51 protein-coding genes, 1 tRNA gene and 1 other RNA gene (2 of these 53 running past the window's edge) are annotated in these 57671 nt (G+C 70.9%); 18 read left to right on the plus strand and 35 right to left on the minus strand.

All coding sequences use genetic code 11. From position 1 onward, the window contains the following. On the plus strand, positions 1 to 604 hold the 3' portion of the coding sequence (gene mgrA / locus GA0070612_RS01055) for an L-glyceraldehyde 3-phosphate reductase (RefSeq protein WP_088986201.1). The gene continues 392 nt to the left of window position 1, outside the view; 604 of the gene's 996 nt are visible here — the last part of the coding sequence; the start codon falls outside the window, past its left edge; the stop codon is at positions 602 to 604. 55 nt (positions 605 to 659) lie between these two features. Here mgrA and GA0070612_RS01060 read toward each other — a convergent pair whose 3' ends face one another. After that, positions 660 to 1004 carry an SdpI family protein gene (locus GA0070612_RS01060; RefSeq protein ID WP_157742394.1) on the minus strand — a complete coding sequence of 115 codons (345 nt, stop codon included), beginning with the start codon at positions 1002 to 1004 and terminating at the stop codon, positions 660 to 662. Positions 1005 to 1128: 124 nt separating this feature from the next. On the opposite strand from GA0070612_RS01060, the gene GA0070612_RS01065 reads away from it, so the two are divergent. Then, positions 1129 to 1251 (plus strand): 50S ribosomal protein L36, encoded by a 123-nt coding sequence (locus tag GA0070612_RS01065; RefSeq protein ID WP_030331473.1) that lies wholly within the window; start codon positions 1129 to 1131, stop codon positions 1249 to 1251. Between the two features lie 82 nt (positions 1252 to 1333). Here the strand turns inward: GA0070612_RS01065 and GA0070612_RS01070 are convergent, their stop codons facing one another. Both GA0070612_RS01070 and GA0070612_RS01075 read right to left on the minus strand, forming a co-directional pair. Beyond that, positions 1334 to 2725, minus strand: a complete 1392-nt coding sequence (locus GA0070612_RS01070) for a class I adenylate-forming enzyme family protein (RefSeq protein WP_088986203.1) — start codon at positions 2723 to 2725, stop codon at positions 1334 to 1336. After that, positions 2715 to 4253 (minus strand): NAD(P)-binding domain-containing protein, encoded by a 1539-nt coding sequence (locus GA0070612_RS01075; protein ID WP_088986204.1) that lies wholly within the window; start codon positions 4251 to 4253, stop codon positions 2715 to 2717. Before GA0070612_RS01075 ends, GA0070612_RS01070 begins: the two co-directional genes overlap by 11 nt. A gap of 63 nt (positions 4254 to 4316) precedes the next feature. Between GA0070612_RS01075 and GA0070612_RS01080 the strand changes: the two genes are divergently transcribed. From GA0070612_RS01080 to GA0070612_RS01120, 9 genes are all read left to right on the plus strand, one after another. Next, positions 4317 to 5831: an aromatic amino acid ammonia-lyase gene (locus tag GA0070612_RS01080; protein ID WP_088986205.1), complete on the plus strand. Its 1515-nt coding sequence runs from the start codon at positions 4317 to 4319 to the stop codon at positions 5829 to 5831. After that, positions 5821 to 7386, plus strand: a complete 1566-nt coding sequence (locus tag GA0070612_RS01085) for an NAD(P)-binding domain-containing protein (protein WP_088991186.1) — start codon at positions 5821 to 5823, stop codon at positions 7384 to 7386. Before GA0070612_RS01080 ends, GA0070612_RS01085 begins: the two co-directional genes overlap by 11 nt. Before the next feature lies 1 nt (position 7387). Continuing rightward, positions 7388 to 8377 (plus strand): alpha-hydroxy acid oxidase, encoded by a 990-nt coding sequence (locus GA0070612_RS01090; protein WP_088986206.1) that lies wholly within the window; start codon positions 7388 to 7390, stop codon positions 8375 to 8377. Then, positions 8374 to 9627, plus strand: coding sequence for a cytochrome P450 (locus tag GA0070612_RS01095; RefSeq protein ID WP_088986207.1), 1254 nt, complete (start codon positions 8374 to 8376; stop codon positions 9625 to 9627). Before GA0070612_RS01090 ends, GA0070612_RS01095 begins: the two co-directional genes overlap by 4 nt. Continuing rightward, on the plus strand, positions 9624 to 10883 hold the full coding sequence (locus tag GA0070612_RS01100; protein ID WP_088986208.1) for a cation:proton antiporter: 1260 nt from the start codon (positions 9624 to 9626) through the stop codon (positions 10881 to 10883). The genes GA0070612_RS01095 and GA0070612_RS01100 overlap by 4 nt, the downstream gene beginning before the upstream one ends. A gap of 63 nt (positions 10884 to 10946) precedes the next feature. Next, positions 10947 to 11603, plus strand: coding sequence for a response regulator transcription factor (locus GA0070612_RS01105; RefSeq protein ID WP_088986209.1), 657 nt, complete (start codon positions 10947 to 10949; stop codon positions 11601 to 11603). Further along, a complete protein-coding gene (locus tag GA0070612_RS01110; RefSeq protein ID WP_231924424.1) occupies positions 11600 to 12853 on the plus strand; it encodes a sensor histidine kinase in 1254 nt (417 codons plus the stop codon). The genes GA0070612_RS01105 and GA0070612_RS01110 overlap by 4 nt, the downstream gene beginning before the upstream one ends. A gap of 25 nt (positions 12854 to 12878) precedes the next feature. Beyond that, positions 12879 to 13823 carry an aminoglycoside phosphotransferase family protein gene (locus tag GA0070612_RS01115; protein WP_231924425.1) on the plus strand — a complete coding sequence of 315 codons (945 nt, stop codon included), beginning with the start codon at positions 12879 to 12881 and terminating at the stop codon, positions 13821 to 13823. Between the two features lie 148 nt (positions 13824 to 13971). After that, a complete protein-coding gene (locus GA0070612_RS01120; RefSeq protein ID WP_088986210.1) occupies positions 13972 to 15246 on the plus strand; it encodes an ATP-binding protein in 1275 nt (424 codons plus the stop codon). A 289-nt stretch (positions 15247 to 15535) separates the two neighbouring features. Here GA0070612_RS01120 and GA0070612_RS01125 read toward each other — a convergent pair. Together GA0070612_RS01125 and GA0070612_RS01130 are read right to left on the minus strand one after the other, a co-directional pair. Next, positions 15536 to 15608, minus strand: a tRNA-Ala gene (locus GA0070612_RS01125). Positions 15609 to 15698: 90 nt separating this feature from the next. Next, positions 15699 to 16289 carry a YqgE/AlgH family protein gene (locus GA0070612_RS01130; RefSeq protein WP_088986211.1) on the minus strand — a complete coding sequence of 197 codons (591 nt, stop codon included), beginning with the start codon at positions 16287 to 16289 and terminating at the stop codon, positions 15699 to 15701. A gap of 321 nt (positions 16290 to 16610) precedes the next feature. Between GA0070612_RS01130 and mdlC the strand changes: the two genes are divergently transcribed. Continuing rightward, a complete protein-coding gene (gene mdlC / locus GA0070612_RS01135; RefSeq protein WP_088986212.1) occupies positions 16611 to 18206 on the plus strand; it encodes a benzoylformate decarboxylase in 1596 nt (531 codons plus the stop codon). Positions 18207 to 18214: 8 nt separating this feature from the next. On the opposite strand, the gene GA0070612_RS01140 is transcribed toward mdlC, so the two are convergent. The 10 genes from GA0070612_RS01140 to pruA all read right to left on the minus strand — a co-directional run bounded on the left by GA0070612_RS01140 (position 18215) and on the right by pruA (position 27018). After that, complete coding sequence (locus GA0070612_RS01140; RefSeq protein WP_088986213.1) at positions 18215 to 19168, minus strand: hypothetical protein; 954 nt, start codon at positions 19166 to 19168, stop codon at positions 18215 to 18217. A 46-nt stretch (positions 19169 to 19214) separates the two neighbouring features. Beyond that, positions 19215 to 19712: a hypothetical protein gene (locus GA0070612_RS01145; RefSeq protein WP_088986214.1), complete on the minus strand. Its 498-nt coding sequence runs from the start codon at positions 19710 to 19712 to the stop codon at positions 19215 to 19217. Between the two features lie 152 nt (positions 19713 to 19864). Then, the gene (locus tag GA0070612_RS01150) at positions 19865 to 20536 is read right to left on the minus strand and encodes a hypothetical protein (protein ID WP_088986215.1); all 672 of its coding nucleotides are present in this window, start codon (positions 20534 to 20536) and stop codon (positions 19865 to 19867) included. Between the two features lie 68 nt (positions 20537 to 20604). Further along, positions 20605 to 20980: a transfer-messenger RNA gene (gene ssrA, locus GA0070612_RS01155) on the minus strand. 104 nt (positions 20981 to 21084) lie between these two features. Next, the gene (gene smpB / locus GA0070612_RS01160; protein WP_088991189.1) at positions 21085 to 21564 is read right to left on the minus strand and encodes an SsrA-binding protein SmpB; all 480 of its coding nucleotides are present in this window, start codon (positions 21562 to 21564) and stop codon (positions 21085 to 21087) included. Positions 21565 to 21712: 148 nt separating this feature from the next. After that, positions 21713 to 22588, minus strand: coding sequence for a permease-like cell division protein FtsX (ftsX, locus tag GA0070612_RS01165; protein WP_088986216.1), 876 nt, complete (start codon positions 22586 to 22588; stop codon positions 21713 to 21715). Between the two features lie 67 nt (positions 22589 to 22655). Then, a complete protein-coding gene (gene ftsE / locus GA0070612_RS01170) occupies positions 22656 to 23336 on the minus strand; it encodes a cell division ATP-binding protein FtsE (protein ID WP_030331491.1) in 681 nt (226 codons plus the stop codon). A gap of 118 nt (positions 23337 to 23454) precedes the next feature. Beyond that, on the minus strand, positions 23455 to 24576 hold the full coding sequence (prfB, locus tag GA0070612_RS01175) for a peptide chain release factor 2 (RefSeq protein WP_088986217.1): 1122 nt from the start codon (positions 24574 to 24576) through the stop codon (positions 23455 to 23457). 121 nt (positions 24577 to 24697) lie between these two features. Continuing rightward, entirely contained in the window at positions 24698 to 25213 is a 516-nt protein-coding gene (locus GA0070612_RS01180) for a PadR family transcriptional regulator (RefSeq protein WP_088986218.1), read from the minus strand. 176 nt (positions 25214 to 25389) lie between these two features. Next, a complete protein-coding gene (gene pruA, locus GA0070612_RS01185) occupies positions 25390 to 27018 on the minus strand; it encodes an L-glutamate gamma-semialdehyde dehydrogenase (RefSeq protein ID WP_088986219.1) in 1629 nt (542 codons plus the stop codon). A gap of 337 nt (positions 27019 to 27355) precedes the next feature. On the opposite strand from pruA, the gene GA0070612_RS01190 reads away from it, so the two are divergent. Continuing rightward, positions 27356 to 28462, plus strand: a complete 1107-nt coding sequence (locus tag GA0070612_RS01190; RefSeq protein WP_088986220.1) for a hypothetical protein — start codon at positions 27356 to 27358, stop codon at positions 28460 to 28462. 154 nt (positions 28463 to 28616) lie between these two features. Here GA0070612_RS01190 and GA0070612_RS01195 read toward each other — a convergent pair whose 3' ends face one another. Continuing rightward, on the minus strand, positions 28617 to 29126 hold the full coding sequence (locus GA0070612_RS01195) for a DUF6912 family protein (RefSeq protein ID WP_088986221.1): 510 nt from the start codon (positions 29124 to 29126) through the stop codon (positions 28617 to 28619). Positions 29127 to 29341: 215 nt separating this feature from the next. Between GA0070612_RS01195 and GA0070612_RS01200 the strand changes: the two genes are divergently transcribed. Both GA0070612_RS01200 and GA0070612_RS01205 read left to right on the plus strand, forming a co-directional pair. After that, positions 29342 to 29569 (plus strand): helix-turn-helix domain-containing protein, encoded by a 228-nt coding sequence (locus GA0070612_RS01200; RefSeq protein ID WP_088986222.1) that lies wholly within the window; start codon positions 29342 to 29344, stop codon positions 29567 to 29569. Between the two features lie 338 nt (positions 29570 to 29907). After that, entirely contained in the window at positions 29908 to 30501 is a 594-nt protein-coding gene (locus GA0070612_RS01205) for an Rv3235 family protein (protein ID WP_088986223.1), read from the plus strand. A 372-nt stretch (positions 30502 to 30873) separates the two neighbouring features. Here the strand turns inward: GA0070612_RS01205 and secA are convergent, their stop codons facing one another. Further along, entirely contained in the window at positions 30874 to 33801 is a 2928-nt protein-coding gene (gene secA / locus GA0070612_RS01210; protein WP_088986224.1) for a preprotein translocase subunit SecA, read from the minus strand. Between the two features lie 168 nt (positions 33802 to 33969). Between secA and GA0070612_RS01215 the strand changes: the two genes are divergently transcribed. Beyond that, entirely contained in the window at positions 33970 to 35121 is a 1152-nt protein-coding gene (locus GA0070612_RS01215) for a GNAT family N-acetyltransferase (RefSeq protein ID WP_088986225.1), read from the plus strand. Beyond that, on the plus strand, positions 35118 to 36230 hold the full coding sequence (locus GA0070612_RS01220) for a GNAT family N-acetyltransferase (RefSeq protein ID WP_088986226.1): 1113 nt from the start codon (positions 35118 to 35120) through the stop codon (positions 36228 to 36230). Before GA0070612_RS01215 ends, GA0070612_RS01220 begins: the two co-directional genes overlap by 4 nt. Before the next feature lie 54 nt (positions 36231 to 36284). Here the strand turns inward: GA0070612_RS01220 and hpf are convergent, their stop codons facing one another. The 5 genes from hpf to mtrA all read right to left on the minus strand — a co-directional run bounded on the left by hpf (position 36285) and on the right by mtrA (position 42233). Then, a complete protein-coding gene (gene hpf / locus GA0070612_RS01225) occupies positions 36285 to 36923 on the minus strand; it encodes a ribosome hibernation-promoting factor, HPF/YfiA family (protein ID WP_088986227.1) in 639 nt (212 codons plus the stop codon). A gap of 246 nt (positions 36924 to 37169) precedes the next feature. Then, a complete protein-coding gene (locus tag GA0070612_RS01230; protein WP_088986228.1) occupies positions 37170 to 37877 on the minus strand; it encodes a ComF family protein in 708 nt (235 codons plus the stop codon). A 4-nt stretch (positions 37878 to 37881) separates the two neighbouring features. After that, entirely contained in the window at positions 37882 to 39699 is a 1818-nt protein-coding gene (locus GA0070612_RS01235; protein WP_088986229.1) for an LpqB family beta-propeller domain-containing protein, read from the minus strand. Further along, a complete protein-coding gene (mtrB, locus tag GA0070612_RS01240) occupies positions 39696 to 41531 on the minus strand; it encodes an MtrAB system histidine kinase MtrB (protein ID WP_231924426.1) in 1836 nt (611 codons plus the stop codon). Before mtrB ends, GA0070612_RS01235 begins: the two co-directional genes overlap by 4 nt. Positions 41532 to 41543: 12 nt before the next feature. Continuing rightward, a complete protein-coding gene (gene mtrA / locus GA0070612_RS01245; RefSeq protein WP_088986230.1) occupies positions 41544 to 42233 on the minus strand; it encodes an MtrAB system response regulator MtrA in 690 nt (229 codons plus the stop codon). A gap of 325 nt (positions 42234 to 42558) precedes the next feature. On the opposite strand from mtrA, the gene GA0070612_RS31750 reads away from it, so the two are divergent. Beyond that, positions 42559 to 42717: a hypothetical protein gene (locus tag GA0070612_RS31750; protein ID WP_167393598.1), complete on the plus strand. Its 159-nt coding sequence runs from the start codon at positions 42559 to 42561 to the stop codon at positions 42715 to 42717. A 64-nt stretch (positions 42718 to 42781) separates the two neighbouring features. On the opposite strand, the gene ahcY is transcribed toward GA0070612_RS31750, so the two are convergent. The 13 genes from ahcY to GA0070612_RS01310 all read right to left on the minus strand — a co-directional run. Then, entirely contained in the window at positions 42782 to 44281 is a 1500-nt protein-coding gene (gene ahcY, locus GA0070612_RS01250; protein ID WP_088986231.1) for an adenosylhomocysteinase, read from the minus strand. Between the two features lie 280 nt (positions 44282 to 44561). Next, entirely contained in the window at positions 44562 to 45725 is a 1164-nt protein-coding gene (manA, locus tag GA0070612_RS01255; protein WP_088986232.1) for a mannose-6-phosphate isomerase, class I, read from the minus strand. 3 nt (positions 45726 to 45728) lie between these two features. Then, positions 45729 to 46736: a cation diffusion facilitator family transporter gene (locus GA0070612_RS01260; protein WP_088986233.1), complete on the minus strand. Its 1008-nt coding sequence runs from the start codon at positions 46734 to 46736 to the stop codon at positions 45729 to 45731. Positions 46737 to 46803: 67 nt separating this feature from the next. Continuing rightward, positions 46804 to 48000: an SIS domain-containing protein gene (locus tag GA0070612_RS01265; protein WP_088986234.1), complete on the minus strand. Its 1197-nt coding sequence runs from the start codon at positions 47998 to 48000 to the stop codon at positions 46804 to 46806. Further along, positions 47997 to 48185, minus strand: a complete 189-nt coding sequence (locus tag GA0070612_RS01270; protein ID WP_088986235.1) for a Trm112 family protein — start codon at positions 48183 to 48185, stop codon at positions 47997 to 47999. The genes GA0070612_RS01265 and GA0070612_RS01270 overlap by 4 nt, the downstream gene beginning before the upstream one ends. Positions 48186 to 48246: 61 nt before the next feature. Beyond that, positions 48247 to 49632 carry a phosphomannomutase/phosphoglucomutase gene (locus tag GA0070612_RS01275; RefSeq protein ID WP_088991190.1) on the minus strand — a complete coding sequence of 462 codons (1386 nt, stop codon included), beginning with the start codon at positions 49630 to 49632 and terminating at the stop codon, positions 48247 to 48249. 70 nt (positions 49633 to 49702) lie between these two features. Then, entirely contained in the window at positions 49703 to 50746 is a 1044-nt protein-coding gene (locus GA0070612_RS01280; RefSeq protein ID WP_157742395.1) for a hypothetical protein, read from the minus strand. A 254-nt stretch (positions 50747 to 51000) separates the two neighbouring features. After that, positions 51001 to 51654 (minus strand): endonuclease V, encoded by a 654-nt coding sequence (locus GA0070612_RS01285; RefSeq protein WP_331716388.1) that lies wholly within the window; start codon positions 51652 to 51654, stop codon positions 51001 to 51003. A 161-nt stretch (positions 51655 to 51815) separates the two neighbouring features. Then, entirely contained in the window at positions 51816 to 52112 is a 297-nt protein-coding gene (locus GA0070612_RS31755) for a hypothetical protein (protein ID WP_088986237.1), read from the minus strand. Between the two features lie 262 nt (positions 52113 to 52374). Beyond that, a complete protein-coding gene (locus GA0070612_RS01295) occupies positions 52375 to 52815 on the minus strand; it encodes a hypothetical protein (RefSeq protein ID WP_088986238.1) in 441 nt (146 codons plus the stop codon). Beyond that, complete coding sequence (locus GA0070612_RS01300) at positions 52815 to 57185, minus strand: toxin glutamine deamidase domain-containing protein (protein ID WP_088986239.1); 4371 nt, start codon at positions 57183 to 57185, stop codon at positions 52815 to 52817. The genes GA0070612_RS01295 and GA0070612_RS01300 overlap by 1 nt, the downstream gene beginning before the upstream one ends. Positions 57186 to 57201: 16 nt before the next feature. Beyond that, the gene (locus tag GA0070612_RS01305) at positions 57202 to 57534 is read right to left on the minus strand and encodes a hypothetical protein (protein WP_088986240.1); all 333 of its coding nucleotides are present in this window, start codon (positions 57532 to 57534) and stop codon (positions 57202 to 57204) included. After that, a protein-coding gene (locus GA0070612_RS01310; RefSeq protein WP_088986241.1) for a YbaB/EbfC family nucleoid-associated protein crosses the window boundary here: on the minus strand, positions 57531 to 57671 show its end. 282 nt of this gene lie beyond the right edge of the window; the window shows 141 of its 423 coding nt (coding positions 283–423); the start codon falls outside the window, past its right edge; the stop codon is at positions 57531 to 57533. Before GA0070612_RS01310 ends, GA0070612_RS01305 begins: the two co-directional genes overlap by 4 nt.

The following is a 57671-nucleotide window of genomic DNA, read 5'->3' on the forward strand; positions in this document are numbered from 1 at the left end:
GGACTACGTCGACATCTTCTACTCGCACCGGTTCGACCCGGACACCCCGCTGGAGGAGACGATGGGCGCGCTCGACGCCATCGTCCGCTCCGGCAAGGCGCTCTACGTCGGCATCTCGAACTACAACTCCGAGCAGACCAGCCGGGCCGCCGCGATCCTGCGTGACCTGGGTACGCCGCTGCTGATCAACCAGCCGTCGTACTCGATGCTCAACCGCTGGACCGAGTCCGACGGTCTGCTCGACACGCTGGAGCAGGTCGGTGCGGGCTGCATCGCGTACAGCCCGCTGGCCCAGGGCCTGCTGACCGACCGCTACCTGGGCGGCATCCCGGCCGACTCGCGGGTGCGTACCAGCGTCTTCCTCAACGAGAGCGACCTGAGCGACGAGAAGATGGCCACCATCCGGGGCCTCGGCGCGGTCGCCGACCGGCGCGGCCAGTCGCTCGCGCAGCTCGCGCTGGCCTGGGCGCTGCGTGACCCGCGGATGACCAGCCTGATCATCGGGGCGAGCAGCGTCGAACAGTTGGAGACGAACATCGCCGCGCTCGACAACCTCGACTTCACCGCCGACGAGTTGGCCGACATCGAGCAGCACCTGGGCTGAGCACCGCCGGGTTCGGGCACGACCAGGGGTGGTGAAGGTTCGACGGCAGCCCTGGTCACCGTTTCCCGTCGACGGCCGCTGCGGCGCGATCGGCGAGGTAGGCCAGGTAGACCAGGTAGGGCACGACGAGCAGGGCGAGCACGAGCACCGCCGCGATCACCGGCGGGTCACCGAAGGCGGCCCCGAGCAGAATCGGCAGCGGCGAGACGGCCGCCAGCAGGATGCCGGTGCGGCGCAGGGGGCGGGCGACCCGTCGGTGCGCGGCGTGCCAGTGCTCCGCCGAGCGCATCGTCGCCGGCGTGCGTACGCCGGGGCTGCGGTGTCTGTTCACCGTCGGTCGCAGCGCGGCCCGGGCGGTGAACGCCACGAGCCAACCGAGGAACGCGTAGACCACAGTCACAAAGGCCCCGGGCCACACTCTGGCACCTCCTGACGCATCGCCGACCATCAGCGTAGAGGACGGGAATCCCCCGGGCGGGCGTGGCGTTTCGATACCCGGAACCGCTTACACCGAGGAGGCAGAGATGAAGGTACGTAGCTCGTTGCGTGCGCTGAAGCAGAAGCCGGGTTCGGTGGTGGTCCGCCGTCGCGGCCGGACGGTCGTGGTGAACCGTGCCAACCCGCAGTGGAAGAGCCGCCAGGGCTGACCCCGGCCCGGACCGGACATACAGTCGACAACCGCCCTGACCGGGTCCCCCCGGTCAGGGCGGTTCGCGTATCGACCGAATGTCACGGCCCGTCCCGGAGCTGCGCGAGTCGCCTCTTGTCCGGTTTGCCGCTCGGCGCGAGCGGAACCCGGTCGAGCACGGTGACGGTGCGGGGCACCGCGAGGTCGTTCACCTGTGCGGCCACGAGCGTGCGCAACACGTCCGGATCGGGCGTCCTCCCGGCCACCGGCACCACGAAGGCGTGCACGGCCTCGCCGGTCATCTCGTCCGGGCACCCGACGACGTACGCCTCGCCGACCGTGGCGTCGGCGGCGAGCGCCCGCTCCACCGGTCCGGCATGGACCAGCTGCGCGTTGACGATGATCACGTCCCGTGCGCGCCCGAGCAGCCGCAGGTACCCGTCCGCGTCGAGCTCGCCCAGGTCACGGGTACGCACCCACCCGTCCACGAACACCTCGGCCGACTCGTCCGGGTCCTGCCAGTACGAGGACGCCTGGGTGGGTGTGCGGACGTAGATCTCGCCGTCGCGGATGGAGACGTCCACGGCCGGGCGGCCGACAGTGGCGAGCGTGGCCGGGTTGGTCAGCATCTCGGCGGGGGTCACCATGGCGATCATCGACGTCTCGGTCTGCCCGTATCCGTGGAAGAGCACCGGGCCCAGCACGTCGAGGGCCTCCGCGAGTCGGCCCGGCGCGAGTGGCGACCCGGAGACCATCAGCGCCCCGAGGTGACGCAGGTCGACCGGATTGGCGCGCTGGTCCCGGATCAGCTGGTGCAGCTTGCCGACGGTGATCACGCTGGCCGTGGCCTGGTGGTCGACCAGGGCATCCGGGAAGACCGGCCGGGGCGCCACGACGAGGGTGCCACCCGCTGCGAGGGCGAGGACGCCGTACTCCAGCATCACCTGACTGGCCAGCGAGCCGAAGACCAGGTAGCGCCGCATCCGGGTGGCCAGTTCGGCGATGGCCGGGGGCCACCGGTCCGGGTACGGGACCCAGGCCGCCGACATGGCCGCGTAGGTCTGCACCACGCCCTTCGGCGTTCCCGTGCTGCCACTGGTCCAGGTGATCCGCGCAGGGTCCTCGGCCCGCCCCGCCGCGACGAGTGGCAGCCCGTCGTCGGGATGCTCGGCGAACGAGGCCAGCCGGGCCGAGTCGACGATGAGGGAGCCGGACAGTTGCGCCGGGCTCAGGTCGGCACGCCACCCGGACACCCGCGCCCCGACGGCGAAGGCGGCCATGGTGGCGGCGAAGGCCGCGGCGGTGACCGGCAGATCGAGCGTGACACCCACTCCGGGCCCCGCGCCGCACGAGCGCAGCCCGGCCGCGACGCGCCGGATCAGACCCGCCATCTCCGAGGCGGTCGTGACGACCGGCCCGTCCTCGAAGACCGGCCGGTCCCCGCCGGTTGCCAGGAGGTCGAGGACGGGCTGCGGCCAGACGTCAGCGGGCATCGGCGAGGACGCCCTTGACGAAGACCTCCAGGGGCTGCCGGTGCACTGTCGGCAGGTCCCAGGTGTTCTCCAGGTTCTCCGCGAGGTGGTGCTCGGCGACGACCTGCCCGTCGCGCAGCACCCGCACGACGGGGTGGAGGTAGCTGGCGTCGTGCGCGGCATTCGCGTCGTTCTCGGCCGGACGCGGCACCGTGATGTCGAACGGGTCGACCTGGTCGTGGTCGGGGCCGTACTCCAGGGTGACCAGGAACGCGAACACGTCCGGCAGCGCCTCCCGCAGGTAGGCGACCGGCACCTCCTCGCGGTAGCCGGCGGCGTCGCCCTCGACCGTGATGACGTCGCCGAGCACCGCGAACTGCTGCCACAGCGCCGAGGTCACGTTGATCCGGGCGATGATCGCATCGGCGATCGCCTCCGGCGTCAGGGCGATCTTCCGGGACGGCCAGGGCTGCCCGTGGTGCCGCTCGCGCAGGATGTGGTGCAGTGCCCGGACGGCATAGCGGAACCCGTGAATGAAGCCGTTGGTGGACTTCTTGAAGTCCCGCTGCTGGCTGAGGGTGCCGGCGAAGTAGAGACCGCTGACGTTCACCGACTCGAAGGCGGGTGTCTGCGCCGGGAACCGATCGTTGATGACCAGCTCCGGCCGCGCGGACTCGGCGAAGATGGACGCGTCGAAGCGGAATCCGGTGCAGAGGATGATCCGGTCGTACGCGAGTTCGCGCAGATTCTCGACGGTCCGGGCGTACCGGAAGAGTACCCGGAACCCGCCGTCCTCCCGCCGGCTGATCTGCTCCACAGTGCCGTCCAGTACGGCGTTCTGCGACTTCAGCTGATAGGTGTCCAGGAAGTTGTTGTTGACGGCGCGCAGGTGGCCGACGTAATGGGACTGCCAGGCCAGTTTGATGGAGTGCGGCCCGGCGACGTGAATCGTCGCGGCGGTCTCGACGAGCGCGTCCGCGGTCTCGAAGGCCGAGTTGCCCTTACCGATGATCAACACGCGTTGGTTGACAAAGTCGGCGGGGTCGACGCTCACCGTGTCGTACCGCTCGGCCAGGTCCGCGCCCTCGATCGGCGGCACGTAGAGCTGGGAGACACCGGTGGCGACGACGACTCTCCGTGCCGTCCACCTGTCGTCGCCGGCCTCGACGGTGAACACGTCGTCGTGCTTGGACACGGAGGTCACCCGGGTGTCGTAACGGACGCGCAGACCTCGCGCGAAGTCGGCGAGATATCGCACCAGATCGTCCGCGGCCGGGAAGTAGCGCGTGCTGTAGTTCTTGAAGAGCAGCTCCGGATCCTCGGTCAACAACGAGTTCCAGTCCGACCGTAAATTGAACTCCGGGTCCTCCGATCCGGTCCACACCTTGTTGATCGAAATCAGCTGGCGATGCCGGGGATAGGTCTCGAAGAAAGTGCCCGGCCGTGGGCCGCCCTCCAGCACCAGGTAGTCGTGACCGTCGCGTTCGAGCAGGGCCGCGAGCTGCAGACCGGCCGGCCCGGCTCCGATGATCAGGCAATCGTGCGTCATACGGCGCAATTTACTGAGGCGATTTCAGAGCGCTCTGAGAAACTGTCTCTAGCATCCGCTTCCATGACGATTGAGGTGGATCTGGCGGCACCGCTGCACCCCGCCGACCTGCGCGCCGCAGCGGGCCCGGTCACTGTCGTGATCGGCGAAGAGGTGCGCGACCGGGTGGCGACCGGCCGCACATTCCTCGGGAAGGCACTCGGCGACGACCGGGCGATCTACGGTGCCACCACCGGGTTCGGGGCGCTCGTCGGATACGCGGGCCGAGCCGACCAGCGCGACCAGGCCGACAACACCCTCGCCCACCTCGGGGCGGGGCAGGGCCCTGATCTCGCACCGGATGTCGTACGCGCGACGCTGCTGGTCCGCGCCTGGTCCCTGGCCCGGGGCGCGTCGGGAGTCTCGCCGCACGTGATCGACGCGCTCGCGGCCATGCTCGGCACGACGTTCACACCGGCCATGCCCCGCTTCGGTTCGGTGGGTGCCAGCGGCGACCTGATCCCGCTCGGTGCCGCCGCTCAGGCGCTGCGCGGTCGCGGGCACGCCTACCTGGACGGCGTCCGGATGCCCGCCGGGGACGCCCTGGAGAAGGCCGGCCTGCAGCCGCTGCCGCTCGACGGCAGGGATGCGCTGGCGCTGGTGAACGGCACCTCGCTCACCACGGCGGCGCTGGCTCTCGCGCTGGGCCGGGTCCGCACCTCGCACCGCGTGGTGCAGACGTTGAGCTGCCTGCTCGCCGACCTGCTCGGCTGCGATCCGCAGTTCCTCGATCCGGCCCTCCTCGCCGCGTACGGTCACCCGGGCGCCGTCGAGGTCGGCGCGCGGCTGCGGGAGTCCACCGCCGGCCTGCGGAAGTCCGGCACCAGGCCGTTGCAGGAGCCCTACAGCATCCGCTGCGCTCCGCAGTTGCTCGGAGCGGCCGAGGACGCCCTGCGCTACGTCGACGGTGTCGTGACGGCGGACCTCGGCGGGGTGAGTGACAACCCGCTGTTCTTCCCGGCCGACGACAGGGTCGTGCACGGCGGCAACTTCTTCGGCCAACCCGCCGCGTTCGCCGCGGACGTCCTGTCCATGGTGATCGCCCAGGTCGGCAACCTCGCCGAGCGTCAACTCGACCTGCTCGTGGACCCGGGACGCAACGGCGGACTGCCGCCGATGCTCGCGGCGGGGCCGGGTCAGCAGCACGGGCTGCAGGGCGTACAGCTCGCGTCGACGGCGCTCATCACCGAGATCAGGCGGGACTCCGTGCCGGCGAGCATGCAGAGCCTCCCCACCAACCTGCACAACCAGGACGTCATTCCGCTCGGCACGCAGGCCGCTCTCCGCGCCCTGGACCAGGCGGAGCTGCTGCGCCTGATCACCGGGTCGCTCGGGCTCGGACTGCGCCAGGCGGTGCACGTGGGGGCACGCCGACCCACGGCGGTCACCTGCGAGCGGGTCCTTCGGGCGCTGGAGGAAATCCCCCCGATCGACCCGGACCGGCCGCTCGACGGAGACGTACGGAGGGCGGTCGCGATTCTGGAAGAGCTTGAAAACTCTCTGATTTCCGGCTCGTACGGTGAGCGCCGTGACGCTTGATTACCTGATCATCGGGGCCGGTCCGGCCGGTCTTCAGCTCGCCGCCCTGCTCGAGGCCGACGGCACGCGTGACTATGTGGTGCTGGAGAGCGCCGACGGGCCGGGGTCGTTCTTCGCCACCTATCCGCGGCACCGCCAACTCATCTCGATCAACAAACCGCACACCGGCACCGACGACCCCGAGCTGAATCTGCGGCTCGACTGGAACTCGCTGCTCACCGACGATCCGGCGCTGCTGTTCACGCAGTACACCGAGCGATACTTTCCCGACGCCGACGTGATGGTGCGGTACCTCGCGGACTTCGCGGCCAAGACGGGCGTCAAGGTCAGCTACGGCACCCGGGTGACCCGGGTCTCCAAGCACGACGACGTCTTCACCGTCGAGGCCGGCGACCGGCACTGGAAGGCCCGCGCGGTGATCGTCGCCACCGGCGTCTCGAAGACCTACGCGCCGGACATCCCGGGGTTCGAGCTGGCCGAGGGGTACGACGTGATGAGCGTCGAGCCACGTGACTACCTCGACCAGAAGGTCCTGATCATCGGCAAGGGCAACTCCGCCTTCGAGACCGCCGACAACCTCATGGAGACCACGACGCTGATCCACGTGGCGGGGCCCAGCTCGGTCCGGATGGCGTGGCGCACCCATTACGTCGGGCACCTGCGCGCGGTCAACAACAACTTCCTCGACACCTATCAGCTCAAGTCGGCGAACTCGATCCTCGACGGCACGATCAAGAGCATCGAGCGCGACGGTACGGGTTACAAGGTCGCGTTCAGCTTCTCCAGGGCCAACGAGGTCGTGAAGGAGCTGCACTACGACCGGGTGTTGGCGTGCACGGGATTCCGTTTCGACGCCTCGATCTTCGACGCCTCGGCGCGGCCACAGCTGACGATCAAGGACCGGTTCCCGGCACAGACCGAGGAATGGGAGTCGGTGAACGTGCCCGGGCTGTTCTTCGCCGGCACGATCTCACAGGTACGCGACTTCAAGAAGTCCACCAGCGGTTTCGTGCACGGCTTCCGCTACGCGGTGCGCGCGCTGCACCGGATCCTCTCCCGCCGGTACGACGCCATGGACTGGCCGTTCACCAGGCTCCCCGCCGATCCGGCGGCCATGGCCGCGGCGGTCATCGAGCGGGTCAACCGCACCTCCGCGCTGTGGCAGCAGTTCGGGTTCCTCGCCGACGTGCTCACCGTCGCCGGAGAAGAGGCCCGCTACCACGAGGAGGTGCCAGTGGACTACTTCGTGTCGACCGGCCTGCGCACCGCCGAGCACGACCACGACCGGGCCTTCGTGATCACCCTGGAGTACGGCCCCGACCACGACCAGGTCGACCCGTTCGACATCACCGTGTCCCGGGTGGCCCAGGACGTCGTGGGGCAGGCGCACGACGCGGCGTACCTGCACCCGGTCGTCCGTTACCGCAGCGGGGGCCAACTGATCAGCACGCACCACCTCGCCGAGAACCTGGAGAACCAGTGGGACCGGCCCGAGGTCCACGTGCGGCCGCTACAGGAGTTCCTGGGGCGTTGCCTCTCCGGCGTCGAGGGCTGAGATGGACCCGGTCCACCAGGACTTCTTCGAGGGCGGCGCGGGGCGGGAACGCACCGTGGCCGCCAACGAGCGGGCTTTCCAGCGGCGGTGGATCGTGCCACGGGTGCTGCGGGCGACCGGGGATCGGGACCTGCGGACCACGGTGGCCGGCACGCCGCTCGCCGCCCCGGTCCTGGTCGCTCCGACGGCCTTTCACCGACTCGCGCACCCCGACGGCGAGACGGCCACCGCCCGGGGGGCTGCGGCGGTCGGCACCGCGATGGTGGTGAGCATGGCCGCCACCCAGCCGGTCGAGGAGATCGCGTCGGCGGGCGGGCCGCTGTGGTTCCAGCTGTACCCGCAACCCGACCTCGACTTCACCGAGTACGTCGTCAAGCGCGCCGAGTCGGCGGGCTGCCGGGCGCTCGTGGTGACCGTCGACTCTCCGGTGTTCGGACGGCGCGAGCGTGACCTCCGCAACGGCTTCACGGACCTGCCGTCCGGCTACGCCTGCGAGAACATGCGCGACGCGGCGGGCCGGGTGCGCTCGATCGCGATGGACGCGACGGCGGGGTGGGACCGGATCGCGTGGCTGCGCGGCGTCACGGGGCTGCCGATCCTGCTCAAGGGCATCCTGCATCCCGCGGATGCCCGCCTCGCCGTGGAGCACGGCGTCGCCGGTGTGATCGTGTCCAACCACGGTGGACGTCAGCTCGACGGTGCGATTCCCACGCTCGACGCGCTGCCCGCGGTCGTGGCAGCCGTGGACGGGCAGATCCCGGTGCTGCTGGACGGGGGTGTGCGCTGCGGCACCGACGTGGTGGTCGCGCTTGCTCTCGGGGCGCGGGCGGTGCTGGTGGGGCGTCCGGTGGTGCGGGGGCTCGCGGCGGGTGGGGCGGTGGGCGTACGGGAAGCGCTCGAACGACTCGCCACCGAGCTGGACCTGGCCCTCGCCCTGGCCGGAGCGCGGCGGCCCGTCGATCTGACGCCCGACCAGGTGGTGACCCGGTGAAGACGGTGGTCGCCCTGCGGGAGTGGATCTTCGAGCGGGTGAACGGGGCCGAGGGCATTCCCGTCCCCGGACCGCTGGTGGGGCCGGAGGACTTCGAGCGGGTCTACAGCGATCCGGCCGCCGACGGGCGCAGCCGAGGGGCCGGGCTGTCGGACCTGTTCTGGTACTGGCTCGCCCCCGGTCCGCAGATGCACCAGGAGCACCTGGAGCCCGGCGAGTCGTACCGGACGGTCGCGCGGACGACGCGTCAGGTGCTGGCCGTCCCACACGCGCGCTCCGACGAACTGGCGACGGCCGCGACCCGGCGGATCCTCGACGCGCTCCCGACCCGCCGGACCAGTCACGTGCGGCTACGGGACCTGATGATGCCGATCTGGGCCGAGGTCTCGTACGAGTTGGTGTTCGGCGCATCCTGCCCGCGCGACGTGCGGGAGCTCATCGTGGCGAACGCGGACGACGTGGTCACCGCGCTGAAGGGGATGAGTCTGCGGCACATGTCCCGCCGGGATCGTCTGACGCGCTACCTGCTGGACCGGATCGACGCGGGGACCTGCCCGATCGTGCTGCCGCCACCCTTCACCGCCCTGGAGACCGCCTGGTACCTCCAGGGCGCGTTCTTCAACACGGCCGTGGTGCAGATGTCGGAGGCCATGACGCACGTCCTGCTGTGCGCCCGGTCCGTCGAGGACACCTCCGACGGCTCTCTGGACCGGGTCATCGACGAGACGCTCCGGGTGTACCCGCTGTTCGGCATCGCGCACCGGATCACGTCCGGGCCCATCTCCGTGGGCGATCACGTCCTCCCCACCGGATCGGTGCTGCTCTTCAACTACCTGGCCTATCAGCGCACCGGTCCCGCAGCCGACGACGATTTCGACCCGGACCGCTGGCTGTCGCTGCGTCGGCAGGACGCGCACTTCATCCCGTACGGCGTCACCGCCAACCGGGCCTGTCCGGCGCGTGGCGCAGCCCCCGTCCAACTGCGGGCGGCGACCCGGGAGGTGTTGCGGCGGTTCTCGGTGAGCTCGTCGGTGGCGCACACCCGCTCGCTGCCGAGTCGCGGTCCCGCGTACCTGACGCCCCGGGGCCTCCCCGGTCCCGGCCGCACCCGGCTCGCCCTCATGCGGCAGCGCGACGGGGTCTTCGACGTAGGCCGCTCGGTCAAGCAGCTCGTCTGCGGCACCTGGATGGTCGTCGACGCGCGGCGACAGAAGTTGTGCACCCGATTCTTCGAGGAGGCAGGCGCGTGACCCCCACCGAACTCGCCCCGCGGTTCTTCATCGCGGTCGCGGTCATTCTGCTCTTCTGCAAGTTGGTCTCCTGGCTTCTCGGCAAGGTGGGTCAGCCACCCGTGGTGAGCGAGATGCTCGCCGGGGTGCTGCTCGGCCCGTCGCTGCTGGGCCTGCTGTGGCCGGGAGCGCAGGCCGCGCTGTTCCCCGCGCCACTGCTGCCGATCCTGTACGTGGTCGGCCAGGTCGGTCTGGTGCTGTTCATGTTCCAGGCCGGGTACGCGTTCACCTCGCACCGGGTGACCAGACTCGCGGGCACGGCGGGGGCGGTGTCGCTGGCGGGAGTCACGGTCCCGCTGCTGCTGGGGGTCCTGCTGGTCCTGGGCATGGCGGGGTTCGTCCCGATCCGCGCGGAGGGCGTGTCGCTCGGTGTGTCAGCGGCGTTCGTCGGTGTGGCGCTGGCGATCACGGCCTTTCCCATGCTCGCCCGCATCATCACCGAACGCGGCCTCGCCGGCACCCGCTTCGGGCTGCTCGCCCTGGCCAGCGGCGCGATCGACGACGCGGTCGCGTGGATCATGCTGGCCGTGGTGCTGGCGTTCGCCTCTGGCGCTGCCGGCCCGGCCTTCGTCACCGCGGGTGGCGCGGTGCTGTTCGGGCTGGTGCTGTGGCTGGGCGGGCGGCGGGTGACCGGTTACGTCATGGGGCTCCCGGGCGACCGGGCGCGCCTGCTCGGCACCGTGGCGCTGCTCTTCCTGGTCGCCTGGTACACCGACGAGATCGGGCTGTACGCGGTCTTCGGCGCCTTCGCGGTCGGTGTGGTGATGCCGCACTCCGCCCAGACCGACAAGGTGGTGGACACGCTGACGCCGATCGCCGCGACGGTGTTCCTGCCGCTGTTCTTCACCTTCTCCGGGTTGCGCACCGAGTTCGCGTTGCTGGGCAATCCGGCCGTGCTCCTCTTCGCCATCGCGTGCGTGGTGGTGGCGATCGTCGGCAAGTTCGGTGCCTGCTGGGGTGCGGCCCGCGTGATGGGTGAGCCGAACACCGTCGCGCTGCGCGTCGGCGCCCTCATGAACGCCCGCGGCCTGATGCAGTTGATCGCGTTGAACGTGGGGCTGGAGGCGGGCGTCGTGAACTCGTCGCTCTTCACCGTGCTGGTGCTGGTAGCGCTCGTCACGACCCTCATGACGACACCGCTGATCAGTTGGATCGAGCGGCGCGAGGCACGGGGTGCCGCTTCGACACCGTCGCTCGTTCCCGCCGGAACCCCGTAGATTCATTGTTTGAGGAGACAAGTTTCACAACACATAGAGTGTTATCTATGTCACCATCCTTGTATGACTCGACTCCTGCTCGTCGAGGACGACTCGGAGCTACGCGGGATGGTGGCCGAGGCCCTGACCGACGAGGGATACGTCGTCGACCAGGCCTCCGACGGCCAGCGCGGCCTCCACCTGGGGCTCACCCGGCCGTACGACGTGATGGTGATCGACCGGCTGCTCCCCGCCCTCGACGGGCTGGACCTGGTCGTCCGGCTGCGCTCCCGGGCGGTGGTCGCCCGGGCGCTGCTGCTGACCGCGCTCGGCACCGTCCAGGACCGGATCGCCGGCCTCGACGCGGGCGCCGACGACTACCTGACGAAACCCTTCGACCTGGACGAGCTGAGTGCCCGCATCCGGGCACTCTGCCGCCGGACCTCCGAGTCGACCGAGGTGCTGCGGCTCGGGCCCGGCCAACTCGACCTCTCCGTGCGCGACGTCATCCTGCCCGACGGCACCCGGGTCGCCCTGTCCGCACGCGAGTTCGAGCTGCTGCGGGTTCTCGCGGCCCGACCGCACACCGTCCACTCCCGAACCGAGCTGCGCAGCCGGGTCTTCGACGAGGCGGCAGCGGCGTCCCTGGTCGACACGTACGTCTACTACCTGCGGCGCAAGCTCGGTCGCTCCGTGATCCGGACCGTGCACGGTCTCGGCTACCGGCTGGGGACGCTGTGAGCTTCGAGGACACCATGCTGCGTCGGGCCCGGGTGCGGGTCAGCATGCTCGTCGGGCTCACCGTCACAGCGCTGCTCGCCCTGGGTGCCGCCATCTCCTACGTCGCACTGCTGCACAGTCAGCACGAACAGATCGAACGGGAGCTCACCTACGGCGCGGTCCACGGCACCATCGACGGCCCGCCGGGCTGCAACTGGATCATCCTGTACGACGGCGGCACCATCGACTCGGGCCGCAACCCGCCACCTCCCGGCTTCCCCCTGCGGTCCGCCATCGACGCGGTGGCCCTCGACCGTCAGGCGCGCAGCGACCGGATCGACCGCAACGGCACCACCTACTACGTCCGTACCCAGCCGCGCGGCACAGGCGTGGTGCAAGCGGTGTTCGACGCCCGCTTCCAGCTCTCCGACCGGCGTCACCTGCTCGCCGCCTTCCTCCTCGCCGCGATGGTCGGCCTCGCCGCGGCGATACTCACGGGCGTCGTCGTGGGCCGCCGAGCGGTGGCACCGCTCGCCGAGGCGCTCAGCCGGCAACGCCGCTTCGTCGCCGACGCCAGCCACGAGTTGCGCACCCCCATCGCCCACGTCCACACCCGCGCCCAGATCCTGGCCCGCCGCGCCGGCACCGACCGCGCCGACTACGACCGCCTCATCGAGACCACCCGCCGCCTCGGCGAGATCGTCGACGAACTGCTGCTCTCCGCCCGCCTCGCCGCCACCCCGGCCGACCGGCACCCCTCCGAGCCCGTCGACCTGGCCCGCCTCGCTGCCGAGGCCGTCGACTGCGAGGCCGACCGCGCGGCCGAGCAGGGGGTACAGGTGCACCTGACCGTCCCGGACACCCCGGTCCTGGTCCCCGGCGTCGCCTCGGCCCTGCGTCGCGTGGTCGGCGAACTGCTCGCCAACGCCCTCACCCACACCCCGACCGGCGGCCGCATCGACGTCACAGTGCGCACCTCCCGCCGCGACGCGGACCTGGTGGTCACGGACAGCGGAACCGGATTCGACCCCGCCGACGCGGAACGCCTCTTCGACCGCTTCCACCGTGGCGCCGGAGCCAAGGACCGACGTTTCGGTCTCGGCCTGGCTCTCCTGCGCGAGGTGGTGACCAGTCACGGCGGAACGATCACCACCGACAGCCGGCCCGGCGCCGGGGCGACCTTCACCGTCCGCCTGCAGACGATTCCGCCGCGGATCTCCGCAGCCCCTCCGGGGGCGGTCTCGCCGGTGGGCGTGACCCCAGCGCGGTGACCCCTCCGGGATTCCCGTCGCCGACATGTTGCGGTCCGCGGGCCGGCACGGCCCGCCGGCCGACATGGCCACGGCCGCCGCGTTCTGCGGCGCGCTGCCACCCGATCTCGCCGCTGCGGGATCTCCCGGCAACCGCTTCACCCACCTCAAAGTACGGTCGGCGACAGCCGACCCCGTCCTGTTGGAAGGCGAGCAACGCATGACTGAACAGCAGGAATTTCGTGGCGGAGTGAACGTCGTGTGCCGCCACGGCGACGTCGTCCACCGGCCAGCGTCACCGGCAGCGCCGGCGATCCACCGGCTCCTGCGGCACCTTCACGACCACGGGTTCCACGGCGCGCCGCAGCCACGTGGCTTCGACAGCGAAGGCAACGAGATACTCACGTTCCTCGACGGCGAGGTACCCGACGTGCTCACGCCTGAGCTGCGTACGCCCGAGTTCCTCGCCACCGCGGCTGCACTGCTGCGCGGCCTTCACGACGCGAGCGTCACGTTCCGGCCGCGCCCCGACGACCCCTGGCTCTTCCCGGTCCGACAGCCGGCCGAGGTCATGTGCCACGGTGACGCCGCCCAGTACAACAGTGTCGTCAAGGACGGCCTGGCAGTCGGTTTCATCGACTTCGACGCGGCCCACCCCGGACCGCGGATCTGGGACGTCGCCTACGCCGTCTACCGGTTCGCGCCATTGCAGGGGCCGGACAATCCGGAGAGCTTCGGCACACCGCAGGAGCAGGGGCGCCGGGCCGCCGAGTTCTGCCGCGCATACGGGCCGGATGTGGGCGCCGAGGTCGTCGACGTCGTCCCGGACCGGCTGCAGGCGCTCATCGACTTCATGCGCGACCAGGCCGGCCAGGGCAACGAGGCGTTCCAGCAGCACCTCGCGCAGGGGCACACCGATCTGTACGAGGCGGACATCCGCTACGTACGGGCGCACCGCGACATGCTGCGCGCCGCCTTCACGGAGGGCTAGACCGCGCCCCACGCGTTGCTGCTGGCCCCATGGTTCCCGCCCTGCCCCGGCGGCGTCGGCACGACCGGGCTCGAAGTCGTGCCTGTACGGGAGCATGGCAGATGTGTGAACGGTAGCCTTCGGGATGCTTCTGCGGTAGCGTTGCAGCATGCTGCCATATCAGCTGCGGGCCGTCGATCAAGAGCTGGATGAGCTGCTCGGCGGTTTGCCTGCCATCAGTCTCGAGGGGCCGAAGGGCGTCGGAAAGACCGCGACGGCCCAGCGTCGCGCCGCCACCGTCTTCGCCATGGACGACGCGACACAGCGGGAGCTGCTCACCGCCGATCCGCAGCGCCTCGACCGAGCCCCGGCGCCGGTCCTCATCGACGAGTGGCAGCGCGAACCGGCGGTCTGGGACTTTGTGCGGCGCAGCGTCGACCGTAATCCCGCACCGGCCCGGTTCCTGTTGACCGGCAGCGCCACCCCCACGTCCGCGCCGACACATTCCGGAGCCGGACGCATCGTCCAGCTCAGGATGCGACCGATGAGCATCGCCGAGCGGGCCCTGGCCGAGCCGACGGTCAGCCTTCGGAAGTTGCTCACCGGACAGCGGCTGGCCGTGAGCGGAAGCGCCGCGCTGAGCCTGGTCGACTACGCCGAAGAGATCGTGCGCTCCGGATTCCCCGCCATCCGCCAACTGCCGCCGCGCGCTCGCAGGGCACAGCTCGACGGCTACCTGAACCGAATCGTCGAACGAGACTTCCCCGAGCAAGGCCACCTGGTACGCCGACCCGACACCCTGCGCGGGTGGCTGGCCGCGTACGCCGCCGCGACGGCAACCACCAGTTCCTACAACGCCATCCTGGACGCGGCCACCCCGGGCGAGACCAACAAGCCCGCCAAGACGACAACGACCGTGTACCGCGACGTGCTGTCCCAACTGTGGCTGCTCGATCCCGTGCCCGGCTGGCTGCCCAGCCGCAGCGCCTTCAGCAGACTCGGCGCCGCACCGAAACACCACCTCGCCGACCCGGCCCTCGCCGCCCGACTCCTCGGCGTGGACGTACCCGCCCTGCTCGACGATTCAGCACCGGACACACCCGTCCGCAGGCCCGGTCCCCTGCTGGGCGCCTTGTTCGAGTCGCTGGTGACGCTCAGCGTGCGGGTCTACGCGCAAGCAGCTGAAGCCACGGTTCATCACCTACGTACCTGGGACAGTCGGCACGAGGTGGATCTCATCATCCAGCGCGCCGATCAACGAATCGTGGCGCTCGAAGTCAAGCTGTCCCCGTCGGTGAGCGATGACGACGTCCGTCACCTCACCTGGCTACGTGGACAACTCGGCGACGACCTACTCGATGCGGCGGTCATCACCACCGGATCTGAGGCGTACCGCCGCGCTGACGGAATCGCCGTGATCCCGCTCTGCTTGCTCGAACCCTGACAACCAGCGCATGCCACCTTCCAGCCCGGCGACGCCGGCCTTGCGCATCTGACGACACAGGCCGGCACCCGGGTACCACACTGTTTTGCGCCCCACATTCCGCCCTGGCAGCACTCGGACCACACACGCAGTCGAAAGATCCCTGTTCAGAGGCCGGTTCTGACGAGATCTCAACACCGATCTTCGAAGTGCAGTGTGGGGCGCTGGGTGACCAGCGCCGTGACCACAAGATCACAAGCAATCGGCGCCAGTCGATGACTGACACCGATTCACCTGCATAAACGCAAGGTGGAGCCGAGGGGACTCGAACCCCTGACCCCCACACTGCCAGTGTGGTGCGCTACCAGCTGCGCCACGGCCCCTTGCTGTCGTCCCGGTTGCCCGGGCACTGGGAAACTATACACAGACCGGCCGGCATGGTCATCTCGCGGGGTCACCCCCGCCGCGCCGGGTCAGTTGAGCGCCACGTCCGGGGGGAAGTGGGCGACGGCGGCCATCATTCCGCCCTGCCGGCGCAGCACCATCGGCCACAGGTCGTCGGGTCGGTCGACGAAGGCATCGCCCGGGAGCGCGTCCAGCACGAACCAGGAACCGTCGGCGATCTCCTGCTCCAACTGGCCACCGCCCCAGCCCGAGTAGCCGGCGAAGACCCGGATGCCGCCGATGCCCTCCCGCAGCCGCTCCGGGTCGACCGAGAGGTCGATCGTGCCGACCGCTCCGGAGACCTGGTGGAAGCCCTTGAGCCGACGCATCGGGTGTCGCATCCGGGCGAGACAGATGGCCGAGTCGGGCTGCACCGGGCCACCCTCGAACAGCACCGCCGGATGGCGTGCCAGGTCACTCCAGTCGCCGAGCACGTCGGCCACCGGCACCTCAGTGGCCCGGTTCAGCACCACGCCGAGCGCACCGCCCGGCTCGTGGGCGACCAGCAGCACCACCGTACGGTCGAAGTTCGGGTCCTTGAGCGCCGGAGTCGCGACCAGCAGTCGCCCGGTCATCGACTCCATCGCTCGTCCGCCGATCGCCTGGCCCTCTCCCTGCATCCCACACACCCGTCAACCGTGAGCCCGCGCCGGGGATCGGTCATCTGCCGGATCCGACCGGTGCGCCGGGATCGGCCGCGCTGTCAACGCCATGCCTGGCACCATAGCCTGCGTCCCCGGTGCTGGCTAAGGTCTGACCGGCAGGTGAGCGGACAGTTGCGACGGAGATTCGACAGCCCCGGCGACGAACGTCCTGGTGATCGATGCTCTTGGCCACTGTCGGTGCAGAAACGCCCGAAAGGTCCGTCACATCCCGATAGATTCGGCTGATCGGGAGGGTGACAGTGGTCGTCAGTGCCCGCGACACGGAGGCGGGTGGCGATGGCAACGGTCCGGGATGCGACATACGACGTGCTCCGCACCCTCGGCATGACCACGGTCTTCGGCAACCCCGGTTCCACCGAGGAGCCGTTCCTCCGGGACTTCCCCGCCGACTTCCACTACGTCCACGCGCTGCACGAGGCGACGGCGGTGGCGATGGCCGACGGATACGCCCAGGCCAGCGGCACCCCGGCGCACGTCAACCTGCACACCGGCCCCGGCACCGGCAACGGCATGGGCAACCTGGTCACCGCCTGGCACAACAAGACCCCCCTGATCGTCAGCGCCGGCCAGCAGACCCGGGAGATGCTGCTGCTCGAACCCCGGCTGGCCAACCGTCGACCCACCGAGCTTCCCCAGCCGTACGTCAAGTGGGCCTACGAGCCGGCCCGGGCGCAGGACATCCCCGCAGCGGTCCTGCGGGCGTACGCGACGGCGGTGCAACCACCCGCCGGGCCGGTCTACCTCTCGCTGCCGATGGACGACTGGGCCCAGCCGGCCGACCCACCGCCCGCGCCGCGTTCGGTGGCCACCCGGTTCGCACCGGACCCGGACCGGTTGGACGACTTCGCCCGGGTCCTCGCCGACAGCCGCAACCCGGTGCTGGTGTTCGGGCCCGGGGTGGACCGCTCCGGAAGCTGGTCGACGGCTGTCGCGCTGGCCGAGCGGTTGGCCGCACCGGTCTGGTCGGCGCCCGCCACCGAGCGGGCCGTGTTCCCCGAGGACCACGGCCACTTCCGCGGCGTGCTGCCGTACGCGATCGGCCCGCTGGCCGAGGCCCTGCGGGGGCACGACACCGTGCTGGTCGTCGGCGCCCCGGTGTTCCGCTACTACCCGTACGTACCGGGCGGGCACCTGCCCGACGGGGCCCGGCTGCTACAGGTCACGGACGACCCGGACGAGGCCGCCCGCGCCCCGGTCGGGGACAGCCTCCTCGGCGACCCGGGGTTGACCCTGGCCGCGTTGACCGAACGGGTGCCCCTGGCCGACCGGCCACCGCCCGCGCCCCGAGAGGCGCCGCCAGCGCCCGAGATCACCGTCCCGCTGAGCGCCGACGCCCTGTTCGCCGCGCTGGCGGCGCACTGGCCGGCGGACGGCGTACTGGTCCAGGAGTCACCCTCCAACCTGTCCGCGCTGCGCCGCCAACTGAAGGTCAACCGCCCGGCGTCGTACTTCACGATGGCCAGCGGAGGCCTCGGCTACGGCCTGCCGGCCGCGATCGGCGTGGCCCTCGCCGAACGGGACGCCGGGCGTCAGCGACCGGTGGTGGCCGTGATCGGCGACGGCTCGTTCCACTACTCGGTCCAGGCGCTTTGGACCGCCGCGCGCCTCGCGCTGCCGGTGGTGGTCGTCGTCCCGGTCAACCAGCAGTACGCGATCCTCAAGGCGTTCGCCGAGCTGAAGGACACCCCCGGGGTGCCCGGCCTGGACCTCCCGGGGTTGGACATCGTGTCGATCGCGGCCGGCTACGGCTGCGCGACAGAGGTGGTGGAGACCCCCGACCAGCTCGGTGTCGCGCTCACCACCGGGCTGCGCGCCGACCGACCCACAGTGCTGCCCGTACCGATCAGCACCGACGTGCCCAGCATCCTCTGAGCGGCCGTTCAGCGCGGCGCCATCGACAGTGGAGCGCCGCTGGACACGTCGAGCACCGGCCGGGCGCCCAGCGGCGTCGCGAGGGTGAGCGTGACCGGCTCCACCTTCAGCATGTCGATGCACTCGCCGGTGGCCCGGGTGACGCGGCCACCGACCACGACGACGTCCGGTCGTTCCCACACCAGCGGGGTGATCCCGGTGTCGCAGGCACCGACGCCGAGCCGCACCGTCACGCGGGTGCCGTCGACCGCCGCGAGATTCTGGGCCGCCACCAGCCCGGCCGGCAGTGGCCCGATCGACGCCGTGGGCTCGGGCACCCGGCCCACCGCCGTGGGCGCGACGGCGAGCTGGGCCACCGGGGTGGCCAACTCCTCGACGTCGAACAGCCAGGCCGGGACCTGCGCCTCACCCCGACTCGTACGGACCGGCACGGCGCCGAGGGTGACCCCGGTGACGGTGAGCGACAGGCAGGCGGTCTGCGTCGAGCTGGTGGTCCAACCGTCCGGGCCAGGCTCGACGGTGGGGCCGCCGGGGGTGGGCAGGCCCTGTCGCTTCGGTCGCCCCGGGCACGGCAACGGGTCACCCTGGTCGAGCTGGCGGTACGCCTCGGCGGCGCTGACCAGCGGCAGCGTCAGTCGGCCGTCCGGGAACCGGATCTCGCCGCCGACCCTCGTGGGGTACATCGGAACCTGCGTCCGGTACCAGCCGGCCCGGAACGCCGCCTCGGTGTCGGGTGTGAAGCGCGGGTCGCCGGTGAGGACGGTCGGCCCCTCCAGCGGCACGTACCCCGTGCGCCACGCCGTTTCGGGCTGCCACGCCTCGGCGACCTGGGCCGCCCTCTGGTCGAACGCCTCCGCGGGCTGCGCCGGGTCGCTGGGACCGTCGAACAGATCCACACGGGTGGGGGCACAGCCCGCCACGAGAAGCAACGGGAGCACGAGCAGCACGACTGGTCGACGCATGACCGGTTCGACGCGGCCACCGACGCCTTGGTTCCCCGGCGCGGGCTCAGGTCTCGCCACCCAGATCCGTCTGGTACGCCTCCCAGAGCAGGTCGGAGCCGCGTCGCCGATGCCGGGCCAGCTTCCGCAGCAGGTGCCCGGCTCGATGCCGTAGCTCGTCCGGGGACACCTCGGTCTGCTCGGCGATCCGCTGGACCGCGAGGAGCGCGGCCACGATCGTCACGTGTTCCCGGGTCAGCATCCGCACCCCGTGTTCCAGCCGCGGCGACTGGGTGAGCAGCTCGCGGTAGAGGCCTGTGGGGCCCTCGGTGGCCCGGACGTGCTCGGCGAAGCCCTGCCGCACCGGACGCAGCCGCAGCAGGACCTCCTCCCGCCAGCACGGCTCGGTGGTGGGGACGGCGACGGCCCGGCCGAACGCGTGCACGTCTCCGGCGAGCCCGGCCGGGCGCGGCTCACCGGGTAGTCCGATGGGATGGGAATCGACGGGATGCGCGGCACGCGGACGGGCGACGACTGACGGCTGCTGGACCGGACCGGTGACCATGGCACCTCCCGCGCGAGGGCTGCTATCCCATACCGCGATGGTGAGGCTGACCGCAGGACGCTGTCCAGGGTCGTCCAGCGGCTCATCTGCCCCGTTCACCACAGCAGCCCCACCCGCACCAGGGGTCACCGGGTCCGAGACGCCGGGCTGGCCTAGCGGGGGTGCGCCGCCAGGTGGTTCAGGTGGTCGGCGACGGCGTGTGCGGCGTCGTCGCGCCCGTCGGCCGGTCGGCCGGTCGTGATCGCGTCCGCCAACGCGCGCAGCTCCGACGGCGGCAGGCTGTCCAGACCCATGCCGCGCAGGGGGATGACGACCCGCGGCGCGCCCGACCGGTCGACGGCGACGACGGCGGAGCGCAGCCGCTGCCCGCCCACCGGGGCGTCGTCCCCGCGGAGCGACATCCCGTCGGCGTCGATCCGGGCGGTGGCGAGGTCGACGGAACGGGTACGCAACGCGCCCCGGACCCGTACCCGGCTGCCGTCCAGCCACGCGGCGGTGCGGAGGACCCGCAGCACGAGGTAGACGCCGAGCAGGACGAACGGCAGGCCGCACAGCCCGGCCACCGGGACGGGACCGGACTGGTCCGCGCTGCCGGCGGAGTCTCTCAGCCCGGGTGGCAGCATTTCCGGCGGCAGGTCGCGGGCCTCCTCGTAGGAGGCGAACGCGTCCCCCGGGCCGGTCAGCCGACGCAGTAGCCCGCCGGCGAGCAGGGGCAGCGCCACGAACGCCACACCGAGGGTCGCGACGAAGACGCCGGACAGCACCGCCACGGTGCGCTGGGCGGGTGACGCGCCTACCGACAGGCGCAGCTCCTGGTGGGTCACAGCAGGCAGCGTAAGACCCCGACACGACGAAGCGCCCCGGCTGGTGGGCCGGGGCGCTTCGCTCGAGGTGGTGGAGGTGCCGGGAATCGAACCCGGGTCCTTCGCCGGTTTGTCAGGGCTTCTCCGAGCGCAGCTCGCTGTGCCTCTACTCGGCCCCACCGCTCACGCGAGCAAGTTGGTGTGACGGGCCCAGTCGCTGATTGATCTCGCCGCACGGACCCCGCGACCGGGTCCGATTGGCCAGCCTTCTAGCTGATGCCGGCTACTGGGACGAAGGCGTTCCCAGGCCGACAGACTTAGCTACTCGCCTCAGGCGGCGAGAGCGAAGTCAGCGCGAGTGTTATCGGCGCTTATAAGTTTCCGACGATCGATTCTCGAGACGACGTCGGCTTCCTCGGCTCGCTTCCCCTGTCGCTGCGTACGAAGTCGAAACCAGTCACCCCCTCGACAGGCCACCGATGTGGCGGCACTGACAAGACTAACGCCTGCCGCAACAGCTTTCATCCCGAGCCCCGGGCCGGCACGCCGACCCGGACAAAAGGGATCAATCAGTCGTCCATGCCTTTGCCGCGCCGGCCCGACGCCCGGGCGATCTCCCGGTCCGCGTCCCGCTTGGCGAGGTCCTGACGCTTGTCGTACGCCTTCTTGCCCTTGGCCAGGGCGATCTCGACCTTGGCCCAGCCGTCGGAGAAGTAGACCTGCAGCGGGACGATCGTCAGACCACCCTCACGGGTCTTGCCGACGAGCTTGTCGATCTCACCCCGGTTGAGCAGCAGCTTGCGCGTACGCCGGGGCTCGTGGTTGGTCCAGGTGCCCTGGGTGTACTCCGGGATGTGCATGGCGTGCAGGTACAACTCGCCGTCGCGCTCCTGGGCGAAGGCGTCGACGAGCGACGCGCGACCGGCCCGCAGCGACTTGACCTCGGTGCCGGTCAGCGCCATGCCCGCCTCGTAGGTGTCGAGGATGGCGTAGTCGTGGCGCGCCTTCTTGTTGGAGGCGACCACCTTGCGCCCCTTTTCCCGTGGCATCGGTGCCACCCCCTCTCCGGCGTCCGTGGCCGGGCTCACCCCGGCCGGACAACCGATCATGCTACCCGAATGTAAAGGACCCTCCCGCGCCGTTTATTTCCGGCTGCGGGAGGGTCCTCGGGAGACCACGGGACGACCCGTACGGTGCCTAGACCCGCAGGTAGAAGCGCAGGGTGATCCAGGCGGTGCCCGCGCTGACCAGACCACCGACGCCGGCCATCAGCGGGAAGATGAACAGGATGTCGCCCCAGGTGATCGGCGAGAGCAGACCCTGCAACGCGCTCAACGAGCCGTCGAAGAGCAGATACTTCGCCGCGATCAGGGCCACCAGACCGAGTAGCGAGCCGATCAGGCCGGCCACCACGGCCTCCAGCACGAACGGCGCCTGGATGAACCAGTTGGACGCGCCGACCAGCTTCATGACCGCGACCTCACGCCGCTTGCTGTACGCGGCCACCTGAATGGTGTTCGCGACGAGCAGCAGGGCGGCGATCGCCATCACGATGGCGGCGGCCAGGGCGATGTTCTGGATCGACGTGAGGATGTTGAAGATCTTGTCGAGCAGCTTGCTCTGGTCGACGATCTCGTCGACGCCCCCGGTCTCCTTGTACTGGTCGTAGATGTTCTTGTACTGCTCCGGGTTGTTCAACGTGATCCGGAAGGACTCCGGCAGCTGGTCCGGCTTGACCGCGTTCACCAGGTCCGGAGCGTCCTGGTACATCGTCTTGAAGCGCTCGTACGCCTGGGCCTTGTCGACGTAGATGACCTCCTTCACCAGGGGGTCACCGTCGAGCTTGGTCCGCAGATCGGTGCGCTCCTGCTCGCTCACCTCCTGGTTGAGGAAGATCGCGACCTGGATGTTCTTGAAGTAGAGGTCCTTCATGTCGTCGACCTGGCGGTACATGAGACCGCTGGCGCCGAGCATGGTCAGCGAGACCGCCATCGTGATGATCATCGCGATGGACATGGTCACGTTGCGCCACAGTCCGACCAGTACCTCGGACAGGACGTATTTCACGCGCATCGGGATTTCCTCCGGGTCTCCGGCATGAGGTGTTCGTCGTCAGGCTGGGCAAGGGTGGAGCGTCGGCTCACCCGTAGACGCCGCGGGCCTGGTCACGCACGATGCGACCGCTCTCGATCTCGACGACGCGGCGGCGCATCTGGTTCACGATGTTGGAGTCGTGGGTGACCATCACGACGGTCGTGCCGGTGCGGTTGATCCGGTCCAGCAGGCGCATGATCTCGATTGAGGTGTCCGGGTCCAGGTTTCCCGTGGGCTCGTCCGCCAGCAGGATCAGCGGACGGTTCACGAAGGCCCGGGCGACCGCGACCCGCTGCTGCTCACCACCGGAGAGCTCGTGCGGGTAACGGTGCTCCTTGCCACCGAGCCCGACCAGCTCCAGAACCTCCGGCACGACCCGGCGGGCGACCGCCTTGGTCTTGCCGATCACCTCGAGGGCGAACGCCACGTTCTCGTAGGCGGTGCGGTTCGGCAGCAACCGGAAGTCCTGGAAGACGCAGCCGATCGAGCGTCGGAAGTGGGGTCGCTTCCAGGAACGCATCGACGTGACGTCCTTGCCGTTGACGACGACGCGGCCCTTGTTGGGGGCCACCTCGTGCAGCAGCATCTTGATGATCGTGGACTTGCCGGAGCCGGATGGACCGATGAAGAAGACGAACTCGCCCTTCTCGATCGAGACGGACACGTTGTCGAGCGAAGGCCGGGACGCCTTCGGGTACGTCTTCGTCACTTGCTCAAGCTGAATCACGGGTGGTGAGTCTACGCGGTGTAACAACTGAGCCAAGCCCCACGCCCCGCCGTTCCGCCGCGAGTCGCCGAATCAGGCTCCCACCTGGAGATCGATGACGCGCTGCGCCTACGCGTGGTTACGCACCGTCGTCGGCGAGTTGCCGCTGCTTGCGCCAACGGATGCCCGCCTCGATGAAACCGTCCAACTCACCGTCGAAGACGGCGCTCGGATTGCCGGTCTCCTGCTCGGTTCGGAGATCCTTCACCATCTGATACGGGTGCAGGACGTAGGAGCGCATCTGGTCGCCCCAGGAGCCCGCGGCGTTCTCCTTGAGACCTTCGAGCTTGGCCTGCTCCTCCTGGCGCTTGCGCTCCAGCAGCCGGGCCTGCAACACCCGCAGCGCGGAGGCCTTGTTCTGCAGCTGCGACTTCTCGTTCTGGCAGGTCACCACGATGCCGGTCGGGATGTGGGTCAGCCGGACCGCCGAGTCGGTGGTGTTGACGCTCTGCCCACCGGGGCCGGAGGAACGGTAGACGTCGACGCGTACCTCGTTCTCCGGGATGTCGATGTGGTCGGTCTGCTCGGTGACCGGCAGGACCTCGACGCCCGCGAAGCTGGTCTGCCGGCGGCCCTGGTTGTCGAACGGGCTGATCCGGACCAGGCGGTGGGTGCCCGACTCGACACTGAGCGTGCCGAACGCGTACGGCACCTTCACCGCGAAGGTGGCCGACTTCAGGCCCGCCTCCTCGGCGTACGAGGTCTCGTAGACCTCGGTCGGGTAACCGTGCCGCTCCGCCCAGCGCAGGTACATCCGCAGCAGCATCTCGGCGAAGTCCGCAGCGTCCACGCCACCGGCGCCGGCCCGGATGGCGACCAGCGCCTCCCGGGAGTCGTACTCGCCGGAGAGCAGGGTGCGGACCTCCATCTCCTGGATGGCCTTGGTCAACCCGGTGATCTCCGACTCGACCTCGGTCAGCACGCCGGGGTCGGACTCGGCCTCGGCGAGCTCCAGCAGCACCTGGGCGTCGTCGAGGCTGGAGCGGAGGCTGCCCAGCTTGCTGATCTCGCCGTTGACGTACGACAGCTGCGAGGTCACCTGCTGAGCTTTGGCCTGGTCGTCCCAGAGATCGGGGGCGGAGGCCTCCTGCTCGAGGCGGGCCTTGTCCTCGTGCAGCCGGTCGATGTTGAGGACGGCCTCGATGTTTCGCAGGGTCGCGTCGAGTTCCTTGAGCTGTTCGGCGTAATCGGCAGCGGTCACGACAGACAAGCGTACTGCGCGGACGAGGAGTGAGCTTGCGAGCCCCGCAGGTCCGCGCGAAAGTGGCACAGCGCCGTGGTGGGCAGGTGAGCTCGTTGCGGATGCGCGAACCCGCCGATCATCACCCGACGGGGGCGGACTTCAGCCAGGACAGGGCGGCCTTGTGGTACGCGACGGCGAACTCCAGCGCGCTGGCGTCGTACGTCTCGCCGTCCCGTTTGGCGTTCTTGACCTGTTCCCGGACCTGGGCGAGGGCCTCGGTGTGGTATTCGTTGGCCGAGGCGTACAGGCCCTTCAACTGGCTCGCCGAGTGCAGGTTGCCGAAGGCCATCCGCAGCGCGATCGGGTTGCGGATGGTGTCCCGCCCCGGGTTCTCCGTCAGCCAGCGGGAGAACGTCCGCTTCCCACTGGCGGTGAGTGCGTACGGCTGGCTCATCCGCGGCCCCGGCTTACCGAGACGCACGAAACCCCGCTCGGCCAGCACCGGCAACTCGCGGTAGACCTGACTGCGGGTCATCGACCAGTACGGCGCCAGACGGCGCTCAGCGGCGGCCATCAACTGACCGCCTGTCATCGGGCCCTCGTGGAGGAGGCCGAGCAGGGCCGCCGCCGTAGGGTTGACTCCGGATTCCGCCATGCCCACTACGCTGCCACTTTGCGCACCCGGCGTCCAGGATTTGCCAGTTTGCCACCCAACAGGACTTCCTAAGTGCACTGTCGGCGACAGACTGTCCGTTGAGGACTATCGATGGGTTGCGGCAGGTCGTCCGACCGCCGGCAGCGCCACGCGCCGCCGGCGGTCGTCGCCGGAGGTCAGCCCATGTGGGGGTACGTGTGGTCCGTCGGCGGCACGAAGGTCTCCTTGATCGTCCGCGGCGACAGCCAACGGACCAGGTTCAGCCAGGAGCCCGCCTTGTCGTTGGTGCCGCTGGCCCGGGCACCGCCGAAGGGCTGCTGCCCGACCACCGCGCCGGTCGGCTTGTCGTTGATGTAGAAGTTGCCGGCCGCGTACCGCATGCGCTCGGCGACCGCGTCGACCACCCGGCGGTCGGTGGCGAACACCGAGCCGGTCAACGCGTACGGGGCGATCGACTCGGCCTGCGCGACCACGTCCTCGAAGCGGGCGTCGTCGAACACGTGCACGCCCAGGATCGGCCCGAAGTACTCGGTGGTGAACGTCTCGTGGGCGGCGTCGGAGCACTCGAACAGGGTCGGCCGGACGAAGTAGCCGACCGAGTCGTCCGCCGTGCCGCCGGCCAGCACCCGGCAGGAGTCGTCACCGTTGATCAGATCCAGCGCCGCGGTGTGCCGGGCGAACGCCTTGTCGTCGATCACCGCGCCGCCGAAGTTGCCGAAGTCGGCCACGTCGCCGTAGGTCAACGAGTCGGTGGTGGCGGCCAGCCGGTCGCGCAGCCCACCCTCCCAGATCGAGCGCGGCACGTACGCCCGCGAGGCCGCGGAGCACTTCTGGCCCTGGTACTCGTACGCGCCGCGGATCAGCGCGGTGTGCAGGGCGTCCACGTCGGCGCTGGTGTGCGCGACCACGAAGTCCTTGCCGCCGGTCTCGCCGACCAGGCGCGGGTAGCCCCGGTAGCGGGCGATGTTGTCGCCGACGGTCCGCCACAGCTGCTGGAAGACCTTGGTGGAACCGGTGAAGTGGATGCCGGCCAGGTCCGGGTCGGCCAGCACGACGTCGGAGACCTCCTCGCCCCGGCCGGTGACCATGTTGATCACGCCGGGCGGCAGGCCGGCGGCCTCGAACAACCGCATCGTGAAGTGCGCGGCGAACTGCTGGGTCGGACCCGGCTTCCAGATCACCGTGTTGCCCAGCAGCGCGGGCGCCGACGGCAGGTTGCCGGCAATGGCGGTGAAGTTGAACGGGGTGACCGCGTAGACGAAGCCCTCCAGCGGGCGGTGGTCGAAACGGTTCCAGACACCCGGGGCGGACGCCGGCTGCTCCTCGAGCAGGCGGCGGGCGAAGTGCACGTTGAACCGGAGGAAGTCGATGAACTCACACGCCGAGTCGATCTCCGCCTGGATCGCGGTCTTCGACTGGCCCAGCATGGTGGCGGCGTTCAGGGTGTCACGCCAGGGGCCGGCGAGCAGCTCGGCGGCGCGCAGGAAGATCGCGGCGCGCTCCTCGAAGGGCAGCGCCCGCCACATCGGGGCGGCCTCCTTGGCCGCCTTGATCGCGGCGCTGGCGTCGTCGTGGGTCGCGTGACCCGTCACGCCCAGCACGTGCGCGTGCCGGTGCGGCTGCACCACGTCGATCGAGTCACCGGCAGCCATCCGCTGCTCACCGCCGATGGTCATCGGCAGGTCGATGCGCTCGGCGGCGAGCTCGGTCAGCCGCCGCTGGAGCCGGTCCCGGTCGGGGCTGCCCGGCTCGTAGTTGCGAACCGGCTCGTTGCGCGGCTCGGGAACGGAGAACACGGCATCCATCAAGGCTCCTGGCGATCTCGACAGCAGTGGCGAAACCGGACCCGCAGGCACCGACCGGACGGTCGGACACCGGACGCCACCCGGGGGGCCGAGCAGCGGCGGGACCTCCCGTGATTCTCCCATGGAGAGCTGCGTGCCCCACCTTCGCCACCGTCTTCGGCCAAGGACCGGCGTACCCCTTCTCCCCTTACCGATCGGGCTCGATCCGGCGACGCGACCGTCGGGCCGGCCGCCCGCCCGGCGCGTACCCCCCTTGCGGTCCTCCCGGGGCGGCGGGCGACCCAGCGGGCCCGCGTACCCTGAATGGTCGGTGACCTGCCGCCTCGAAGGGGAGACGATGACCAAGCAGCCCGGCCGCGTCCCGGCCGCCGAGTCGGACGACCCGGCTGCCGACGCCGCCAGCCCTCGCAGCGGGCCGCTGCCCGCGCCCGGCGCGGCGGTCCTCGCGCTGCTGGCGCTCGCGTGGCTGACCGCCATGCTCTGGTCCACGCGGGAGGCCATCACCTCGGCGGCGGCCGGCGTCACCGCGATCAGCCTCTCCGCGTTCGCCCTGCCCGGGGTGATCTCGGCCGCGCTGGTGGCCGGGGCGGCCGTCGCGCTGGCCGCGGCCAACCTGCTGTCCCGCCGGTACGGCGACTGGGCCAGCCTGCGCTTCACCGGGGCGATCGGCGGCGGCATGCTGGTCGGTCTGGGCTCCGCGCTGGCGATCAACCTCACCTACTTCGGCACCTCGACCACCAACGTGATCGCCGGCACCACGGCCGCCGCCGCGATCATCGGAGGTGCCGTGGCCGCCGCGCGGAACGCCCCGGCGGTCGGCGCGGTGGTGGCCGCCGCGCTGGGCACCCTCCTCTTCGTGGTCGCGTTCAGCCAGGCCCGGGACCCGCTGTTCGACCTGTTTGGGGCCGGCGACAGCCAACAGTCCGTGGTCGACGCGGCCAAGTGGGTGTCCCGCACCGAATCGCTCGTCGCCGGGCTGCTCGCCGGACTGCTCGCCTACGGCTACCTGACCTGGTCGCGACGCCGCGCCCTGCGCCGCGACCCCGAGGCTCCGGCCCTGCGCTGGCCGGCGTATCTGCTCGCCGGCGCCGGACCAGGGCTGTTCCTCCTGCTCGCCGAGGTGATCATCCGGGTCGGTGGGCGATCGCTGCTCGATCTGGCCAGCGCGCTCAGCGAGGCCGACGCGGTGGCGCAGACGTCGCTGGGCACCTCACGGGTGGACAACGGCATCTGGGTGCTCTTCGTCGGGGCGCTGACCGCGCTCATCGCGTTCGGCCGCACCCTCGGCCCCGCGCACAGCGACGACGAACCGGCCGACAACCCACAGACCGCCACGGACCCGGCCGGCGCGGACCGGGTCACCGCCGAGCCGGACGAGCCGGACCCGGCCGAGGTGTTCGACAGGCTCGACACCGACCCGGCCAAGGCCGACCCGGCCCGCTGACGTCGGTCGGCGTCCGGCTCGCCGCGATCGGGTCGTACCTCGCGGCACCCTTTCGTGGGGTCCGGCTTCGCCGGTCGCGGTCCCGGCGCACCGTTCGCGGCGTCCGGCTCGCCGCAGGCGGGTCGGACCTCGCGGCGCTGGTGCGGTCTTCTGCTCAGCTCGCCGCGCGCAGCAGCTGGTCCAGCTCCGTCACGTCGTACCACTCCAGCTCGTGGTCCTCAGCGCCGTCGACGGCGAACTGGGCATCGGGATCGCCGGCTGCCGCCTCAGCCACCACGTCAGCCGCCGCGGTGACGTCCTCGACCGCGTCCGCGCCATCCACGTGGATGGCCGCGATGGCACCGACCGGCACGCGGTCGGCCAACGTCACCGTGCTGGAACCCAGCTCACCGTCGCCCCGCCCCACCGCGCCCGCCGGCAGGTCGGCCGAGACGACGACACGGCGACGGGGCGCGTCCGGGTCGGCCCGGAGCAGGTGCAGCGCGTCCTGGGCGGCCCGGGTGAACGCGACGTACTCCAACTCCTCCTCGTCGCCCTCGGCGTACCACTCACGCAGCGCCGGGGTCACGGCATGAGCCTCGTCGGCGGCCAGGCCCTCGGCACGCAACCGGGCCAGCATCGGTACGGTCGCCGGCACGTACACCCGGACAAGCTCGTCGGTCACCGGTCGTCTCCCCGCTTCGTCCACCGCCGGCGGCCGCCGGCACGGGCGCAGATCATGCCGCACGCCGTGACCGTCATACACCCCGCCTCCGGCCGGTGGAAGTTTCCGGCCGGTGTGTCCTCGCACGGCCCGACCTGTCGCCGGGAGCCGGGTGCTGGGCGGCGAGAGCCGTCGGTGGCAAACTGAGCCAAACGTCATCAACCCCGGGAGTTCCTGTGGAGCCGAGGTTCCTGCTGCTCTCCGACGTCGCCGCCGAGCTGAACGTGTCGGACTCGCAGGTCTACCACATGGTGCGCAGCGGCGAACTGCCCGCGATCAAGATCGGCGGACGCGGACAGTGGCGCGTCGAACGCGCGCGACTGGAGGACTACATAGCGCGCAAATATCACGAGACAGCTGAATGGGTGCAGAGCAACCCCTTGATCGACCGCGACCCGGAGTAGTCCGCCCTGGCAGCGGGCGATCACTCTGCGGGCCGACCCCGGCCCGGCGCGCATCCCGTCGCTCCGGCGCACCACGCCTCACCCCCTCACCTCGGCGCTCCCTCACTCCCCTCACCTCTGCGCTCCCTCACTCCCCTCACCTCTGCGCTCCCTCACCCCCCTGACCTCGGCGCTCCCTCAACCACCTCGCCTCGGCGGGATAACGCGACGTCGGCGAAGTGGAGTGGATCACTTCGCCCTGAGCCCGACTCACCCTTCGGGCATTGACCGGGGCCGCTTCGTCGGCCAATATTGGGCTTGCCGCAGGCAAACGAAAGCAAACGCAAGATCAAGGGGGCATGATGAGCGAGGCGCGACCCGGCCCCTCCCGACCACCCGTGCGGCTGCGCCCCGTCCCACCCGTCGACCCCCCGTACGTCGACGAGACCGATGGGTCGTACTGGCCGGCGCCCACCCGCGGGCAGCTCGCCCTCGACCTGTTCGCCTCGACACGGCGGGACCCGGTCCGACCTCCCGAACGCCGGGCCGTCCTTCGCCCGGTGCCCGCTCGGCCCACCACTCACCCGACCGCGTCGCTACCTGGTGCGACCGCCCCGGAGTCCGCCCGAGCCGCGCACCGTTTCGTCGGCACCTGCCTGGAAGTGATCAACGGCTACCGGTCACCGGCGCAGGTGCGCGCGTTGCTCGACCCGCCCCGAGCGGCCGACCTGCTGGCCGAGCTGGCACGCGCATCCGCGCGCACCGGGGCACCTCGCCGCCGGGCATCCCGACCGGCGGTCCGACTACTACGCCTCCGTGTCTGCGAACCCCGGGAAACGGCCGTCGAGGCGGCTGCCGTCCTCACCGGCGCGGCTGGCCGGAGCTGGGCGATGGCGCTCCGCCTGGAACACCGCCGGGGCCGCTGGCTCTGCACCGCCCTGCACGTCCTCTGACCGACGCGCCCAGGCCAAGACCAGGCCGACCCGTCCGATGCCAGGGCGAGGCCAGGCCGGAGCCAGGCCAGGCCAGGCCGGAGCCAGGCCAGGCCAGGCCGGAGCCAGGCCAGGCCAGGCCGGAGCCAGGCCAGGCCGGAGCCAGGCCAGGCCAGGCCGGAGCCAGGCCAGGCCGGAGCCGACAGATCGCCCCTCTTCAGGCCAAGCCGTACCGGCCGGGCTTGATCGACTCGGGTTCTTGGAAGTCGGGCGATCAAGCTGCCGACGACACCCCGGGTTTCTGGAAACGGAGTCGATCATCAGGAGTGCGGGCCGTGGACGACGAACGGGTCCCGGCCATCAGGCCGGGACCCGTTCGTCAGGTGCTGTTGGTCAGTTGCCGCCGTTGGGGGCACCGTGGCAGCGCTTGTACTTGCGACCCGAGCCGCACGGGCACGGCGCGTTGCGGGACGGACCGTTGCTCGCGTCCGCCTGGTTCGGCGCCGGGCGACGGGAGCCGGCCGTCGGGAGCGCCGGCCCACGAAGTCCGGCCGCCGGTCGCTGCGGCGCGGACGGGGCGGTCTGCCCCGGTGCCGCCGGAACATTCGGGGACGGGCGGCCCACACCGAGCGCCGGAGCCTGCTGCTCGGCCTGCTCGACGGCGACCGCGCCAGGGCTGGCCTCACCGTCGATGGTGGGGGCGGAGTATTGCAGGCCCTGCCGCCGAGGCGGCTGGTTGAGGCCCTTGGCACGAATCTCGACCGGCTTGTCGAGCAGGGTGACCTCGTCGGCCCCCTCCTCCGGCTCCGGTTCGGTCACCTGGACGTCGATGTTGTAAAGGAAGCCGACGGTCTCTTCCTTGATGCCGTCCATCATGGTGGCGAACATGTCGAATCCCTCGCGCTGGTATTCCACCACCGGGTCGCGCTGGGCGTACGCCCGGAGGTTGATGCCCTCCTGGAGGTAGTCCATCTCGTAGAGGTGCTCGCGCCACTTCCGGTCGATGACCTGGAGCAGCACCATGCGCTCGAGCTGGCGTACGCCCTCGGTGCCGAGCTGCTCCTCGCGCCGGTCGTACGCGGCGTTCGCGTCGTCCTTGAGTCGGGCGACCAGGAAGTCGGCGTCCATGCCGGCCCGCGAGCCGCCGGCCTCCTCCTCCAACTCCTCGATCGTCACGCCGACCGGGTAGAGCTGCTTCAGGCTGGACCAGAGCTGCTCGAGATCCCAGTCTTCGCCGTAGCCGTCGGCGGTGGCTCCCCGCACGTACGCCTCGACGGTGTCGTCGATCATGTTGCGGACCTGGTCGGACAGGTCTTCGCCGTTGAGCACCCGGAGTCGCTCGGCGTAGACGACCTGGCGCTGCTTGTTGAGCACCTCGTCGTACTTGAGGACGTTCTTGCGGATCTCGGCGTTCTGGCCCTCGATCTGGGCCTGGGCGCTCTTGATCTGCCGGGTGACCATCTTCGACTCGATGGGCACGTCCTCCGGGATGTTGAAGCGCTCCATCACGGCCTCGACCGCACCGGCCCGGAACCGTCGCATCAGCTCGTCCTGGAGGGACAGGTAGAAGCGGGATTCGCCCGGGTCGCCCTGCCGGCCGGCACGACCGCGCAGCTGGTTGTCGATCCGGCGGGACTCGTGCCGCTCGGTGCCCAGCACGTACAGGCCACCGGCTGCGGAGACCTCCTCCGCCTCGGCGTCGCAGGCCTGCTTCCACGTGGGAAGGACCTCTTCCATCGCCTTGGCGTACTCTTCCTCGTTTTCCAACGGGTCGAGGCCGCGCTGGCGCAGCTCGTTGGCGGCGAGGAACTCGGCGTTGCCGCCGAGGAGGATGTCGGTGCCACGGCCGGCCATGTTGGTGGCGACGGTGACGGCGCCCTTACGCCCGGCCTGGGCGACGATCTCGGCCTCCCGGGCGTGGAACTTGGCGTTCAGCACGTTGTGCGGGATGCCGCGCCGGCGCAGCAACTGGGAGAGGATCTCGGAGTTTTCCACCGAGACGGTGCCGACCAGCACCGGCTGACCCATCTGGTGCCGCTCGGCGATGTCCTCGATGACGGCGTTGAACTTGGCCTTCTCCGTCTTGTAGATGACGTCGGGCCGGTCCTCGCGGACCATCGGGCGGTGCGTCGGGATGGTCACGACGCCGACCTTGTAGACCTTGTTGAACTCGCCGGCCTCGGTCTGCGCCGTACCGGTCATCCCGGACAGCTTCTCGTAGAGGCGGAAGTAGTTCTGGAGGGTGATGGTGGCCAGGGTCTGGTTCTCCTGCTTGATCTCCACCCCCTCCTTGGCCTCGATCGCCTGGTGCATGCCCTCGTTGTAGCGGCGGCCGTGCAGGATGCGACCGGTGAACTCGTCGACGATCAGGACCTCACCGTCGTTGACGATGTAGTCCTTGTCGCGCTTGTAGAGCTCCTTGGCCTTGATGGCGTTGTTGAGGTAGCCGACCAGCGGGGTGTTGACCGACTCGTAGAGGTTGTCGATGCCGAGCCGGTCCTCGACCTTGGCGACACCGCGCTCGGTCACCGCGATGGTGCGCTTGGAGTGGTCGACCTCGTAGTCGCCCTCGCCGTCGGTGCCGGGCTGGAGCCGGGCCACGACGCCGGCGAACTCGCCGTACCAGCGGGCGGAGTGCTCGGCCGGGCCGGAGATGATCAGCGGGGTGCGGGCCTCGTCGATGAGGATGGAGTCGACCTCGTCGACCACCGCGAAGTTGTGCCCGCGCTGCACCAGCTCGTCCTTCGACCAGGCCATGTTGTCGCGCAGGTAGTCGAAGCCGAACTCGTTGTTGGTGCCGTACGTGATGTCGCACTCGTACGCGGCACGGTGCTCGGTGGCCGGCCGGTTGGGCAGCACCACGCCGACGGTCAGCCCGAGGAACTCGTGCACCCGGCCCATCCACGCGGCGTCACGCTGGGCGAGGTAGTCGTTGACCGTGATCACGTGCACGCCCTTGCCGGACAGCGCGTTGAGGTAGACGGCCATGACCGAGGTCAGCGTCTTGCCCTCACCGGTCTTCATCTCGGCGATGTTGCCGAAGTGCAGTGCCGCGCCGCCCATCACCTGGACGTCGTACGGCCGCTGACCCAGCACCCGGGCGGACGCCTCGCGGGCCACCGCGAACGCCTCCGGCAGGAGGTCGTCGAGGGTCTCCCCGTCGGCGAGCCGTTCCCGGAACTGCTCGGTCATGCTGGCCAGTTCCTCGTCGCTGAGGTTGACGTAGTCGTCCTCGATCGAGTTGACGGCGGCGGCGATGGCCTTCAGCCGGCGCACCATGCGGCCCTCGCCTGCGCGAAGGACCTTTTCCAGAATCGACACGGATCAACGCTCCCCTAGACGGTCTCGAACCATCGTAGGCGCTCCATCGGCGTGATGGTCACTGGTAGCGGCGGTCCATTACGCCGAACCCGACATAACTCACGTAGCAGGTACGCCGGGGACGTTATCCGGTTACGCCGTCGGCGAACGTTGCGGCACGATGCACGAGTGGAGCCCGTAGAGATCATCGAGGACGGCGTGCTGCTGCGGCCCTGGCGGGAGGCCGACGCCGAGGCCGTGCACCGCGCCTGCCAGGACCCGGACATCCAGCGCTGGACGACAGTGCCGCGCCCGTACCGGCCGGAACACGCGCTCGGTTTCGTCACCGAGGTGACCGGACGGGCCTGGGCGGAGGGCAGCGGCGCTCCGTTCGCGGTCTGCGACCCGGCGACCGGTGACCTGCTCGGCTCCTGCGGTTTGATCTCCATCGACCAGGCCGGCACCGGTGAGATCGGCTACTGGACCGCCCCGTGGGCGCGGGGCCGGGGGGTGATGGTCCGGGCCACCCGGGCGGTGGCCCGCTGGTCCTTCGACGGCCTGGGGCTGCGCCGGTTGATCTGGCAGGCCGAGGTGGGCAACCACGCCTCCCGGCTGGTGGCGCTGCGGGCTGGTTTCCGGGTCGACGGCCGGCTGCGGCTGGCCGACCCGGCGCCGCACGGCACTGCGGACGGCTGGATCGGCTCCCTGCTGCCCGGTGAGGTGCCCGCGCCGGGTTCGACCGGGCCGGCCGGTCCGGGCACCCTGGCCGCCCGGCGGGCCGCCGTCTTCGGCCGCCCGCAGCCCGTCCTGTTCGCCTCCGCCGCGGCCGGCGAGCTGCGGCTGCGTCCCATGGAGGAGCAGGACCTGGACGCCGTGGTGCGGACCTGCCAGGACCCGGAGAGCATCCGCTGGACCACGGTGCCGGACCCGTACGACCGAACCGACGCGCAGGGTTACCTGGCGTACGGCCGGCACGCCTGGGCGCGGGGGGACGCCGCCTGTTTCGTGATCGCCGACCCCGACGACCAGTACGTGGGCACCATCGACCTTCGACTCTCCGCCGGTGACCCGCTGCTGGCGGACGTGGGGTTCATGACCGCCCCGGAGGCCCGTGGCCGGGGATACCTGCCGGCCGCGCTGGTCGCGCTCAGCGCCTGGGGTTTCAGCACGGTGGGCCTGGCCCGCATCGAGTGGCGGGCGAACGTCGGCAACACCTCCTCCCGCCGGGCGGCGGAGAAGGCGGGCTTCACCGTCGAGGGGACCGCCCGGGGTGGGGTGCAGCACCGGGGCGAGCGCGTCGACGTGTGGGTGGGCGCGCTGCTCGCCAAGGACCTGGCGTGAGCTTCGAGCAGGTCGTGGAGGCGCACGGGGTGCGACTGCGGCCGTTCCGCACCGAGGACGTCCCCGACATCGTCGACGGCCTGGCCGATCCGGTCAGCCAACGGTTCATGACCGGCCCGCCGAATCCGTACACCGAGGCCGACGCCCGTTGGTGGATCGACGTCGGGGCCCCGGCGGTCTGGACCGGCGGCGGCGCGGCGTACGCCGTCGCGGACCCGACCACGGACCGGCTGCTGGGCATGGCGACGCTGAACAATCCGTCGCCGGCCCGAGGACAGGCCGGGATCGGATATTGGGTACGACCCGCGGCGCGCGGGCGCGGGGTCGCCACGGCGGGTACCCGCGCGCTGAGTGACCACGCGATCGCCGCCGGAACAGCCCGCCTGGAGTTGCTGACCCACCCGGAGAACACGCCGAGCCAGCGGGTCGCGCTGGCCGCCGGCTTCCGCTACGAGGGATCGCGCCGGTCGGCCGCCATCGCCCGCGGCGGGGGTCGGCACGATCTGCTGGCCTGGGTACGCCTCGCCGACGATCCGCCCGGCCCGGTCGCCCGACTGCTGCCCGACCTGCCCGACGGGGTGCTCACCGATCAGGTGGTGGCGCTGCGGCGACTCGCGCCGGGCGACGCGGAGCTGATGTACCGGCTGCACAGCCGACCCGAGGTGGTGGCGAACCAGGCGCCACCGGTGCCGCCGACGCGGGAGGCGATCGAGCGGCGCTGCCGTCTCGCGGAGAGCGGATGGTTGACCGGCGAGATCGCCCGACTGCTGATCACCGACGTGTCCAGCGGGGAGCCGGTGGGCAGTTGCGGGCTGTCGTACACCGACGTGGCCGGCGGCGAGGCGTCGGTGGGCTACGCCCTGTTGCCCGACTGGCGTGGCCGGGGGTACGCGACGCGGGCCGTCCGGCTGCTCGCGGCCTGGGCGTTCGGCGCGGTCGGCGTCGCCCGGCTGGCCGCCGGCACGGTGCCGGACAACATCGCGTCGCACCGGGTGCTGAAGCGGGTCGGTTTCCACGGTGAGGGCCTACAGCGCGGTCGCCTGCCGGGCCTCGACGGCACCCGTCTGGACGATCTGACCTTCGCGCTGCTCCCCGGCGACCTGCGATGACGGATCACCGGGCCGTGGTGGGCGAACCCGCACCACGACCCGGTGACGTCGCGGTCAGGTGGCGAGGGAGATGATGCCGTAGTCGTAGGCGTGTCGCCGGTAGACGACGCTGGGGCGGCCGGACTCCTTGTCCTGGAACAGGTAGAAGTCGTGCCCGACCAGTTCCATCTCGAACAGCGCGTCGTCGATGGTCATCGGCTCCGCCGGGTGCACCTTCTCCCGGGCGATGTGCCACGGCTGCTGGTCGTCCTGCTCCTCCTCGACCCGCTCCGCGACGGCGGTGCCGGCGCGGGCACCGTCTGCCGGCGCGCTCAGCGCGGGGGCCACCAGGTCCGCGACGGGCAGGCCCGCGGTGGCCTCGGCGACGGAGATCGGCGTTTGCCGACCCCGGTGTACGCGGCGACGGTCGGCCGCGCGGCGCAGCCGGGTGTCGAGCTTGGCGATGGCCGCGTCGAGCGCGCTGTAGAAGTCGTTCGTGCAGGCCTCGGCCCGAATGACCGGGCCCCGGGAGACGCAGGTGATCTCCACCCGCTGGCAGTGGTCGGCTTGGCGCGGATTGCGCTCGTGAAACAGCTCGACATCGACACGAATAAGCTTGTGGTCGTAGCGTTCGATCTTTGCGAGTTTCTCGGCTACGTGTACCCGGTAATGGTCCGGCACTTCGACGTTTCGGCCCTTGACCACGATGTCCACGTGACCTCCCTTGTTCGGACGGTCTTCGATCCGGTTAGCCCGGTCGCGCGCCGTGGGGAGACCCGCTGGCGTCGACCGGTTGGTACGGCTACGCCTCCTCTCACCGCCAGGGGCGGGTGGGAAGACCTCCTACCCCCGACAGCGAAACGCTAACTCCTGTTCGCTCGACAGTCACCCCATGTTGCCGAGACAGCCCAGGATTTTTCGCAGCTCGTACACCAATGGGTGAAACGGAAACACGATCGGTTACGAGTGGTGTCTTTTCTCGGTCGCCGCGAGCACCGCGGCCACACTGGGTGCCCACCCGGTGGCGGTCAGCACCCGGGCTGCGGCGGCCAGGGTGACGCCGGTGGTGACGATGTCGTCGAGCAGCACCACGACCGGTGCCCCGCTCGCGGCTCGGCCCCGGTCCGGCGCGGTGGAGCGCGGCCGGAACGCCGCTTCGGCCGCCGCCGCCCGACCGGTGCTGTCCAGGGTGACCGAGTCGGGTCGGGGCAGCGCGCGCAGCGGACGGTGCACCCGCACCGCCCAGCCGCTGCGGGCGAGACGGGCAGCGCAGTGCCGGGCCAGCCGGTCCAGGTGGTCCCCGTACCGGGATCGGGCCGCTGCCGCCGTGTCCGGGACCGGGACCAGCGCCAGCGGCCCGGAGTCGCCGACCGCCGCCGCGACGACCTCCGCGAGCAGCGCGCCGAGGGGACGGGCCAGCCCGTGCCGGCCGTGTTCCTTGTACGCCAGCAGCGCCTCGCGCAGCGGGCCGGCGTACGGGCCGAGCGCGACACAGGGCGGCAGGCCCGGTGGGGCGGGTGTGGGCCGTACCGACAGTGGACGCAGCGCCTCCAGCGCGGTGACGCACGCCGGGCAGACCCCGTGCCGCAGGCCGGGCCGCCGCTCCCGACAGCCCGCGCAGGTGGTGGGCAGAACCAGGTCGGCGAGGTCCGCCCAGAGCCCGCTCACCGTGTCAGTAGAGGAAGAACGGGGCCGACGGGTTGCTCGGGCGGACACCGGCCGGCACGGGGGCGATGTCCCGCACGCGCTCGGGTTCGATCCGCTCGAACGGGCTGCTCCGGTAGGCCACCCCGTTCGCCTCGTACATGTAGGCCCCGCTGGGTGCCCGCACGGTCCGGTTGGTCGGGTACGCCGTCAGGTGGTTGACCTTGGCTCCCACGTCGGTCCGCAGCGGTGTCTCCAGGGCGCCGTCGACGCTGATCTCGTAGATCGCCTGCTGACCCGCCGACCCAGCCACCACCAGCCGGTCCTCCCGGCCCCAGTCGACCGCCGTGAGACCGGTCAGCGAGGTGGCCAGTTGCCGGGGCGGCCCGATCGAGACCCCGCCGCCGTCGAGGTTGACCGCGGCGACGTAGAGTCGCCCGCCCGCGATCAGCGCGACGCGCTGGCCGTCCAGCGCGGCGGCCACCGCTGTGACGTTGCCGGAGGGCAGGTTGAGCGGCACCTGGTACATGCGGGCCGCCTCGTCGAACCGGTAGAGCTGCCCGTCGGCCACCACCAGGCCGCGACCGGCCCGGGTGTCGGCGGTACGCAACCAGACCGGCCGGCTCATGGAGGTGTGCTCCGTGTCGCTGTGGCTGACGCCGGTGACCGGGGCGGAACCCGTGCCGACCGACAGACGGTACCGGCCGTTGCTGCTGCCGGTGATGATCATCGCGGCGAGGATCCGCCGGTCCTTGGCCACGGCGAGGTCGGCGGAGACGATGTTGCGGTTCACCTCGGGCGCCAGCGGCACCGTCCCGCTGAGTTCGCCCTGGAAGTCGAGCGGGTGGATGGCGCCCTCGTACACGCCGAACCGCTGCGGGCTGTCGGCGTTCGGGTAGAGCTGTTGGGCGGTGCGTCGCTCGTCCAGGTCCTGCACGGGCTGCGAGTTGTTGCGGATCTTCAACTCCAGTTCGCCGGTCAGGTCACCGAGCGACCAGGCGAGTTGGGTGATCAGCTGGTCGATCCCGTTCCGGTCGTCACCGGACATGTCGAGGTTGACCTCCCACCGGCTGTCCGCGCCGGTGGCGTTGTTGATCAGTTCGGTGCGGTCGGGCAGCCCGACGACACCCGGACGCAACCAGTCGGAAGGCCCTCCGACCAGCCACTTCACCACCTCGTTGACCCGGCGCTCGCTGGGCACCGCCAGCGGCCGGTAGCGCTGGTCCGGCACCAGCCGACTGCGGTCGGAACTCCAGAAGTAGATCGACTCGTCCTGGTAGTACTGCTTGAGGGCGACGTCGCTGAGCAGCAGCACGTTCGGCGGGTCGACGACGTAGAGGCCGGCACGCTCGTCGTTGGCACCGCCGTCGAGCGCCGCGCTCCGGAGCCGGAACTCGTACTCGGTCTCGGTCGCGACGGGTGGGGCCAGCACGCCGTTGGCCCGCAGCACACCGATCTGCTGCACCGTGATCTTCACGGTGGTGGTGTTGTCGCTGTTCAGGGTGTAGACCGCCTCGCGCAGCCGGACCACGTTCAGCGCGACCTCGCTGCCCTTCCTGTCCTGCAGGCGGGACTTGGACTCCGGGGCGACGAACGCCTTGACCCGCTCGTACGCCCGGTCCGGCTCACCCGCGGCGGCGGACAGGAAGTTGCGCACGAACACCTCGTTGTCGCTGCCACTGGATGTCCGCTTCGGCGGCTCGCCACTGCGCAGGTCGACCACACCGGCTCCGGTCGCGGCACCGCCCTTGCCGTCCACCCGCACGTCGGAGCCGGCCGGGATGCCACAGCCGGCACCCAGCAGCACCACCACCCCGAGTGCTCCGAGCAGAGACTGTCGTTTCACGAGGGCACCTCCGCCCGCTGCGCGTCCCCGGCCTGGGTGGAGCCACCGGCCGACTCCCCACCCGGGCCGCCGGCCGGCCCTCCGTCCGGGCCGCCCGCCGACGTTCCGCCGCTGCCGGGGCCGATCGCCAGGACACCACCGGCGCCGGGGCCGATGGCCAGCGGGCCACCGTCGCGGGGGCCGCCGAAGGGCAGCGCGGCGTCGGCCGGCACCAGTCGCAGCGGCGAGGTGGTCAGCCGGTCACCGGCGCGGGCCGGCAGGGTGAGCCGGAACTGTGCGCCCTGCCCGGGAGCTCCCCACGCCTCCAGCCAACCGCCGTGCAGCCGGGCGTCCTCCAGGCTGATCGACAGGCCCAGCCCGGTGCCACCGGTCTGCCGGGCCCGGGACGGGTCCGCCCGCCAGAACCGGTTGAACACCAACTTCTCCTCGCCCACCTTGAGCCCCACCCCACGGTCGCGGACGGTGATCGCCACGGCGGTCTCGTCGACGCCGAGAGTGATCAGCACCGGACGGGCCTCGCCGTGCTCGACCGCGTTGCCGACCAGATTGCGCAGGACCCGCTCGACCCGGCGCGGGTCGACCTCGGCGATCACCGGTGCGCTCGGCAGGTCGAGTTCGATCGGGACGCCCACCCGCTCGGCCAGCCCAGCCAGCCGGTCGACCACCCGGTGCACCACCGGCACCAGGTCGGTCGGCTCGGAATCCAACATGGCGAAGCCCGCGTCGAATCGACTGATCTCCAACAGGTCGGTGAGCAGCTCCTCGAACCGGTCCAACTCGGCCTGGAGCAGCTCGGCGCTGCGGGCCACCGCCGGGTCGAACTCGTCGCGCTCGGCGAAGATCAGGTCAGCGGCCATCCGGACGGTGGTCAGCGGCGTACGCAGCTCGTGCGACACGTCGGAGGTGAAGCGGCGCTGCAACCGGGACATCTCCTCCAGGCGCAGGATCTGCCGTTGCAGGTTGGTGGCCATCTGGTTGAACGAGGCGGCCAGCAGGGCGAGGTCGTCCTCGCCGTTGACCACCATCCGCTGGTCGAGCAGGCCGGCGGAGAGCCGCTGGGCGGTGCGCGCGGCGACCCGGACCGGGTTGACCACCAGGCGGGTGACCAGCGCCGCGAGCAGCCCGAGCAGGATCACCAGGGCGACACCGGTGGCCACCACCGTGGCCCGGGCGTCGGCGGCGGTGACGTCCTGCCGCGTCAACGGCACCAGGTAGTAGATCTCGATCTGGCCGAAGCGGGTGGGCACCGGTGAGCCGTACACCAGGTATTTGGTCGTCTCGCCGGTGAGCCGCCCGGTGCGGATCTGGCTGGCCACCTTGCCGTCGGCGATCGCGGCCCGCAGCTCCGGGCTGATCAGCGGCCGGACGTTCGCGGCGGGCGCGGTGCGCGTCTGGATCTGGTCGGGGTAGCCGTTGGCCGTGATCGCCACCACCACCCCGCTGGTCTGCTGCGGGTCGCCACCGGCGAGGTAGTTGACGGTGTCGTCGATGGTCTCCTGGAGCTGCGCCTCCTGCGGCTGGCCGTAGAGCGAGACCTGCTTGGTGGCGTAGCTGGCGCCGCTGGTCACCCGTTGCCGGACGTCGCTGCGGGCGTTGTCCAGCAGGATGGTGGTGATCTTGTCAGCGATCAGGAACGCGAAACCGCCGACCAGCAGACTGGACGCGACGAGCGTGATGGTGACGACCCGGACCTGTAGCGAGCGGCGCCAGGTCTGGTGCACCCGGGCCACCAACCGGGCGACCCGGCCGCTCACCGCACGCCAGACCTCCCCGCCGGCGCTGGGCCGGCGGGCAGCCGTGCTCGGGGAGGGTGTGGGCGGCGAGGTCGACACAGTGCGACCAGGCTATCCGGTCCCCGCCTTGTAACCCACGCCCCGCACGGTGAGGATGATTTCCGGGCGCTCCGGGTCCGGTTCGATCTTGGCCCGCAACCGTTGCACGTGAACGTTGACCAGCCGGGTGTCGGCAGCGTGCCGGTAACCCCAGACCTGCTCCAGCAGCACCTCGCGGGTGAAGACCTGCCGGGGCTTGCGAGCGAGCGCGACCAGCAGGTCGAACTCCAGCGGCGTGAGCTTCACCTCCTCGTCGTTGCGACTGACGGTGTGCGCCGGCACGTCGATGGAGATCTGGTTGTCGGGCGGCCCGATGGTCAACATCTCCGGGGCCACGTCCTCGCCTCGGCGCAGGCGGGCCCGCATCCGGGCGACCAGCTCCTTGGGCTTGAACGGCTTGACCACGTAGTCGTCGGCACCGGACTCCAGGCCGAGCACGACGTCCACGGTGTCGCTCTTGGCGGTGAGCATGACGATCGGCACGCCGGATTCGCCCCGGATCGACCGGGCAACATCGATACCGCTCATTCCGGGCAACATCAGGTCAAGCAGCACGATATCGGGACGACTGTCACGGAATGCGGCCAACGCCCGCTCGCCGTCCGCCACGAACGAGGGCAGGAAACCCTCACTACGCAGCACGATGCCGAGCATCTCGGCGAGCGCGGGGTCGTCGTCGACCACCAGTACGCGGGCTCTCATGGGATTAATATTGCATCCTCATTCAGTTCGGTGGGACCGGCGTCTGCCCGGCTGTCACATGATCCCCCGTGAACGACGCCCGGCGCCACCGCAACCCCGGCCGTTTCCGTCCCCAGTCGGACGTCGGTCAGCCGACGACGAGAATGCCGACCACCGGGGTGGCTTCCAAGCCTTCCCGCCGGCCGATCAGACAGCCGACGACCAGCGGGGTGAGGCAGGCCTCCACCAATCTAGGGCACGCACGACACGCCCACTCAGCCCGTGACCAGTGTGTTGGCCCTCCGGGAGGCAGATCGCCCCCAGCCGCCTGTGGGAGGATCCCGCCGTGAAGGGATTCCTGCCGTGGCTGACGGTGCTGGCCGTGGTGCTGCTGCTCAGCGCGCTACGCATGCGGGCGCTCGCCACCATCGTGTCGGTCGGGTGGCTGGTCTGGTGCATCTGGACGTGGTTCCGCCCCACCCGGCGCGACCCCCGCTCCGGCTGAGCGGGCGGCGGGAACGACGAACCGGGCCGGCTGCGAACAGCCGACCCGGTCCGGAAATCGTCGATCAGTAGCGGTAGTGGTCCGGCTTGAACGGACCCTCCGGGGAGACGCCCAGGTAGGCGGCCTGCTCCTTGGTCAGCGTGCTCAGCTTGGCGCCGAGCGCGCCCAGGTGCAGCCGGGCCACCTTCTCGTCCAGGTGCTTGGGCAGCACGTAGACGCCGATCGGGTAGTCCTCGGTCTTGGTGAACAGCTCGATCTGGGCGATCGTCTGGTTGGCGAACGAGTTCGACATCACGAAGCTCGGGTGGCCGGTCGCGTTGCCCAGGTTCAGCAGGCGACCCTCGGAGAGCACGATGACGGCGTGACCGTCGGCGAAGCGCCACAGGTCGACCTGCGGCTTGATGTTGATCCGCTCGACGTCGGAACGCTTGGCCAGACCGGCCATGTCGATCTCGTTGTCGAAGTGGCCGATGTTGCCGACGATGGCCTGGTGCTTCATCCGGGCCATGTGCTCGTTGGTGATGACGTCGAAGCAGCCGGTGGCGGTGATGAAGATGTCCGCCTGCTCGACGACGTCGTCCAGGGTGGCGACCTGGTAGCCGTCCATCGCGGCCTGCAACGCGCAGATCGGGTCGACCTCGGTCACCACGACCCGGGCGCCCTGACCGCGCAGCGACTCGGCGCAGCCCTTGCCCACGTCGCCGTAGCCCATCACCACGGCCATCTTGCCGCCGATCAGGACGTCGGTGGCGCGGTTGATGCCGTCGATCAGCGAGTGCCGGCAGCCGTACTTGTTGTCGAACTTGCTCTTGGTCACCGAGTCGTTGACGTTGATGGCCGGGAAGAGCAGGGTGCCCGCCCGGTGCATCTCGTAGAGCCGGTGCACGCCCGTGGTGGTCTCCTCGGTCACGCCCTTGATACCGGCGGCGATCCGGGTCCACCGCTGGCCGTCCTCGGCGAGCGAGCGGTGCAGCAGCTCGAGGATGACGGCGTACTCCTCGGAGTCGGCCGACTCGACCGACGGAACCACCCCGGCCTTCTCGAACTCGGTGCCCTTGTGCACCAGGAGGGTGGCGTCACCGCCGTCGTCGAGGATCATGTTCGGGCCCTGCCCGTCCGGCCAGGCGAGCACCTGCTCGGTGCACCACCAGTATTCCGGGAGGGTCTCACCCTTCCACGCGTACACCGGGACGCCGGCTGGAGCCTCGGGCGTGCCGTCGGGGCCGACGACGATCGCCGCGGCGGCGTGGTCCTGGGTGGAGAAGATGTTGCACGACGCCCAGCGCACCTGCGCGCCGAGCGCGACGAGCGTCTCGATCAGGACGGCGGTCTGGATGGTCATGTGCAGCGAGCCGGTGATCCGCGCGCCGGCGAGCGGCTGCGCCTCGGCGAACTCTCGGCGAATCGCCATCAGGCCGGGCATCTCGTGCTCGGCGAGCTGGATCTCCTTACGCCCGAACTCCGCGAGCGACAGATCCGCCACCTTGAAGTCGCCGTCGGCGAGCGTGCTCGGCCGGGCCTCGGACGGCGTACCGCTGGCGGCCGCCGGGAGGGTGCTGGTCATGAAAGCTCCTGTCGAACGATGTCTGCGCCGACCCTCCACCTTACGCGCGTTGGCGACGGGCATCCGGGGGACCGGGTCGCGGACAGCGCACGGGACGGTCGGTGGTGGACGGACCAAGCCGCCCACGTCCCGCCCGCCCCGTGCATCCCCCCGGTTTGGTTCCCCCGCACGTTCTCGGACCGTCGTCGCGATAACGCTGCGTACTCATAGAGTCACACTCAGGCAAGAGCGCGTCAAGCTATTCCGGAAAAGTCGGACTTGTGTCGTGGCCGTGCGTCGTTCAGGTCAACCCCGACGTCGCCACGTACGCGTCCCCGACGCCGCTGATCCGCAGCGGCTCGCCGGCCGCCGTGCCGATCGCCGCCTGGCCGGACACCAGCGTCACCGCCCCGGCGCCATCGTCCACCGTGATCGAACCACCACCGCAGAGCACCACCCGAGGACCGGGCAGCGGCAGCGTGACGGTGGGCACAGCCGCGTCCACACGTACGTGGTGCAACGCGAAGTCGTCCACCGGCACCGGCCACCACTCCACACCCGGGCCCACCGGCTGCGCGGCGCGCACCGGATCGTCGAGCACCTCGAAGCGCAGCACCCGCAGCAACTCGTCGACGTCCACCCGCTTCGGGGTCAGACCACCGCGCAACACGTTGTCGCTGGCCGCCATGATCTCCACGCCGCAGCCACTCAGGTAGGCGTGCAGGTTGCCGGCCGGCATCCAGATCCCCTCCCCCGGGACCAGCCGCACGTGGTGCAACAGCAGCGCCACCAGCGCGCCCGGGTCCGCCGGGTACGCCTTGGCCAACCGGTGGACCAGCTCCGCGTCCGGACCGTCGGCGGGCGAGGCCAGCACGGAATCCAGCAACGCGGCGCGTTCGGCGACCGGCCAGCCGAGCAGCGTCCGCACCGCCGTCCGCAGCCCCGCCGGCCCGGTACGCAACGCGGCGACCACCGGCTCCAACTCCGGTACGCCGAACGCGGCGAGCGCCTCGGCCGACTCCGTCGGATCCCGGAAACCACACAGCGCCTCGAACGGGGTGAGCGCGACCAGCAACTCCGGCTTGTGGTGCGGATCGGAGTAGTTGCGTTCGCCCTCGGGGCGCCCCTCCTCCGCCGCATAACCGGCCCGGGCCTGTTCGGCGTCCGGGTGCGCCTGGAGGCTCAACGGCGCGTCGGCCGCGAGGACCTTGAGCAGGAACGGCAACCGGCTGCCGAACCGCTCGGACACCCGCTGGCCGAGCCACTGCCCCGGCTCGTCCCGCACCAGGTCACAGAGGCTGACCCGCAGGCCGGCACGCGTCACGCTGGCCGGGGCGCCCGGGTGGGCGCCCAACCACAGCTCGGCCTCCGGCCCCTCGCTGGGCACCGGCCGCCCCTGAAGGAGCGCGATGGCGGAACGGGAACCCCAGGCGTAGTCGCGGATCGGTCCGTACAACGGCTCCACGTGTCAGCCCCCAGCCCGCTCGGCCGCCTCGTCGGATGCACCGTCGACCTGCGGCACGGCGGTGTCGGCGGCAGCGCCGGTGCCGGCGTTGGCCGCGGCGACGCTGTAGACGTCCGGCTCCAGATAGATCACCCGGGCGATCGGCACCGCCGCGCGGATGCGCGCCTCGACGGCGTTGATGCCCCGCGCCAGGTCGTGGGCGCTCTCCCATTCCGGCACGGCGATCTTGGCAGCCACCAGCAGCTCTTCCGGACCCAGGTAGAGCGTCTTCATGTGGATGATCCGCTCCACCTCGGGCCCGTCGGTGACGGCCCGCTCGATGGCGGCCAGGTCGGACGCCTCGGCACCCTCACCGAGCAGCAGGCTCTTCGTCTCGATGGCCAGCACGACGGCGATGACGACCAGCAGGATGCCGATCATCGCGGTGCCGGCGGCGTCCCAGCGGCCATTGCCGGTGATCAGCGTCATGCCGACGCCGAAGAGCGCGAACACCAGACCGATGAGCGCGCCGAAGTCCTCCAGCAGCACGACCGGCAGCTCCGGAGCCTTGGCTCGCCGGATGAACCGCACCCAGGACTGGTTGCCCCGGATGTGGTTGGACTCCTTGATGGCGGTCCGGAAGGAGAACGACTCCATGACGATCGCCACCACGAGCACCACCACCGGCAGCCAGTGCCAGGACGTGATGCCCTCCGCGTGGTCCCACTTGTGGTACGCCTCGTACAGGGCGAACAGGCCACCAATGCTGAACAGCACGATGGACACGATGAACGCGTAGATGTAGCGCTCCCGGCCGTACCCGAACGGGTGTTCCGGGGTGGCCGCCCGCTTCGCCCGCTTACCACCGAGCAGCAGCAGGCCCTGGTTGCCGGAGTCGGCGACGGAGTGGACCGCCTCGGCCAACATCGACGACGAGCCGGAGAGCAGGAACGCAATGAACTTGGTGACGGCGATGCCGACATTGGCGAGGAGGGCGGCGACGATCGCCTTCGTCCCACCGTTGGCGCTCATGCCACCGCTCCGCTTCGCAGCACGAAGCCGACCGGCGCGCGCATGAGACGCCGCCCCCTACGTCCGTTCACTGGTTCGACAGCTCCTTCATCTCGGTGATGGCCGGAACGGCCATCGGGTCCAACCCGTGTGCCAGGGCAAGGTAGATCGAGGCGAAGTCCGGGACCGCGACGAGCGAGGCCAGCCGCTCCAGCGCGGAGCCACCCTCGGCGGTCACCACGTCGCACCGCACACCGCGACGCTCGGCGAGGGTCTGCACCGCGTCCGCGCGACGCTCCTCGACGGCGAAGGGTTCGTCGGCGTCGTCCTCGGCGTTGAGCCCGCCGTCACGCAGCAGCACCAACCGCAGCCGGGTGCCGTCGCCGTCGTCGTCGGTCGGGTCGGCGAAGATGTCGCGCTCCCCCTCGGCCAGGCCGCCGAAGACGCCGTCGAGCAGCCCGACCCGACCCCGACCGGCCTCACCCAGCGCTCCGGTGACCACCGGGTAGCGGGCGTTGGCGGACAGGGTGTCGCCGAACCGGCGGGCGGCCACCGTCGCCAGCGGGGATGAACCCCAGACGATCGGAATCGAACCGGCCAGCCCCAGGGCCAGCGACTTGGCCGGGTTGACGAACGACTCCGCGGCGGACCGACAACGGTCGGCGTCCGCGTCGAGCCGGGCCGCGGTCTCCGCCAGGTCCGCCTCGTTGACCTTCACGAGCCCGAGGGAACGGGCGGCGAGCAGGACCGGCACGGTGAGCGCCCAGAGGCTGGCCCGCGCCGGCGCACGCCGGGGCACCGGAATGAACGGCGCCCGGGCCTGCTCGGCGATCGACTGCAACTGCGAGTCGGGAGCGCCCACGGCGACCAGTCGGGCACCGCGCCGGTGCGCGGCCTCGGCCGCGCCGAGCGCCTCCGGGCTGCGGCCCGACGCGCTCACCGCGATCACCACGTCGGCCGCGCCCACCCAGCCGGGCACGCCCGCGCTGCGGTGCGCGATGACCGGGACCGGGCAGCGGGGCCCGGCGACTGTGGCCAGCACATCCCCGGTACGCCCCGCCGTGCCGATGCCGGCGATGACCACGGCTCGGGGCCGCCCGTCGTCGGCGAGGACCGACAGGTTCGCCTCGGCGGCCAGCGCGGCGCTCTCACGCACCTGCGCGCCGGCCGACGCCGTGTGCCGGAGCATGCCGCCCGGGTCGTGCTCGGCCAGTGCCTCCGGGTCGTCGAGCAGGGCCTCGTCGGCGTCGCGACGTCCGCTGACCCCGGCCGTACCGTCGATCATGAGGGCTGCCCTCCAGGGCCGCCGCGCGCCTCGTCGAGCAGCAGCACCGGCACGTCGTCGCGGACCTCGAAGATCCGGCCGCACTCCGTGCAGGTCAGCGTCTGCGCCTCGGCATCGTAGGTGAGCGGGGCGTGGTGCGTGTCCGGACAGGCGAGAATCTCGAGCAACTGCGGATCCAGGGCCATGGCACGGCTCCTTCCACGTGTGCGGCTTCACCGACGGCGGTGCCGACCGGCGCAGGCGATCTTATCGGCGAACGCGGTCGAGCACGTCGTCCCGGAGCGAGACCATCCGATCACGGGAGGGCGCCTCGACGTTGAGCCGCAGCAGCGGCTCCGTGTTGGACGCACGCAGGTTGAACCAGGCGCCGTCGGGGAAACGCAGGGTGAGCCCGTCCATCTCGTCGGCCACCGCGTCCGGGTACGCGGCCCGCACCTCGGCCACCGCCGCCGCCTGGTCGGTCACCGTCGAGTTGATCTCGCCGGAGGCGATGTAGCGCTCGTACTCGCCGGCCAACACGGACAGCGGCAGCGACTGCTCGCCCAACGCCGCCAGGGTGTGCATCGCCGCGAGCATGCCGGTGTCGGCGAACCAGAAGTCACGGAAGTAGTAGTGCGCGGAGTGCTCGCCGCCGAAGACGGCGTTGGTGCGGGCCATCTCCGCCTTGATGAAGGAGTGCCCGACCCGGGCGACCACCGGCTGCCCACCGTGCTCACGGATGATCTCCGCGACCGCGCTGGAGGTGATCAGGCCGTGGATCACCGTGGAACCCGGGTGCTTGGCCAGCTCACGCGCGGCGACCAGCGCGGTGATCGCCGACGGGGAGACCGGCTCGCCCCGCTCGTCCACCACGAAGCACCGGTCGGCGTCACCATCGAAGGCCAACCCGATGTCGGCGCCGTGCGCGACGACCGCCCGTTGGAGGTCGACCAGGTTCGCCGGGTCCAGTGGGTTGGCCTCGTGGTTGGGGAAACTGCCGTCCAACTCGAAGTAGAGCGGCACGATCTCCAGCGGCAGCGGCGACAGGGCGGCGTCACCCAGCACGGTCGGGACGGTGAAGCCACCCATCCCGTTGCCCGCGTCGACGACCACCTTCAGCGGCCGGATGCCCGAGAGGTCCACCAGTTTGCGCAGGTAACCGGCATAGTCGGGGAGAAGGTCACGCCGCTCGGCCGGCCGGGTCGGCTCACCGGCCGGACGGGCTTCGCCCGAATCCAGAAGGGCCTGGGCCCGGTCCCGGATCTCCGACAGACCGCTCTCCTGGCCGATCGGACGGGCACCGGAACGGCACATCTTGATGCCGTTGTACTGCGCGGGGTTGTGGCTGGCGGTGAACATCGCGCCGGGCAGGTCGAGCGAGCCGGAGGCGAAGTAGAGCAGGTCGGTGGAGGCGAGCCCGATCTCGATCACCGAGCGCCCCTCGGCCCGTACGCCGGCGGCGAACGCGGCGGCCAGCCCGGGCGACGTGGCGCGCATGTCGTACCCGACGACAACCGCGTCGCCCGGCTCGTCAGTGGAGTTGAGCAACTGGGTGAACGCCGCCCCGAGGGCCTCGGCGGCTCGTTCGTCCCACTGGTCCGGTACCGTCCCTCGAACGTCGTACGCCTTCACGATCTGGGACAGATCAGACACGTGTTCCACTCCTTGGCCGCAAGTTAGACACCGATCCTGAGCCTAACGGAGGCGCCGGGTCGTGCCTCGCTCAGCCGGGGAGCCGAGGAATGAAGACCGTGTGGCCACCCTCGTCGGTGGGCGGCTTCCCGGTCTGCGGTGGGCCAGGCATCGGCTGCGTCGCCTCCGGCACCGCACCGGCGCCGCCCGACGGTGCACCGTAGACCCCACCGGTGGCGGGGGGTCGCGGCGTCGGCACCGCCCCCCAGCTCGGGGCCGCAGGCTGCTGGCCGTACACCTGACCGGGGCGACCGGGCGCGGCCGGGGGCCCACCACCGGCGCGGTAGGTGGTGCCGCCGGGGTTGCCCGGCAGCGCGCCCGGCGACTCGTCGGACGGCTTGCGGTCCTGCCGCGACCGACGCAACAGCAGCACGACGAGCAGCAGACCGACGGCCACCATCACGATGCCGAAGAACATCACCGGTGACCCTCCGCCGGACGACGTCGCGGCAGCCGGTTTGGTGTCCGGCGCGCTGGACACCAGGGCTGCCGGGTCCACCGCCTCGTCGACCGTCGCGACGTCGGTGGGAGTCGGGGTGGCCGATGCCGTCTTCGACGGCGTCGGCGTCGGGGTCACCCGTGCACCGGTCACCCGGGCCGCATCGCTGTGGCTGCCCAACGTCTGACCCTCGGCGCTGAGACCCACGCCGGTCACGACGAGCCGACCTCCGGTGGCACCCGCGGCGATCGCCACCCGGTACCGCACCGTGATCCCCTTGCCCTTGCACAGCCTCGGCTTCGCGGGCGACGTCTGCGCGGTCTGCACCGTGCCACTGCTGCCCGACACCCCCACCGGAAGCCAGCGCCCGTCCGCGGCGACCTCGACGGTCGCCTGTTCCGGCTGAAGACCCTCGAGACGCATACCCAACGCGGTACGCAGCAGGACGCAGCCGTCGGTGCGCTTGCGTACCGCGACGTTCACCCCCTGCGGGGAACCACCGGCGGCGAAGCTGCTGGCCGCACCGACCCGGACCACGTCGCTGTCAGCAGACGCCGGCGACGCGCCGAGCAGCACCAGGCCGCCCACCAGGGCGCAGACCGCCGCGAGCCGCGTCGTGCGTCGACGCACCGTCATGATCACCTCGCCGTTCTCCCCGGGTGGGGTCCGCGGGACAGGCTACTACCGGCCCATCAGGGCCGCCGGTCATAGAGCGGCCCGGATGTGCGCGGCGTTACGGTTTACGGCCCTGCCTCAGACCCGGCCCGTCAACCGGCGGCGAGGATCAGCGTCGCCGCGCGTCGCCGCAGCTGGCGGGCGTGCTCGGGCAGGGTGCGCTGTGCGCGCTCGGGTACGTGGACGGCCTGCCTCACGAGGGCGCTCGGCCACGGTCAGTCGGCTTGTTGGGCTTGGGCCTGGGCCTCGGCGAGGGCGTCGCGGCTGAGGCGGTCGGCGGTGCGGGTGGTCGCCGGCAGCCGGTAGCGCGGGGTCAATGCGAGCACCTGCGCGGTCGCGTTCTCCAGGCTCATCCGATGCCCGACGCTGACGAAGACCGGCTTCACGCCGTCCTGGGTCCGCAGCACCCGGCCGACGACGTCACCGCCGTCGCGGAGCGACGACCAGGCGCCCCGCTGGTCAGCCGGCGGATCCCACGTCCCGACCAGTGGCGTCTTCCCCACCCCGATCGCGGCCAGCCCGGTGACCACCCCGAGGTGACAGGCGAGACCGAACCGACGCGGGTGGGCGAGCCCGTGCCCGTCGCAGACCAAGAGGTCCGGCACCACGGTCAGGCGGTCCAGCGCGGCGAGCAGCGCGGGCAACTCACGGAACGCGAACAACCCCGGCACATAGTCGAACGCGGGCCGTCCCACACTGACCGCGGAATCAACCACCTCCAACGTCCGGGCGTCCAGCACCGTCACGGCCGCCGCCAGAAGGTCACCACCCGGGGAGTACGCGACATCCAGGCCGGCCACCGTCGCAGGCGCGCTCGGCCCCGGCCCGACCAGGTCGACCAGCGGCCGCAACTCCTCCTGTACGGCCACCGCCTCCGCCACAATGCCCGGCCCCGCCGGCTGTGCGTCTAAGGCTGGCCGTGCGCTGTCGTCCGGTCCCTCGCCCGCCGCCGGGCGTGATCCACTCGACTTCGCGGAAACGGGGCTATCCCACAGCGCTGGATGCCCCGCTTTCCCGAAACCGGAGTCGATCACGGCCGGGACGAGCCGTCCGCGTCGACGCCGGTGGCACTCCCGTCCGTCGCACCCTGCGCCAGGTGATCACGTTGGTCGCCTCGGGCAGGGAACCCTCCCGGGGCAGCCTCGACGGAGGACTTTCGGCCTCTGATCAGGCCAAGGCCGACCGCGAAGGCAACGGCCAGGGCGACGCCGAACGCCACCCCACCCTTCGCGCCGAACACGGGGATGCCGATCGTCAAACCGATCGCAATGCCGACCGGCCATGCCCATACAGTGGACCAGATGCTCGTTGAGCCGGATCTCGCCATGCGTCGATCTTATTCGGACACACCAACGTCCACGCCCACCCTGCCCGCTGACCATGCCAGGAAACAGGCGTGCAGGATCCGGCCCCGGGGCCAGAACCACATCCGCTTCCAGCGCTGCCAGGTCCGGCTCCGCCTCGTCCAGCGACTTCACGTCACCACCGAAGACTGCCTGCTCGTAACGCTCCCCCGCCCGCACCAACCGGGCGTCCACACCCTCGGCCGTCACCGGCCCCCTCGCGTCGGCCAACACGCGGAGCAACGCTTACTCAGCTCTCGCGATGTCCGGGTCCGCGCCGAGGTCGCCAGCCACCCGGAGTTGCTCCTCGAACATCACGAACGTCCGCTTCCGGATTCCGTGAATGAGCGCTCGCTCCTTTGTCGTCAGGTGTCGGTCTTCGGCCTTCGCCACATCCCTGATCGCCTGCACCGTCTCGTAGAGCGCGAAGATCGGGCCCTCACCTTCGAGGTAGTGAGCCCGGAAACGCTCCACCTCCTGCACGAACTCCTCAGGGCTACGACGAAAAACGTCACCTCCGACGTCGAAGACGATCTCGTCGAAGAGGTCGTTTTCCTCCCGCCAGCCGCCAGTATCGATGGCAACCCGCCATACCCTGGCACCACCGTCGGGTGTCTGAACGATCTTCACCGGCGACTGGTAATAGAGGTAATACGACGGGAGCACCAAGCCCGGCATTCGAACCATCAGGCATTCTCCTCATAGGTCGACTGCAGTGCCTGCCAGAACAGCTCTTGCTCGCGTTCGAGGATCCCGTTTGCGATGGCCCACTCGCGCCTCGTCAGGGACCGGCCCTCAGCACGGGCCAAGGCCGCGACATCACGGCGAACCTCATATAACGCATGCTCCCAGACCGCTACGGCGTCGAGAGCCGCCAGGTGCAGGCGGAACTCCACGAGGTGCTCATTCCGCATCCGCAATACGAGTTGTATGTCCCGGTAGCCGCTGTCTTCGGGAGATATAAACCGATCCTGAAAACTCACGACCACGACGTCTGGGTGCTCGCGTATCCGCTCAAGCGCGGCGTACAGGTCGTTGAGGTTGCGGAACTCAACCTTCGCAGCAGCAAGGTCGAGCAGCTTGGACGCATCGCCTCGATACTTGTCCACCTTGTCCTCGGCTCGACGGCGGTCTTTGGGTTCCGAACGCCAGCCGGGGTCACCGACACGGTGATCACCCACCTGGGCCAGGGACACTGCCAGCTGGTTCAGCTCCGCCTGCGCAACGACGGCTGCCGCGTAGAGGTCGTCCAGGTAATGCTGGCGATAAGAAGGGTCAGCCTGACGGCGCTTGTCGAATCCCGGCTGGGTCACCGGATCATCCGGTAGTTGGATGCTCGCGCTGATCCGCCGCTGCTCATCTGTGAGCGGCGTCGGCTGTGGCTGGTCCGCTTCGTTGTCGGTCGCCGCCTCCAGCCCCACAGCACTTCGCTGGGCGACGTCTTCCACCACCTCCGCGAGGACATCGATGGCCTGCTGATGACCGGCCAGGTGGTAGAGGGTCATCGGGCGCGCGGTCAGCGAGTTCGCCAGTTCGGGTGTGGACAGGATCAACCGAGCGAGATCCGGGTGCCGCGCCAACTGCGTGGTCAGGTGCCTGGCAAGTTCCGGTTCGTTCGCGGGCGGCTGCCGGTGGGCGCGGTCGAGCATGTCGCGGACCCGGGTGTCGGCAAAGAGCCGCGCAACATCCCGAGCCGACGCCTCGTCCAGATCCGGCTGTAGCCGACGGAGCGCCGATGGGTCGACCGCTGCAGCGAACTCGACCGGACTCACTCCCGCCGCGAAGATCTCGTCCAGGCTGCCGGCCACCGAAATGACGCCGGCCGGGCCGGCACTCGGGGAGGGTAGGCCCCGGTCAGCGCTGGACGAGGCGTCGACGGGCTCCCCACCAGGCGAGGGTGGCGCTGAGCCTGGGCCGTCCAGGAGCAGGTGCATCCGATTGACGTACGGGTCACCGTGGCCGCCGCTGTCGTACGTCGAGGGGTGGTCCGGAAGGTCCGGCCGCTCGCTGAACCGGCCTCTGGGTAGCCCGCCGAGCGGCATCGGTCGGCCGTCACCGCCCAGCACCAGCGCGTCGATGCCGACCACGTCGGGGTACAACGGCCGGTCCCGGACCACACCGGTCTGCGGGTCGACGTAGAGCACGGTGCCGTTCTGGTTGAGTGCCACCCAGGCGTGCGAACCGCCGTGCGCCCACTCGGTGACCAGGAACGCGTAGCTGCCGTGGCCCCCCAGGAGCAGTTGGTCACGCAGGTTGCGGTAACTCCGGTCGGCGGCCTGCCGCGCTTGGTCGGCGTACGTGCGCTGGCCGGACGGGGCGAGGAGTTGCTGGAAGCGCCCACCGGTGACGTCCTCGACCCGGCCTGGGCCGCCGGCTTCACCACGGATGGGTCGACGGATGTCACCGTCGAGGTAGCCGTCGAAGGTGCGGGGCGCGGACACCCGGGGCCGCCCGTGGACCCAGGTGTCGAACAACGACAGCGTGCAGTCCAGGCAGTTGATGCCCCGGGTGGCGTCGGCGGCGGGACCTCCGTCGTTGAGGAGCCGGAACCAACCGCCGCGGCGGGGGTCGGCGGTACGGGTGATGGTGCCGTCCCGCTCGCGGGGCATCTGCCGTTCGACGTCGACCTGGTGCAGGGCGAGCGGGGGGCGAAGGCCGCCAGGCTGCCCGTACGGCCGGGAGTCGTCGATCGGTGGAGGATTGTCGTCGCCGGTGAGCCGAGACGGGCCGGACGTCTCCACCGCACCGAGCGCGAGCGCGCCCACGTCCCGGTTGGCGTGTTCGAAGGTGGCGGCGTCGATGTCCACGACCGGCGGTGCCGTGGTGCCGGTCAGCACCGCGTCTGCCAGGTCACGCCATTGGGCGTACGCGCGTGCTTCGTCGTTCGCGGCCCGCTGCCAGCCGTCGGCCCACTGCCGGTGGCCTGCCTGGTGCAACTGTCGGGCGTAGGTGGCGTACTCGATTGCCCTGCGGTCGTGCTCCGCGGCCCGGGCGCGCAGTCGGGTGGCCTCTGACTGGCGGCGGTTGTGTTCGAAGCCGGCCCGCTGCGATTCGTAGTGGCCCTGGTACCGCCGCCGCTCGGCGGCTTCGACCTCGGCGGCCCACTGCGCGGCGTAGAAGTCGTCGGGGTCGGTTGGCGACACGACCGGGTCGCCGAAGACCAGGTCGACGGGGATCGACGCCCGCCCCCGGGCCGGGTGCTCGGGTGCCGGGGCCGGTGTGCGCACGGCTGGTGTGGTTGCGCGGGAGGGCACGGCGGACCGGCCCACCGCTGTCGGGGTCGGCTCGACCGGCGGGGCAGCGGAAGGGCCCGGCAGCATCGCGCCGGGGGCGGTGGTCGGTGTGAGCGCGCTGGTCGACGGCGACCAGGCGGCCGGACCGGTGGTGTACGGCGGGCTCGCGGGCTGGCCCGGCGGGACACCGGTCGCCGGCTGACCAACCGGCTCGACGGTGCCGACCACGGGAGCGGCCACCGACGACAGCCTCGGATCGGTCGCCACCGACGAGAGCATCGGATCAGCGGCCACCGGCGGCAGCGTCGGATCGGTTGCCACCTGCGGCGGCTTCCATCCCGAGTCCATCGAGGACAGCAACGAACCGGCCGCTACCTGCGACGGCCGGCCGGCGTCCACCGACGACGGCGCCGGATCAGAGGCTGCCGACGACGGCGCCGGATCAGCAACCACTGCCGGCAGCGCCGAACCAGCAGCCGCCGCCGGCAGTGTCTGACCGGCGGAGACCGGTTGTGTGACGGCCACGTTCGCAAGGGAAGGTGCGCTCGCCGACGGCATCGGCTCGGGCGCGCGCAGCGGACCGTCGACGTCGTCCAGGCCGGAACCGGCGTCCACCGATGCTGACGCCGAGACGTGCACGTCGGCGACGGCCGGCAGGTCGGCGCGTGGTGGGGCCACGTCGTTCGGTGGCGTGCCCTGCATCGGTACGACCGGCGAAGGTCCACCCGAACTCGCTTCGGACGAGGGGGGTGACCCGAGCGCCGCCACCGACGGCAGTGCGGGACCGACGAGTGAGGCTCCGGCGAGGGCGTTGGTCTGTGCGTCGAGCCGGGCACGTAGCGCGTGGTCGGTCTGACCGGTCACCGAGCCGGTGGCTCCGGACGCGGCGGCGCGTGCGACGTCCTCCATCGAGGTCAGGCCCTGGCCGGTGGCGAGGCTGGCGGCGCTGTCGGCGAGCACCTCGCCGGTCATCTCCCGCCCCAGGTGTTCGCCGACCCGGGCCGCTCGCCCCGTCGCGTGCCGACCGAGCCCGGCGAGCGGCGCGACCGCCCCGCCGGCGAGCCCGCCGACCGCCGACGCGCCGAGGTCGGTCAGGTCCAGGCCGTGCGCCCGCCCGGTGGAGTTCTGGTACGCCTGGGTGGCCAGCGTGACGCCGGTCTCCTCCGCGGCCTCCTCCAGCCCTTCGCGGGCGGCCCGCTTGGCGAGCCCTCGCACCCCGTCCCGGGTGACCTCCTTGGCGGCTCGCTCGCCGGCCTCCCGGAGCCCGTGTTTGAGCGACTTGCTGGCCAGTTGCCCCATCAGCCGCTTGATGATCTGTTGGACCAGCAGCCGCGTCGCGCCGATCGCCGCGCCGGCGGCCGGGGAGGCGGCACCGGCGGTGAGCACCGCCGCCACCGCAACCGAGAGCAGCTCGATGACCAGGATGCCCAGTTCGATCCAGACTTCGAGCTTGGCGCCCTCGATGTCGCACCCGCATTCCTCCACCAGGCGGCCGAGGTCGGCGGTGACGGCGAGCAGCACGGGCAGCGGGGCGTCGGGGTTCTCGGCGATGCCTCGCCAGGCAGCCTCGAAAGCGGCGTCGACGGCCCCGACCCCGCCGTAGCCGTTGCGCACCTCGACGGCGGCCGCGGCGGCGTCGGTCTGCGGGCCGGCGAGCACGGAGGCGACGTCGTACCACCGGTCGGCGACGTCCCAGACGGCCCGCTCGTCGCCCTCCGGCCACTGCACACCGACCACCCAGTCGAGGGCCTCGTAGACCCAGCCTGGAACGTCCCAGAGTGCGAGGTCCAGTGGGTGTGGAATCGGGCTGGGCAGCACGCTCATCGGGGATCCCGGGCCGTCAGGGTCGGTCGGTGAGCCGGCCGAAGCGGGAGGCGTTGGCGCCGTCGGTCTGCACGCTCGCGTCAACCGCGCGCACCACGTCGCCACCCAGCTCGGTGAGCCGGTGCCCGACACCCGCCCAGGCCCGCATGACGGTCTGCTCGATCTCGCGGTAGTTGCGCTCGAACGCGGCGCCGATGTCGTCGCGGCCCCACGGTCTCGCACCGCTGGCGGTCTCGATCGCACCACCCTCGGCCGCTCGGCGGGCCGTCACCGCCTCGCCGGCGAGCGACAGGTCGGTGCCACCCCGACGCGCCCGGGACGGATCGAGCCAGAGCTGCCCGTCGGTCATTCCTTCACCTCACGCCTGCCGAGCACCGCGTCGGCTCGACCGAGCAGGGCCGCGTAGTCGCCGGTACGCAGGAACTCCACCGAGCCGGAGCCGGCCGGCATGCTCTCGGCGACGAGGTCGCGGGTGGCGTCGACCGC

Origin of the sequence: Micromonospora chokoriensis, assembly GCF_900091505.1 — a bacterium.
Classification (GTDB): Bacteria; Actinomycetota; Actinomycetes; order Mycobacteriales; family Micromonosporaceae; genus Micromonospora; species Micromonospora chokoriensis.

Bases quoted from the DNA above. Each gene is read 5' to 3' on its own strand.
- GA0070612_RS01065 (WP_030331473.1), top strand. From the start codon at position 1,129: ATGAAGGTACGTAGCTCGTTGCGTGCGCTGAAGCAGAAGCCGGGTTCG.
- GA0070612_RS01070 (WP_088986203.1), bottom strand. From the start codon at position 2,725: ATGCCCGCTGACGTCTGGCCGCAGCCCGTCCTCGACCTCCTGGCAACC.
- GA0070612_RS01075 (WP_088986204.1), bottom strand. From the start codon at position 4,253: ATGACGCACGATTGCCTGATCATCGGAGCCGGGCCGGCCGGTCTGCAG.
- GA0070612_RS01080 (WP_088986205.1), top strand. From the start codon at position 4,317: ATGACGATTGAGGTGGATCTGGCGGCACCGCTGCACCCCGCCGACCTG.
- GA0070612_RS01090 (WP_088986206.1), top strand. From the start codon at position 7,388: ATGGACCCGGTCCACCAGGACTTCTTCGAGGGCGGCGCGGGGCGGGAA.
- GA0070612_RS01105 (WP_088986209.1), top strand. From the start codon at position 10,947: ATGACTCGACTCCTGCTCGTCGAGGACGACTCGGAGCTACGCGGGATG.
- GA0070612_RS01115 (WP_231924425.1), top strand. From the start codon at position 12,879: ATGTTGCGGTCCGCGGGCCGGCACGGCCCGCCGGCCGACATGGCCACG.
- GA0070612_RS01120 (WP_088986210.1), top strand. From the start codon at position 13,972: ATGCTGCCATATCAGCTGCGGGCCGTCGATCAAGAGCTGGATGAGCTG.
- GA0070612_RS01130 (WP_088986211.1), bottom strand. From the start codon at position 16,289: ATGCAGGGAGAGGGCCAGGCGATCGGCGGACGAGCGATGGAGTCGATG.
- mdlC (WP_088986212.1), top strand. From the start codon at position 16,611: ATGGCAACGGTCCGGGATGCGACATACGACGTGCTCCGCACCCTCGGC.
- GA0070612_RS01140 (WP_088986213.1), bottom strand. From the start codon at position 19,168: ATGCGTCGACCAGTCGTGCTGCTCGTGCTCCCGTTGCTTCTCGTGGCG.
- GA0070612_RS01145 (WP_088986214.1), bottom strand. From the start codon at position 19,712: ATGGTCACCGGTCCGGTCCAGCAGCCGTCAGTCGTCGCCCGTCCGCGT.
- smpB (WP_088991189.1), bottom strand. From the start codon at position 21,564: ATGCCACGGGAAAAGGGGCGCAAGGTGGTCGCCTCCAACAAGAAGGCG.
- ftsX (WP_088986216.1), bottom strand. From the start codon at position 22,588: ATGCGCGTGAAATACGTCCTGTCCGAGGTACTGGTCGGACTGTGGCGC.
- GA0070612_RS01180 (WP_088986218.1), bottom strand. From the start codon at position 25,213: ATGGCGGAATCCGGAGTCAACCCTACGGCGGCGGCCCTGCTCGGCCTC.
- pruA (WP_088986219.1), bottom strand. From the start codon at position 27,018: ATGGATGCCGTGTTCTCCGTTCCCGAGCCGCGCAACGAGCCGGTTCGC.
- GA0070612_RS01190 (WP_088986220.1), top strand. From the start codon at position 27,356: ATGACCAAGCAGCCCGGCCGCGTCCCGGCCGCCGAGTCGGACGACCCG.
- GA0070612_RS01205 (WP_088986223.1), top strand. From the start codon at position 29,908: ATGATGAGCGAGGCGCGACCCGGCCCCTCCCGACCACCCGTGCGGCTG.
- mtrA (WP_088986230.1), bottom strand. From the start codon at position 42,233: ATGAGAGCCCGCGTACTGGTGGTCGACGACGACCCCGCGCTCGCCGAG.
- ahcY (WP_088986231.1), bottom strand. From the start codon at position 44,281: ATGACCAGCACCCTCCCGGCGGCCGCCAGCGGTACGCCGTCCGAGGCC.
- GA0070612_RS01260 (WP_088986233.1), bottom strand. From the start codon at position 46,736: ATGAGCGCCAACGGTGGGACGAAGGCGATCGTCGCCGCCCTCCTCGCC.
- GA0070612_RS01265 (WP_088986234.1), bottom strand. From the start codon at position 48,000: ATGATCGACGGTACGGCCGGGGTCAGCGGACGTCGCGACGCCGACGAG.
- GA0070612_RS01270 (WP_088986235.1), bottom strand. From the start codon at position 48,185: ATGGCCCTGGATCCGCAGTTGCTCGAGATTCTCGCCTGTCCGGACACG.
- GA0070612_RS01280 (WP_157742395.1), bottom strand. From the start codon at position 50,746: ATGACGGTGCGTCGACGCACGACGCGGCTCGCGGCGGTCTGCGCCCTG.
- GA0070612_RS31755 (WP_088986237.1), bottom strand. From the start codon at position 52,112: ATGGCGAGATCCGGCTCAACGAGCATCTGGTCCACTGTATGGGCATGG.
- GA0070612_RS01295 (WP_088986238.1), bottom strand. From the start codon at position 52,815: ATGGTTCGAATGCCGGGCTTGGTGCTCCCGTCGTATTACCTCTATTAC.
- GA0070612_RS01300 (WP_088986239.1), bottom strand. From the start codon at position 57,185: ATGAGCGTGCTGCCCAGCCCGATTCCACACCCACTGGACCTCGCACTC.
- GA0070612_RS01305 (WP_088986240.1), bottom strand. From the start codon at position 57,534: ATGACCGACGGGCAGCTCTGGCTCGATCCGTCCCGGGCGCGTCGGGGT.